The following is a 57,671-nucleotide window of genomic DNA, read 5'->3' as shown; positions in this document are numbered from 1 at the left end:
GAATTTGTTGATAACGATAGGGCAGTTTGATTTGTTGTTTGTCAATAGACCGTCAAATAGATTTTTGCACTTCCCTCGTCATTTTATCAATAGCTTTTCTCTATCCTGCACCTGTTGCGATCAAGTTAACAATTAACATGCAACGGATTACATTTTACCTTACAGACATACATCTTACCGAATTTACATTTTGAAACACTCGTGCTCAAGATAGTGTTTTTATTCTAATCCAAAGGCGTATATTAGCCGACGTAAACGTTTCCCTAATTAAACGAACGACATTTATTACTATGATGAATAAAAGCAAATTGACTGCTGTAACAACTGCTGTTGTTGCTGCTCTAGCTAGCGCCTCTGCTCTAGCATTACCAACATGTGAAACCCTAGCACCGACGCCAGAAGTGATCGTTAAAGGGCAAGATAGCACTTTGACATCTCAGACCATCACTATCGGTGCCACTGGTGATATGCACGGCCGTATTTTTGCTTATGACTATGCGCTTGACGGTGTTGACCGTAACGCAGGTTTTACCAAAATTGCGACATTGTTGAAGCAAGAGCGCGAAAACAATGAAAACATGCTGATGATTGATCTAGGTGATACCGTTCAAGGTAACTCAGCAGAGCTTTTCAACAATGAACCCGTTCACCCTGTTGTTGATACCATGAATGCATTGCAATATGACCTGTGGGTGCCTGGCAACCATGAGTTTGATTTCGAACGTTCGTTTATTGATCGTAATTTACGTGCCTTTGATGGTGCGGTGGTTTCATCAAACATCATATGGGATAAGAACGCGACTGAGTGTGATGCTTCTGGAGAAGAAGTGCCATTCTTGCGCGGTTATCAAGTATTTGACTTTAATGGCGCTAAAGTTGCAGTCGTTGGTCTAACGCCGTCTTGGGTAAAAGTGTGGCAGGCAGCCTCACCAGATAACTTCCGCAATCTAGACTTCAAATACGAACTAGATGCAGTGACAGATGCGGTTAACGAAGTAACAGCCAAGCATCAACCAGATGTGATTATTGGCGCACTGCACTATGGTCGTAAAGAGCATGGTACAGGTGTACATGAAATCGCTTCTAAGCTTGCTGATAAGTTTGACGTTATCTTTATGGGTCACGAGCATGCTCGTTTTATTGAGCAGGTAAATAAGGGTGACGATCCAACCCAAGAGATGAAAGAAATCTCTGTAAATGGTGAGTATCAGCAAGAAGACAAAGCCCTTTCTGGTGTTTACAACCATGAAAATCGCCATGAAAAAGTGAAGATCATTGAACCAGGTAACTGGGGTTGGGCACTGGCTAAGGCTGATATTGAATTGGCAAAAGATGATGCGGGTAAATGGCAGATTGTTGATACAACCCTAGCTAACCGCACAGTGGCAGACATTGAAGAGAGTGCTGAATTGCAAGAGCAGATGCAGCGCATTCACAAAGCGTCTTCTGACGATGCCAACATGAAGATTGGTAACGTTGAAGGCAACTTCACTTATTCAGCTAACGGTGCAGCAGATGAAGCGGTACTAGAAGACCGTGTGTCGAACAGTGAAGGCATGCGTCTGTATACCACCATTCACTCTGCGAAACTGTATGCGATGCCATTGGTTGATGTGATTAACCAAATTCAAATCCGTACTGTTGAAGAGAAGGCTGTTGATGCAAATGGCAATGCAGTGAAAGTCGATGTTTCAGCAGCGGCACTGTTTTCTGATGCCTCTAACTTGTACCACGGCCAAGATTATCATAAGAAAGACAGTGCAAACCTCTACATGTACGACAACGAGCTAGTTGCCGTAACCATTAAAGGTGAGCAACTGAAAGACTACATGGAGTGGTCATACAGCTACTTTAACCAGTATCAAGACGGTGACATTACAGTATCGTTTAACCCAGATGTGCGAGCATATAACTACGACATCTTTGAAGGGGATTTAACGTATACGGTTGATCTTAGCAAACCTGCGTACGCTAACGGTGGCGATGGCGAACGTATCACGATTACCGAAATTGGCGGTGTAGCCTTCGATCCGAATGCTGATTATGTGTTAGCCATTAACGATTACCGCTACGGCTCAACCATGCTTCCAAAAGGCTGGATCTCTGAAGACAATGTAATTTGGGACTCTTCAAACGAAGCGACGTATGCGGTACGTGATATGTTGACCGATTTTGTTGCTGACGTGGGCAAATTAGACGCGAATGCATTTGCAAATGCTAATTGGCACATCAAACAAATGGGTACCATCAACGACAAGGGTGAGCACCTAACCAAAGGTGAGATCACCGCCTTGCGTGACGCTGAAGGTCAAGCTCTTTGGGCGCAACTACAGAACAAAGAAATTTGTGTAATGCGCTCTGGCGCAGGCGACCGTACTGCGATTCATAAGTCAGTCAATATTGCCGATGAGAATAGCTGGTTTGCGAACCCGAACTATTCAGAAACAGCAACAGAAGCTGAGCTATACGAAGGTTGTGCTTACCAGCATCAACCCCAGTAAGCATTAAAACTAGCACAATAGAACTGGCGTCAGGGAGAGGCTCTCTCTGGCGCCTTTATTGGTTCCGAGCGTAAGAAAAATGAAAAGAAGTTGGCTGTTTTCTCTGTTTATTGTCGTGTTATCGACGTTAATTTTATGGGGCTCGCCGAAGGTGAGTGAGGGGTTTCGCCCTGCAGCATACACGCAGCAAACATTTGCCAAAGCCGTGGTTGATGAAGTGCTGGTGGAGCAGATCCAAGCTGATGCGATGGTACCCAGTATTGTTACGGGTAGGCAACGCCTTAAAGTTACCTTAGTGACAGGGGAAGAAGCGGGTAAACAGGTGGAGGTTGAGAACAGCATCAGTCGTCTACACAATGTTTATCTACAACAGGGCGAACAGTTTATCTTGTTAATTCGACCGCAAGGCGAAAGAGTTATCTATTGGCCATTTAACCATGATCGTGCTGATGCCGTGTACTGGATGGTTGGGATCGTGGTGGCACTGATTGTCTTGCTCGCTGGCATGCAAGGGTTGAATTCAGTCATCTCACTCTACTTTACAGGTGCGTTATTGGTTGGCGTGTTGATCCCTGCTATTTTTGCTGGCATTCATCCAATTCCAGTGACGCTGTCACTCATATTTATTAAAATAGTGGTTAACTTTCTGTTGGTCGCAGGTTGGAATAAAAAGTCATTGGTTGCCATGTTGGGGACTCTGGGTGGCGTATTCGTTGCCGGTTTCATGGCACAACTGTTTGGTGAGATGGCACAGTTAAACGGTCTTTATCTAGAAAAAGGCGAAGATCTGCTCTACCTAGGTGGTCGAGGTCAAATTCAAATCCGTTGGTTACTCTTTGTCGCGATTATGATATCCGCATTAGGTGCAGTGATGGACGTTGCGATATCCATGGTTTCGTCTTATCACGAATTGCGAGAAGCAAACCCAGAACAACCTGAACGGCAGCGACTGTTTGCAACGATACGTATTGGGCGCGATATTCTCGGTACGATGACCAATACATTGGTATTGGCGTTTGTTGGAAGTGCACTGACCACCATCATGATGGTATGGGGTTTTCAGATGCCGATGATTCAATTTATGAATATTCCAGCATTGTCACTGGCAATGATTCATGGTTTAGCGGGTAGTATCGGCTTGATTATGACAGTGCCACTGACCGTTGTGATTGCGAGTTTCATTTATCAACGCAAGTCTTAACATCTAAACGCTGACAGTCATTATTGACTGTCAGCGCCGCATGGCATCGAGGTAATGCGGCGATTTACGGTTTAGTGAGTAAAAATAACGTCACTACTATCTACGCGCATCCGCTCACCATAAATTCCTTCCTCTGTACGCTTACCACAGCTGATGACCATGCAGATTTCATCGCCTCTGGTTAGGCCCAACATTTTCTTAATGCGAACAGAGTCAAAGCCTTCCATTGGGCAGGTGTCATAGCCTTGGTCTCGCATTGCGGTCATAAATGTCATCGCTGCTAATGAGGCGCTTTTGTGTAGGCAAACACGAACATCCGACTTTGTTACCTCTCGCATCATAGGGCCGCGTAAGCCTAATGCGGTGGTCAGAACCTTACGAGCAAGACCAAATAAGCCAAAGCGATCATTGTTGTAAATGAACGGCATGAGCTTTTCATAATATTTGTAAGCTTTCTTAGCTGCTGCATCATCACGGCCACCAAAGTTACTTCTTACATATTCAGCATTGAGCGCCGCACGGGTGCGCCATTTACGAGGTGTGACGGTGAACACGACTAACTCATTGGCGCTTTTTGCCGCGTTCTGTCCCATACAGTAGTTAGCAAGCTCAGCGCGTTTATTGCTGTCGATAACACGATGGAACTCCCACAACTGCATATTTGAGCTGTTGGGGGACAAAACGGCTAAATCTAGCGCTTTCGTGACAGCGGTGTGATCGAATGCATGTTGTTGGTCATATTTTCTTACTGAGCGGCGACTATGAATGAGTTCTTCAAAAGGGCTTTGCGGGGTCATTTCTTTTCCTAACGGGCTAAGTATATCGGCTAGGTGTAGTGTACCGATAACCTGTGCATGTTACAAAGCGAGACAAGCGGTGTTTTTTAAGATAGATACGGCAATTGATTACACCTTTTTGGGTAAAAAGTATACACACTGCCGTTAGACGTCATACTTTGATTTATCACCAATATCGAAGTGTCTTGGCATTCTCCATTTGTAGATGCTCGTTACCAAAAAAAGAGACGCTGATATTGCGGCTAGCACTTTTGCCGCGATATCGACATCAAACACCATACAGAACCACAGCGCAGCCAGAATCAGAGGCTGTAGTGGCAATCCCGGAATTTTGAAGCAGAAATATTCTTTAAAGCAGAGCCCACCCAAAGTAATAAAAGCACCGCCCATGCCTATCATAGGAAATCCAAATACAAAGCACAGTAAACCTATCCATGTGGCGAATTGGAGCAATAGCCGAAAGGGCTTCATATAGATATGCAGTGACGACGCACACATCGCAGCACATAAGAAGACAAGGCTCTCAACCGGAAAAGTTAGGTTCCAAGGCAGAAAGGCAATCACTGGGAACGCCAGCGTAAAACCTAAGCGGTATATGATAACCGTAAGGTGATCCAATGGGTCCATTGGCGATTCAATATGTGGATCAGCCATTTTGATTCCTTATCTGTATTTTACGTCGGTCAGCTTGTGTGGCGACTACCTCGTCGCCACATGCAAGTTACTCTCTATGATTCATCATCCTATCAATAACATACTGTTATTGGCGAGATATAAAGTGTATTTGCATAGAATGAGATTTCCCATTAGGCGGTTTTCGCTGCTTCTGGATGATCAAATACATACCCTTGAAAACCGTTAATAAATAGGTCAGACAATTTTTCTAGCTGCCTTTCTGTTTCAACATGGGTGGCGATAGTCGTGATATTGAGCTGCATAGCTGTGCGAGATACCGAGGCTAATACATCACTGCGCTTCTCATTGTCTAGTTCAGAGGTGTATGCAAAGTCGAGTTTAACGTAGCTTGGACGTAATTTATTCAGATAATCGAGCGAACTAAAATGACGACCATAATTATCAATACCAAACTGAAAATGGTTCTGATGAATAATATCGCAAAGCAGGAACGCACTTGGCGCATGTTTCACAAATACCACTTCGGGCAGTTCAAACAGCAATCGTTCCTTTAGCGCATTATGTTCGCGCATTGTCTTCGCAAGCCAATGCATGAAGGCGGTATCACAAATGCTGCTGACAGTGAGATTGATTGCGACAGGACCCAATGTTGGGTCATAGTTTAGCTGCGATATCACTGATTCAATGATATGGGAATCCAATCTTGGCCCAATTTTAAGCTGTTCAACTGACCCGAGAAACTGTTTAGCGGTGTAGGTTTTGTTCCACTTATTAATCGATGTAAAAACCTCAAAGTGCATGGGTTCGCCGAGTCGATTGCAGGCTTTTTGTAGTTTAAACATGAACAGTTGTTGATTAATTGCCTCATCAATCAAATTGTGCCATTCATGTTTGCTTAAGCTATTCATGGCGTCGTGATGGCTTAACAGCGTTATCGGCTCGAGTGGGGTTTGACGAGCGATTGCGAGCGCGTTGTCAGCTTCTGCTAATAAGGTACTGGCCGTTTTTGGCTGAGATTTAAACACTAGACCGACAGCGCCGGGGGGAGGCGTAGCGGAGAGCGGGCTGTCTTGAATGGCGATAATGGCATGCAGCATCGATTTGCCAAGAAAGTTGAGCTCTTCGCTGCTGATATTTGGTGCTACTATAGCAAACTCTTTTTGTGACAAGCGTGCGGTAATGTAGTCTGCACCAGCTAGTTTATGCAGCCGTTCCGCGAGGGCGACGACCAGCTTGTCACCTTCTTCATACCCTTTATCGTGATAAGCTTCTTCGATCAAATCAGCGCAAAGCAGCGCAAAGCCACCGCTTTCATCACTGTTTGACCATGATTCAAGTTGGCTAATGAGAAAGCTTCGGTTTCCTAACCCTGATATCTGATCTTGATAAGCGCGTACCCTTAATTTATCTGCCTCTTTTACCTGAGTCTCGAAGTGCTGTTTTAATTGTTTAACAAGGTGATTTAACGTGTGGCTAATGGTTATTAGCTCTTCTTGTTTAGGCCGTTTAATTTCATTGCTTTGTTTATTATGAAGAAGATTGTTAGCTTGCTCTGCTAAATAGCGCAGAGGTTTGAATTTTTGACGTAACGTTAAGAAGAGAATAATGGCGAAAATAAATAAGAGCGCCAAATGCAGGACGCTAAATTTAATGACCTTTTGCCAAAACAAGTTGTAGTAAGGTTGTGCATCGGCAACGAGGGTAATTTGACCAAGCTGCACCCAGCCACTGGTAATTGTTTCAGTATAAGTAAAGTCGTTAAAGAGAGGTAAGGAGCTTAACCATAACGGTGTCGATATCTCTTGGGCTTGGTAGGTGAGAGTAATTATTTCCCCATTCCAAAGCAGGCGGAGTGCGATTTCATTGTAATAGCCGTTATCAAAAATGGCGTTTAAGGTTGTTTCTGCAGCTGCAATGTCTTTAGCACTGAGTGCTGATTGCAGAGCAAAGCTAACTTGTTTAGCCGTATCTACAGTACGTTCTTGCTGTTGGGTGATAAAGGACAACCTTACTTGATACAAGCTGCTTCCCAGAGCAATCACTGTGAGAAGAAATAATAGCCCAGATGCCCATGTAAAAATCTGCCTGTTTAACGTCATAATCCTTGACTCTTCTTTCTGTTATGTAGAGTAGAAACGTGTTGATTCTCAATATTTATTTGAGCGCTACTTTTAATATTGTGGCGGTTAAGAAATAGATGTCTAGAATGTTATTCAGCAAAATGAATAGTTCGGGTGTGATACCGACAACAGTTGTGTGATCTTGCTTCATTTACACCTGTGATGAGATGTGAGTCACGTTGTGTAATCAAAAGAAATAAATAGAGGGAGATAAATAAGTGTGGGTGTTTGGAGAGATAACAGACAAAAAAAAAGAGCTAATTGGTCGGAGTAGCAGGATTTGAACCTGCGACCACTTCACCCCCAGCGAAGTGCGCTACCAAACTGCGCTATACCCCGCCAATTAGCTCTTATAAAAGACTATATTAAATCAGTAGGTTAGATGTCAATATCTTTTATGGATATTGGAATCGAATGCTCAAACCTCCACCGCTTGCAATGTAAAAGGCAGCATAACCTACCAAAGAGGAAATCGCTGCCATAACCATGCGCGGGTGATAATTAATCGCGAAAGTTCTCGAACTGGAAAGGTTGTTCGAAGTCAGCTTCACGAATTACTGCCATAACCGACTGAAGATCGTCGCGTTTTTTGCCTGTTACGCGTACTTTTTCACCTTGAATCGCAGCTTGGACTTTCAATTTTTTGTCTTTGATCAGTTTAACTACTTTCTTGGCCACGAGGCTTTCAATGCCTTGTTTGAAGACAACATCTTGGTTAAATGTTTTTCCAGAATGGACAATGTCTTTTGTCTCCATCGCACGTGCATCGACGTTACGCTTCGCTAAGTTGCTTCTCAGAATATCGGCGAGTTGACCGACTTGAAAATCAGACTCTGCACGAAGCTTCACCACGTCTTTTTCGAGGGCAATTTCAGCTTCTACATTGCGAAAGTCAAATCGAGTAGTGAGTTCGCGGGCTGCGTTCTGCACTGCGTTACGCAATTCAACGGTATCGACTTCAGATACAATGTCAAACGAAGGCATTGTGTGTTCCTCTTGTTATTTTTGATTTAAAAGGGTGTTCATTCGAGCAGTACTTGCCATTGCAAGGCGCTCTAGCAGCTCAGCGCTATCTTCCCAGCTCAAGCATGCATCGGTAATTGATTGCCCGTAAGTCAGCGTTGGTTTCGGGGCAATAGGTTGATTCCCCTCGACTAGAAAGCTTTCTGCCATAATACCAGCAATGCTTGTTGAACCTTGCGCTAACTGTTCACAAATACTGTCGCAGACGTCGAGTTGACGTTTATGCTCTTTTAGGCAATTGCCGTGGCTGAAATCAACAACAAGTCGCTGTGGCAATGAAAATGAACTTAGGGCATTGCAGCATTGCGCGATAGAGTCGGCATCGAAATTCGGTGTTTTCCCGCCGCGCAAAATAATATGGCCATAAGGGTTACCACTGGTTTGGTAGACCGTCATGTTGCCTTGTTTGTCAGGGGAGCTGAAAATATGTGGTGCACGAGCGGAACGAATGGCGTCGATAGCAATTTGTACGTTGCCGTCGGTGCCGTTTTTAAAGCCAACCGGGCAGGAGAGGGCAGAGGCCATTTCGCGGTGAATTTGACTTTCCGTGGTCCGCGCGCCAATTGCGCCCCAACTGATGAGGTCGGCAATATATTGTCCTGTCACCATGTCGAGGAACTCAGTCGCGGTTGCCAACCCCATTTTATTAACGTTGAGTAACAGCTCGCGTGCTTTGTGTAAGCCGGCTTCAATATCGAAGCTACTATCAAGCAGAGGATCAGAGATCAGGCCTTTCCAGCCTACAACGGTACGTGGTTTTTCGAAGTAGGTACGCATAACAATTAAGAGCGAATCTTCATACTGAGTTTGAAGTGCTGCTAAGCGTGTGGCGTAATCCATCGCAGCGTCTGTATCGTGCACAGAGCAAGGGCCGACAATGACGAGAAGGCGAGAGTCCTCACCAGATATAATTGCTTCGATAGCCTGACGACGTTGCTGGATAAATTGAGCCGTTTCGTCATCAAGCGGCAATTGCTGAATGAGTGTTGCAGGACTAGGTAATTGTTTAATAGCCTGCGTTCTTAGTTCATCGGTTTTAATGGGCATTTCATAACCACGTGTAATTCGGACATGCATAAGATAACGAATAGTTGCCAATGAATAAACGTAAAATGTCGTTTCGGTCGATATTTACTGACTTAAGTGGAGATCATTGCTTCACCTGTTGGGCATTTAATCATTATGTCATGGTTTTTGGGGCCATGCCGAGGGGCAATGGTATTGTGTACTTGGGTCTTAATGTAAAAACACCGGGCATTAAGCCCGGTGTTTACTTATCTAATTTTGCTGTTAGGTGTTTTTAACCAGTTCACCATCCCAAGCTTCACCTTCTAGGTCATTTAGCTCTGGGAATTTACTTGGGTCGAAGCTTGGTACTTTACCCGCCTTTTGCTGCGTCTCATAATCTTTGATAACGCGGATAGCCAGACCAGATAGCATAACCATAGCAACAATATTTACCATTGCCATCATACCCATAGATACATCAGCAAGATCCCAAACTAACGGTAGTGAGGCAACAGAGCCAAACATAACCATGGCGAGTACCGCAAGACGGAAAGCAAATAGGCCGCGGTTATTGTTGCCGTTAAGGAACATGATGTTGGTTTCTGCATAGCTGTAGTTCGCAATGATAGAGCTAAAGCAGAATAGAATAATAGCAAAAGACATGAAATACGCAGTCCATCCACCAAGCTCATTGGTTAATGCTTGTTGAATTAGTGCGATGCCTTGTGCACTGCTTTCTGAGTCAAGTACGCCAGATAGCATCACGATAGCTGCAGATGCCGTACAAATGACGATGGTATCAACAAAAACACCGAGCATTTGCACAAAGCCTTGAGAAGCTGGGTGGTTCGGTGTTGGTGTTGCAGAAGCTGCTATGTTTGCCGCTGAACCCATACCTGCTTCGTTTGAAAATAGACCACGAGCGATACCACTGCGCATTGCTTGCGCGACAGTAAAGCCTACACCACCAGCGGCGGCTTCAGTCCAACCAAATGCACTGTTCACAATCAGTGCTAGTGCTGCTGGAAGGGCACTGATGTTCATCAATACAACAACGAAGGCCATAGCAAGGTAGATCATCGCCATTGTAGGGACAATTTTTGCAGAAGCTTGGGCAATCTTCTTAATGCCACCCATGATAAAGAAGGCAGAAGCCGCAACGAGTACAACACCAAGAACTGCTTTGTTAGCGCCAAATGAGTGGCTTAAGGCATCGGTAATTGTGTTTGCTTGCACAGCGTTGAAAACAAGGCCAAAGGCAACAATGAGGCAGACAGAGAACAATGAACCCATCCAGCGCATACCTAGGCCTTTCTCCATGTAATATGCAGGGCCGCCTCGGTACTGACCTTCGCTGTCTTGTACTTTATAAACTTGCGCAAGTGTTGATTCAACAAATGCTGTTGCCATGCCTAGCATTGCAATGGCCCACATCCAGAAGATAGCACCAGGGCCGCCAGCAGTAATCGCGACTGCTACGCCCGCCATGTTACCGGTGCCAACGCGTGCCGCCATAGAGGTGCAAAAGACTTGCCACGAGCTAATTCCTGTGCCTGCGTCTTTGCCGTTTTTCAATACGTGAACCGCATGGCCAAACTGGCGAACTTGGATAAAACCAAGGCGAGCGGTGAAATAGATCCCAGTCCCAACAAGAAGGTAAACCAGAGCGTGTCCCCAAAGTATCCCGTTCAGCATGTTTACCGCAGAGACAAATGCAGTGCTTAAAGCGTCCATATACTATTCCTGTAGTTAAAGTTCGATATTCGGCAGCTGCAAAAAAGATAAATAATAGTGGTTGGATTAAATTAACTAATCCGTGCAGTGCCTATCGCTAATCGAGCCGATAAGTTAGCAGGAAATATTATAAATACAAGGATCAATCCGCTAACAACTCTGCACATGTTTTGTTCAATGTTATATTAATGTATACAGGCAAGGAATGGCAGAGTTATCTATCGGGTTAGTTTTCAGCAAATTAGGTGGGATCTCAGCGAGAGGGAGAGGTTGACTTTACATTATTCCGACAATTGTGCAGCGATGCTGTAACGGGCAAAAAAATGTGATATAACGCGAATAACTGCTCAAATAACGCCCTGAAATTATAAAATCTAATCCCGGGCATTACTTTTGCTTGTTCGCTCTATTAATGAATGAGCGTTAACCCTGTCGGCAAGCTATCGCCAAACAACCGTTGAGACTCGCTATTTTCAAGATTTTTCACTTGGTTGACGAGGTCCAGCCAGCGTTTCGGGCATTTAGATTGGGCTAATTTATGCTCTATTTTCTTGCGCAAATCTTCATCTATATCAATATTTCTGTCACCGGTTTTCCTGCTCATCATGACTGCAGCAAAAGCGATATAGGGCTCTTTGCGCCAGTCTTCTTCTAGTAACGCTTGCAGAACAAACGAGGTATGCGTTGCTGGCATCAGTTTATCTGCTTCTCCACATAGCGCATACCGAGATGCGATGCGCCCAACTGCCCACCAATGGGCTTGTTGGTATTGTGATTTTTCTAAATGGCTAAACAACCATTCGATCATCGACATCTTTTTATCGAGGTCGATTTTTTCTAAGCATGCCGCTAAACGAACCATCTCTTCGTAGCCCTTTGCCTGTTTCTCTGCGAGCAACTTTTTATTGCGGTTAGCATTTGGCTGTAAGTACTTTTGAATGTCGCTAAAAATGGTGTGTTGTTGTGCACGATTTAAACCCCCACAGATACGCCGCCAAAAGATCCACCAATCTGCCCAGTTTCGAGACGATGTAAAGTGGATACCTTGTTGATATAGTGGCCAAACCTCACTCATACGCCACTCATCGGCAGGGGCTCCAAACCCAGGTCGCAAACAAAGTCCGGTCAGCTTTAACCATTCCCTTTCATGTTGTTCGGAACGCCGACGGCGTTTTTTTCCAGCGAGCAGCGGTGTCGCAAGCTCACGCAGTATCGTCGTGTCCCAGTGCTCTCGCTGGCCGAGTTGTTGCTCCAACTTTGGGCGAAGCGTTTTGGCTATCGTATTATCTTTAGGAGGGGTATTACCAAACGCTTGATTTATCAAATCAACGGCATCATAGACTGGGCTCTGTTCGTCTTCTGTATATTCTTCGATGTTCTGTTGACGAACTTCAAACTCTAGCTGCCAACGCGCTTGTCTTGATGTGCTAACGCATTCAACTTTAACTAAACCTAACTCGTCATAATGGCTGACCAAGGTGACTTTTTCATGGTAGCCCTGTGTCGAGTTTGCTGCTTTTTCATCGTCGAGGGTAACGATTAGCGGAGGTAGATAGTTAAAGCTGTCATCAATGGCCGTTAAACTTCCGGTTGGGTATTGATGATCTTTGTTGCTGGTCATGATTTGAAACTTGATCGGTTGACCAAGTGAAAGCGCAAACTGACGCCCAGTCAGGTGAAACTCTTGACCCTCTTCGCTACCTCTGGCCAGCAAAGCAAGTGCTTGTTTAGCGCCTTGATTGGTTTTTACTTCTAAAAAGTAACTTCTTGCGGCTCCCCCTGCAATTTTCAATAGCTGACCTTGGCGGGCAAAACTGTAGCAGACAGCGCCTCGAGCAACCGCCAGATCCGGGTGAGGGTTGTCGAGTTCGGTCAGAACGGCATCGCTCCACTGTTCAATGCAGTCAATTGTTGCTTGTTTTAGTCGTTCGCTATTAAAGAAGCCACCATTAAATAACACAGCACTTGGGATTTGGGTTGCAGTCGTATCATCCAACCCTAACGCTTGATGGATGGACGGTTGGTGCAGATCGATAAAATGGGCAATATGCTGACTAATGGCGGGGTTGCTGGCATAAGGTAGGCCATAGGTTTGCACTGCAGCGCGTGTTGCTTGTGGCATAGCGCGTAATTCACATTGTGGCATAAAGCCATCAAGAACCAGTGACTGCACCTTGTTACGCTGTAACTCAATGCTGCGACTGTTACCAATGAGTCCAGACCCTCTTCCAAGTAAGGTTATTTTGCTGGTTGCTGGGGCATTAAGGGCGAGTAACTGCTCTTTACTCTTTCTTGTTTGTTGGATCAGCCTTGCTAAGTTGGCTGCGTTAATGTTTTTTGTTGGCGAAATTTGTTGTTCAGCATAATGAGCTAATGTCAAATCGATATTGTCGCCGCCAAGCATAAGGTGTTCGCCAATACCGATACGCGATAAGGTTAATTCATCATTTGTTGTAGAGGCAGCGATCAAACTAAAGTCCGTTGTGCCACCGCCTACATCACAAATCAGTATGAGAGGGGCATGATGTAAGATTGTTTTTGCAGTGGCTTGGTGGCGTTGATACCAGTCGTAACATGCCGCTTGCGGCTCTTCGAGCAAGCGAACATTGGCTAGTCCAGCCAGTTTGGCGGCATCGAGTGTTAGCTGGCGTGCTGATTCATCAAAAGAGGCGGGGACAGTGAGTACAACGTGTTGTTGTGCCAGTGGTGTTTCACCATGATGGTAGTTCCAGCATTGGTGAATATGGTTGAGGTAACTGGCTGTTGCTACAACAGGAGAGATTTTGTTTACATCACTCGCTCCGGCCCAAGGCAATATTGGACCATTGCGATCGACGCCTTGATGAGAAAGCCAGCTTTTGGCACTGGTCACTTGGCGTCCACTCACTTTGCTGCCGAGTTCGCGGGCCCACTCCCCAACAATTTGATGGGAAAAGTCACCGTCGACAGGCTTAAGTTGCCAAGGCAAGGTGAGATCGCTTTCAGCGATTTCGCCAGCGGCAGGGTGATAACGGAAAGAGGGGAGAATATTGCGTCGTGCTACCGTTCCGGGGCCAATCAATTGATCGATAGGAAAGATGTTAATTTGCTTATTTGTATCATTGATGTGGCTATACGCGACCACGGTGTTTGTGGTACCTAGGTCGATGCCTACGTAATATTGAGTCGTTGATGACATAGTGGCTCCATCACGTTAAAAATCGCTGGGCAAGTATAGTAATTAATGTTGTTAATGTTGTGCTTGATGGATTTGGATATTGTGGTGTTAATAAGGGCCGTACGACACATGCGTGACGTACGGCCTCATCTTTTAGGCCTCGCGGACGTCGAACTCCACTTGCCATTTTTGACCATTATCTGCAGCTATGGCTTCTAGGCGTAGTGTGCCGATTTCGCTAACATAAGAAGCTAACGTAACAGGCACCACCTCACCTTCAGTGCGACCATCGGAAACTGGCAGTGTGACTTGGATTTCTGGCAGCTCTTCTAACTCTTCTGGCTGCCAATAGTCAAGGTGAGTTCCCGCTGGGTCTTCACGTCGCACTGTCGAACCGTAGAACTGGAAGTGAACGGGCTGGCCAATCACCAAACCAAACTCTTGACTAGGTACTGCGGTATAAGCACCTTCTTCCATGCCAAACGGGGCGACACACAGTGCTTCCATCGGTGGTGCCATGCCAGGTATCGCAGGCATCGCGCTTTCAATGCCAACATAGTAGCTGCTAGCAATGCCACCGCGAATTCGTACGCCCTTGCCTTGTCGTACGTTACCAAAATAGGCTGCACCAGCTGATACTGCGAGATCTAGATCGATCCCACTCAGGTTTTTCACTTCGTTAGCACCGCTGTTAGTCAACCAGCCATTTATCGTGCTCAATAGGCGTTGAGAAATAACGCCTGATTTTAATACGCCACCGTTAAACAATACTGCTGTTGGTTTAATAAAACCCGCGCTATGTTCGATAGATTGCGCCTGACGAGATAAGAAGGCTGCAATGTGGCGGGTTACTGCCGCGTCTTGTGCATAAGGAAGGCCCATTTGTGTTAAGGCGCCACGGCGTGCTTCTTGTGGATGTTCACTCACAGCGGTTTGAGGGAAGAAACCTTCAACGAGTGACGCTGTCACTTCCTCGCGAGTTAGCTCTGTTTGCAGTGTTCCACCGATTAATTTTGAACCTCGGCTTGGTACCACAATGGGTACTGACGACACATCGTTGTCATCAAGTAGGGTCTCTTTGGCATCACGGCAAGCTTGCGTCATCGCCAATACTTGCCATGGCTGCAGTTGTTTACCTTCTTGCGCTAGCTTCATCTTCAGACGATAGGCTAATGCCAAGTCCATATTGTCACCGCCAAGTAGGATGTGATCGCCAACGGCAATTCGGTTCAGGCTGAGATTGCCATCATCTTCGGTCACTTCTACTAGCGATAGGTCTGTCGTACCACCACCGATATCAACCACTAAGATGATATCGCCGACATTGACTTGATCACGCCAACTGTCGTTGTGGTTTTTGATCCAGCTATAAACGGCTGCTTGAGGCTCTTCGAGCAATGTTAGATGGCGCAATCCGAGTTGGCGTGCCGCTTCAGCGGTGAGATCTCTCGCTGCTGGGTCAAAAGAGGCTGGTACCGTTAATGTAACGTCTTGCTCGGCGAGCGGTGCATCGGGAAACTCGTGCTCCCATGCTGATTTTAAATGCTCTAGAAAAGCGAGGCTGGCATTGAAGGGGGAGACTTTCGCTACCTCTTCAGGGCTACCTTGAGGCAAAAAGGCGTCGCGTCGATTCACGCCGCCATGGCATAACCAGCTTTTTGCACTGGCTACCAAGCGGATGGGAGTCTTACTACCGAGCTGTCGAGCAATTTCACCAGTAAGGTAGGTGGGTTGGGTTGCCCAAGGCAAGTTGAGATCGCCTTGCTGAACCTCTGCATCGTGGTACTGGTAGATAAAAGATGGTAGTTGCGCTTTACTTTCAACTTGTCCAAGCCCAGTTAACTGTGGGATCTCGAGGGTTTCCACCCCATGATCTTCGTCATCTAGTAGGGTGTAGGAGAGAACACTGTGTGTTGTACCTAAATCAATACCAATACTGAATTGGGCTGAACTCATAATTCCACCTCGGCTGGAGCTACGATAGCGGTATTATGGTTATCTGCAATCTTAGGAAGATTAACGTTGTCTGCTTTCCAGCCGCGGTGCAATAGTGTGCCAGTAAATGGGGCTTGCCCAACAACATTGCCGCTTAAGCGCACACTTTGGCTATCAAACCCTTCCGGTAAAGTAACGCGACTCTCTTCTTCTTCACTACGTACAGGAGAAAGGGAAAAGTACTCTTTCATCACTTTTTGGCTGCCCTCGTGGACGACACGTGCAGCAGCACCGATTTCAGCATCTTGAAACCCGCTTAAATCTTCTTGGGTAAAGTCGATGAATCGCGCCTCTTTTTGAAGCAGTGACAACAGTTGTAGCGCTGAATCTGGCGAGGTAGCTTTTACTTGTGGCTCGATCTCAACGATTTTCTCGATGATTTTTTCCACCTCAACGACTTTTTCGACTTCAACGATTTTTTCTACCGGTTTTTCGATGATTTTCTCAACTTCAACGGTTTTTTCAATTTCGACCGCCTTTCCTTTTTTTGTGATGTAAAGGGCCAATAGCGCCACACTCAATCCAGCTAGGCCGACGTGACCAGCATCAAATACATTTGGGATTAGGGATAAGTCTACAGTCATAGCTCTTCTTCTCTGAACGGTGTTTTTTGAGTTTAAGTCAGTAAGTTGACATTACAATTGACACGATGTTAACACAGCTTATCGATCTGCATATTGTTTTGGCGGTAAATTACTATGTCATTGTTATGAATCAGTGCTCGTTTGTCGGAATGTTGAACAATATTTTAGCCCATTGAGTAAAAATACTTGCCTGTATTTGTTTGCATAGGTAATGTCAATTGGATTAATTGAGGCAGATTTATAGAGGCATAGTTTGAGTAAACAGGGTTATGAACTGACTCTCGCGTGCCGAACGTCAACGCCTTACTATGCAAAAGGATGTGAGTAGTATGATTAAACTTTCTGAAACCGATATCGATTTTCTTTCATTGTACCCTCGAGAGCAGGCACCTGAAGATGCTGGCTTGGCGTTGGTGTCGCTCGAACGCTTAGCAATGAAAATCATTGGTGTTCACCCCTATGCGATAGCCAATTTTTCTGCGTTAGATGTGGATCAACAACAGGCAATCATTGCTCATTGTCAAGGGGATGAGGGGGTGGCGGAATATTATGTCGCAACACTCGCAGCCCACATCAAGGCGCTATACGATGCTAACCCGAATATGGCTTGCCGTATTGAATTGTCGTCAGAGCCTCAAGATACGTTGTCACATTTATTAGGGGCACCAACGCAGACTGAACCAAACTCGTTGCTGGGTATTCGTGGAGTGGTGCGTTTTCGCCATGAAAGCTATCGCACAGGGTTTAACCTTGATTGTGAAGTGGTAAAACGTTGCCAACAATTGCTTGGTGCTGACAAGGTTCAGGTTGTTGTGCCATTTGTTCGTACCCTGAGTGAGGCGGCGAGCATGATTGATATTTTGGCGGAACAGGGGCTGTGTCGTGGCGCGAATCAGCTTAAGGTGTGGTTGAAGGCAGACTTGCCAGCAAACTTAATCTTGGCGAGCAAGTTTCTTCAATATGTCGATGGCTTGATTATCGACACCGATAACATTGCTCAGTATGCGCAGGGTTTGGACTTATCAAATTCGGCATTAACCTATCTTTATGATGAGCAGAATGAAGCAGTGTTGGAATTGTTATTAATGGGGATGAAAGCAACGAAACACGTCAGTAAACCGTGTTTAATTGTTAACCGCCATCTGCCTAAGTCACCACGTATGCAGGCTTGGCTACTAGAACAAGGTGTGAATAGCGCTATTTGTTGATAGTGGTAGTGATCAGTTTTAAGTGATACATAACTAAATAAAAGCCCTGTCACTCAGGGCTTTTTCTATTTGTATCGTTAGATATAAACTCTATTTCATTGCTCACAAAAGCACGAACTACATTCGTGTTATAAGCTCTAGTTAGCATTTAACTACTTGAAGTGTAATGATGGTAATAACTAACGCCTACCAGCAATTGGACGATTTTCTTTGTCAGCGCATTGATCCCGAGCCCGTTTATGATCCACAGCGTCTTTTGTGGAACGCCCCGTTAGCGGCAGCGTTAAATGTTGCACCACAGGTTGTCCAGCAAGCAGAGCACTATTTTTCAGGGAATCGACTATTACCAGGTTCAGAGCCGAGAGCATTAGCCTATGCAGGGCATCAATTCGGGCACTACACCCCTAGGTTAGGTGATGGTCGTGCTCACTTATTAGGTGAGGCGATAACCACGGCGGGTAAACATGTTGAATTACAGCTTAAAGGTTCTGGGCGCACGGCATTCTCTCGACAAGGGGATGGGCGCTGTGCATTAAAGCCAGCAGTACGTGAGTACATAATGAGTGAAGCGATGCATGCCTTGGGTGTGCCAACCAGTAGAACATTGGCAGTGGTTAGCAGTGGTGAGTCTATTTGGCGAGATAGGGAAGTGCCCGGTGCGATTGTCACCCGCGTTGCGTCGAGTCATCTTCGCATTGGTACCTTTCAATATGTCGCTTCTTTGGGTGATAAACAGGCGTTAGAGCGGTTACAAAAGTTTGCGATACAGCGCCATTTTCCTCATATCGACCCTTTGGCATCGGACAGTGCTGTGTTGTTTTTAGAAGCCGTGATCGATAAACAAATTGAGACAATCATTGCATGGATGCGCGTTGGGTTTATTCATGGCGTGATGAATACAGACAATATGACGATATCGGGAGAGACAATAGATTACGGCCCTTGCGCCATGCTGGGGCGTTATGATCCTCGCACTGTTTATAGCGCGATTGATACAGAAGGGCGCTACTGTTTTGGTAATCAACCGTATATCGCGCAATGGAACTTGGCCCGCTTAGCGGAGAGCTTGCTAAGTCTTGTGTCTGAAAATACACATGCAGCTATTGAGAAAATGGGGCCGGTGATTGAAGGCTTTACTTCAAAATACCACGCTGCCTACTATCAAATGATGAAAACAAAGTTGGGTTTAAGCGACGATAAGCCAACTTTGTTTGATCAAAACTCACTGGTTGATGAGATAGTGCAATCAATGACAGCAAATAAATGCGATTACACCCAATTCTTTACAGCCCTAACAGACAATTTGTCGACAAGGGTCGCAGGACAAGCAACGGTCGATACTGACTTGCTGTGGTTGGGAAAGAGTCTACTTAGCAAATGGCAAGGGGTAACGCAGAGCTCTGGGTCTAAAGTCGTTGAGAACATGCAAGCCGCTAATCCGCGCGTCATTCCAAGAAACCACCATATAGAAGCGACCCTTTCAGGATGCGACAAACAAAGGAATACGAAAGCAGTAGATAATTTCCTCTCTGTGCTTTTAACGCCCTACAAACAAACAAGCAACACACATCGTTATCAAGATGCCCCTGGTGATGATGATCATGGCTATAAAACATTTTGTGGTACTTAAGAATTGGGAAGTAAGTAACACATTGTTTTTGCAAGTTATCACAAAGGAGAAGATACCGATATGCCGTAGTTGCGTTGCCTCGAAGACTGGGTAATTTAGATTCTAATCTTGATATCATAATGCTAATGTTGATATTAAGTTGATTGTTTTACCTTTTCGTTAAAGTACTCATGATTTACTCAAGGAGAGAGTATGAGGGTTTTGATTTGTGATGATTCACCGGTTGTTCGTAAACGGTTGGTCTCTTATCTTCCCGATACATGGACATTAGTACAGGCACAACACGGGGTTGAGGCGCTGAGTCACCTGTGCGAGCCGTCTACTCAATTTGATCTCTTGCTACTCGATCTCACCATGCCATTAATGGATGGTTTTACTCTTTTGTCGATTCTTCGTGATAAGTCAATATCAATTAAAACCATTGTGATTTCGGCAGACGTACAAGAACAAGCGAGACAGCGCTGTTTTGAGTTAGGTGTAATTGATTTTTTGGCAAAACCTTTTAGTGCAGAAGATATCTCTCGTGTCTTAGCGAAATACATCCAGTTAGATCGATATAGGCTGAGCAGTGATAGAAGCTGGGTTGATTACCGCCTTCAGCTGCAAGAGATTTGTAACATTGCGCTGGGACAAAGTGCAGCATTAATCGCCAAGCAACTGGATGAATTTATTTATATGCCGGTGCCAGTGGTTGATCATATCACGAGCGGCGCTGTGATGATGTTAAAGGAAGATATTCGTTATAATGCGGATGTATTGGCCGTTTCTCAGCGTTTTGTTGGGGGAGGATTGCAAGGTGAAGCCTTGGTTACTATGCATGGCATCGATAGCCAAACATTAACCGCTAAACTTTGCCATAAAGATTATTCTGCATCTGATGAAGAAAATCTAGTCGATTTGGCAAGTGTCTTGATCTCCACGTTATTGTTTTCATTATCGCAGCAGATTGGGATAGAGTTTTCGGCGCGCCCACCCATGATGCTTAAGAAGACCCGCTTAACTTATTCTGACGGTTGTGAGATAAGCGACAAGCAGCATGATCAATACTTGAGTATAGAGTTTACCTATACGTCAGAAAATAGTGACTTTAAGTGTGATGTATTGTTATTAATGAGTCCGGAATCGTCAATGAAGTGGAAAACGCTATTGGAGTATAGCCAGTGAGTCGTACGGAATTCGCCCAGCTTCATAATCTAATGCAAGTAATCGACAATGTTGATGCTGGTATCATCGTCGTAAATAGCGAGTTGCAAGTGTCGGTCTGGAATAGGTTTGTGCAGGCTTATAGCGGAATTAGTGCAGATAAAGCATTAGGTAAGGATATTTTTACGTTGTTCCCATCGTTGCCAAAGCCATGGTTGAACGCACACATACAGCGTGTTTTAAATAGTGGTATAAGAACGTTTAGTAGTTGGGAAAATCGCCCGCATATTTTCCCATTTGATAACTTCTCCCCGTTGAGTAATGGGGATGAAATGATGTATCAGGATATCGCTTTCTTACCGTTATATGACTTATCAGGTCAAGTCACAACAGTATGTATAAAAATAGTGGATGTTTCTGATGTTGCCAAGAGCCGTTTAAGCTTGGATCGCAACAACGCAGAGCTCAAGCGATTGAGCCAAACAGATGGCCTGACACAGTTGTTAAACCGAACCACATGGGAGGAACGTTTTAACCTGTTTTACCAGCGATATCGATATCAAGGTAAGAGACAGGCAGCACTGCTGATGTTGGATATCGATCACTTCAAACGTATTAATGATAGCTATGGCCATCAGGTTGGAGATCATGTGATTAAGCATGTCGCGGCGACGTTAAAGAGTGTTTCAGGTAGGTCGATATTGTTGGGGCGCTATGGAGGCGAAGAGTTTGTCATGCTGGTGGATGGGGCCAACACTGAATACGTACAAGCACTGGCTAAGAGGTTGCGAATTAAAGTTTCTTCTACCACGGTCGTTTGTGGTTCAGAGCAGATACGTGTGTCGATAAGCATAGGAATCGCTTTTTTCAATTCTGATGTGCACACAGCAGACGAGTGGCTACGTTATGCAGATGATGCTCTATATATTGCAAAAGAGAAAGGCAGAAACTGTATCGAAGTTCATGGTGCTGGCGACGCAGTGGTCTAAACGAGACTTTGATAAAATTTAGTACCACATGGATGAGAGGTAGCTTACATAAACGCAATACGATGATTGTATAGTGTCATACTAATAGTTACCCTAACCTGTTGAATATTTGACTTTTATTCTGTCAACTTTGGAGTGATGTTCGTTATGGTTGTGGAGTCGGAAGGCTACAATGCACTGATTGAGTACTTTACATTGCATTTGTATTTGTTTGAATCGAATATTGGTGAAGTGGGCCAAGAGACCATTGAGGATGTTGTCATGGATATGATAGCGTCTAACTTAATGGCGGTATTCGGTCAAAATCCGGATCTAGAGAGTAACTTTCGCTTTAAGTTGATGCAGGAAGCAGACAAAGTGATGGAAGATTTGAATGAGGTTTTATCATCAGTTTGGCAATCATGTCCAACCAATGAGCAAATTGCGTTTTTAGAAGACTATATCAGCTTAGTGAAAAACCTCTTTGATTCAGCCATTGCTGAAAATATCGCCTGATAGTGTTGCGTAATTTCGACGCTGGTTGGGCGATAAATGAATAAATGCGATTTGATCTACAGATGAAATAAAACTGTCATGGAATAACTTTACTTTATGGGTTGGAATCAAGTTCACGGTTCTGACTTTATAGGGTAAAAGGATGTTAATAAAGAAAAAAATAAAAGCTATACCAAACGAGAAAGAGCGATTTTCTTTAACCGCGAGTATTAAAGCGGTATTGTGTTTATTTGTTGTCATTTCTGCATTGCTCTCTTTGTCTGGAGCACATGGCCTCAATAATATATCTGCGGAATTTGAACTGTTATCCCACCAAGCCCTACCAGTATCTAACCACAGTACCCACATTGTGAAAAATGCGCTGCTTATTCAACACAGCTTATTAGAAGCAGTAAATAGTCTAGACCAAGATGAATTAGATGCAGCTAATGCGTTATTTACACAGAATGTGCAAGCGGTTCTTAACGCCATTGCAACGTTAGAAACGTTATCACTGCAACAGAATATCCCTTGGCTACAAAGGGAAACAGATCAACTGAGAAGTGAGCTGGGTCATCTTGTTGAGATAGCTGGTGATGTTATGCATTATCAAAGTGAGCTCCTTTCTCATGAAATAGAGGTTAGCAAGGCCAAGCCAACGATGGATTATGCGATCTCTTCTATTCGCTCTGAAATGGTACGTATTGGAACAGAGCTGTATGCTGGACAGCCTGATGCGATCAACCATCTTAATAATTTTATTAACCATTCTTTAGAAATGGCTAGTCTGCTAACTAGTTTGTTATCAGAAACAGGACTGAACCAAGCAATTGAGTACAAAAGAAACTTGAGAGCGACAAACTTGGCAGGCATGAACTATGCGTGGCAAGAGTTACTGCGCATCGACGATTCATTAGCACAGTATCCTAGCTTATCGATGCCCATGGAGATGGTTCATGCACTATTTGAGAAACAGGCTATTGTCGATACCAAGTTAACCATGCTGAAATTACGACAGGATCAATCAGTGCGTAGTGAAGAAATGGAGACAGTACTTGATCGGCTCATGATGAATATTGACTCTATAGCTGGCGAATCACAGCTTCTAATCTTGGACGCACAACAAGGTGTGCTAACCGTCAATCATCAAGCGTTACGTTTATTAATTGGGTTGTCTGGGATTGGGTTGTTGGTGGCATTTGTCAGTGGGGCGTGGCTTAAACGGTTAGTCTCGAATGCGTTAAGAGATATTGATGCCACGATTACTGCTTTAAGCCAAGGTGATCTCTGTGTTAAAGCGAATGAAAATGCACCAAGAGAGTTTTCACAATTAGCTAGGCACTTAAACCGGTCTATTTCTAACGATAATCGTTCAGTAAAAGCGCTGCTAGCGAATAGTAAAGAATTGCTTTCGGCCTCTTCCAAGAGTTTATCAGCCGCGAACACTTCACAGCGTGTCATTAACGAACAAGCGGTTGACTTAACATCAGTATCGTCTGCTATTTCTCAGTTAGAAGCCTCTGTTAGTGACATTGTCACTAGTACTATAACGTCTGAACATGAAGCTGAGCAGGCAAGTACGTTAGTCTGCGAGGGTGTGGCGGTAATTGGCGAGAGTATGAAAAAGCTGAAGGAACTGGATGAGCAGTTTGCGATAAACGAGCAACGTATGCTTGCACTCGACCAGCATGTTCAACAGATAACTGATGTTGTTGAATTGATTAGTAACATTGCGGGAAACACAAACCTATTAGCCTTGAATGCAGCCATTGAAGCTGCACGGGCTGGCGAGCAAGGGAGGGGGTTTGCCGTGGTCGCTGATGAGGTGAGAAAGCTCGCGTTGCAAACGAATGATCAAACAAACACAATTCGCGCCACGATCGATAAATTACATCAAGCAGCTTCTGACGCCAATGATGCGATGAAAGCCAGCCGAGAGGAAATGATCGAAACTGTTCACTTATCTGAAAATGTCGACCAGGCAATGAATCAGATTAATACGATCATTGCGACGATGAATACAACCATTGTTACAATTGCGACAGCGACTCACCAACAGCAACAAGCGTCAGCGGAAGTGGGCCGTTCCGTTAAGCAAATAACGCATCAAGCGAATGTAAATAGTGAACAGTTAGTGCAGTTATTATCTGGGGCACAGCAAGTAGCGAAGGTAGCAAAAGCACAAAACTTACTGCTCCAACAATATCAGATTTAACGCTTAGGCTTCCTTATCCTACTAAACGCCAGTATTATGCTGGCGTTTTTAGTTTTGGAACCCGAGATATGAAAGTTCATGCTGTCCATCGGCTTTATGAAGAGCGTTTAGCACGTGCAACAAAACCATTTAATGCCCGAGGGGCAAATGTACCTCGTTGCCGTTCTTGTATGGTTCATTCGCGGCTTTGCATTTGTTCACATAAACCGAATGTACAATCACAGGCAGCATTTTTGCTTATTATGTTCGATGATGAGGTTCTAAAACCGAGCAATACCGGACGATTGATAGCAGACCTGTTTGATGACTGCTTTGCGTATATTTGGTCTAGAACCAATCCAGAGTCGGCATTGCTGAACTTGCTAGCCGATCCTCAGTGGCAGCCTTATGTTATTTTTCCAGCGGAGTATGCACCAGATAGAGAAAGTAAAGCCATTGCATTAGAAGAGGGCAAGCGACCCTTGTTTATTTTGCTTGATGGCAGTTGGCAGGAGGCAAAAAAAATGTTCAGGAAAAGCCCATACTTGGATCAGTTTCCATTGCTTTCGGTATCTCCCAACGAGCTATCTCGCTTTAAGCTAAGAGAAGCATCTAAGGACAATCAATTGGCAACCGCTGAAGTGGCGGCGAGAATCGTTGATCGCTTGGGAGAGCCCGATAATGCAGCAACGTTAGATCTGTGGTTCGATGTATTTCGAGAGCATTACCAAACAGGGAAACGCCAGCGGCAACTTCCACCAAATGGTGCGCTTTCACGTTTGGCTGAGCACATTGCCAGTTTGGCCTAAGTGTTGTGGGAGTCTGTATTCAGTTTATTTTCATTCGATAGATAGGGTTGCTTCAACTATGCTTCACTCGAAACGACGAAGAGAGGAGAGGCATTGTGGGTATTATTTCTTGGATCATATTAGGCTTGATCGCTGGTGCGTTGGCAAAATGGTTAATGCCGGGTAACGATGGTGGTGGTTGGGTTATGACCATGCTGCTTGGTATTGGTGGCTCATTTGTTGGTGGCTTTCTCGGTTCATTGGTTGGTCTAGGTACGGCTGGTGGGCTGAGTTTTGGTAGCATTATTAGTGCGACGATTGGCGCATTCATTTTGCTGTTTGTCTATAATCGCTTTGTGCGTTGAACTGAGTTTGCCATTGTATGTAAATAACTGCACGGCATATTGTCGTGCTTTCTTTTATTACTTGCCCGGTATTGTTTATTGTTATTTCGGTAAACGAAGCGTTTACAATCGAAATCTTGTTGCGTGTTAATGCGAAGTGTCTTCCAAACTGTTGAATAAAGCAGCGGTCTCAGCCATATTGCGAAAAAGAGAAGGTATCTTTGCCCTAAATCACAGTTTGCGTAAAGTCGTTTAGGGATAATCGCGCTAATTTTGTGATTTATTTTATGTATTTCAGGGAGAACAAAATGTATTACGGCTTTGATGTAGGTGGAACAAAAATTGAATTTGGTGCGTTTGACCAAGAATTGAACCGCGTAGCAACAAAACGCGTACCGACACCTACAACTGATTATCGTGAACTGATTGTGACGATCGCGACCATTGTTCGCGAAGCCGATGCAGAGTTTGGTTGTGAAGGAAAAGTAGGACTAGGCCTTCCGGGAATGGAAGACGCAGAAACAGGTGATGTTTTAACGGTGAACATTGCTGCTGCAAAAGGAAAGCCATTACGCAAAGATCTCGAAGCCGAACTAGGCCGTGAGGTTAAAGTCGAGAATGATGCAAACTGTTTCGCATTATCAGAAGCATGGGATGAAGAGCTGCAAGGTGCGAATGCGGTTGCTGGGCTTATCATGGGAACTGGCTTTGGTGGTGGTTTAATTTATAGCGGAAAAGTTTTTTCTGGAAGAAACCATGTTGCAGGTGAAGTTGGTCACATGCGTTTGCCGATTGATGCGTGGTTTCACTTAGGTGAGAACGCTCCGCTGTTTGATTGTGGTTGTGACAATAAAGGTTGTTTAGATAACTATCTGTCTGGTCGCGGCTTTGAAATGCTGTATGCTCACTACTATAAAGAATCACTTAAAGCGATCGACATCATTAAGAACTTCCAAGCAGAAGAAGAGAAAGCGGTCGAGTTCGTTGATATGTACCTTGAGCTTGTTGCTATCTGCTTTGCCAATTTGGCCACAGCGCTAGACCCAGATGTTATTGTGTTAGGTGGCGGTTTATCTAATTTTGATGAATTGTATCGCCAGGTTCCTGCGCGTATGCAAAAGCATTTATTGTCTGTTGCTAAGCCTCCTAGACTATTAAAAGCAAAGCATGGTGATTCAGGTGGTGTACGTGGTGCAGCCTTTTTGAATATCGCCTAAGCCGATATATTATACCTAAGAGTGTTATTTTTGGGTAATTCAACATAAAAGCTGACTAAGTCAGCTTTTTTAATATCTTTTGTTTGCGAAGAATGCCGCCTTTTGCCATTATCTCCCTGTTTTTAGCTGTGTGAGTGTTTACATGGAAATTCGAATTCCTACTACATCAGACGCAATTTTTAAAAAGTTGCTGATGACGTTGCTACTGTTCACTGTCACGATTATTGTTTGGCATAGGTCGGGAGGTGCACAACGAGATCTTGTCATTAAACCGCCAGAATGGCGATTCACTAAAATAGACGATAGCTTGCAAGGTGGTAATTCAGAGGTAAGTATTGTTCAAAAAGAGGAGGGGGCTAGTATATCTTGTACATTAAGGGTTGGCGCGACCTATCCGTTTTGTGAAATTGCTATTGTTCCAGAAAAAGAGGGAAAAGGAATCGACTTAAGTAACTACTATTCAATGAGTTTGGATGTAGATTACTATTCGGTTGAGCCAAACGAACGCATTCGTGTTTATTTAAGAAACTCTCACCCGGCTTATACCAAAGAAGATGATCCAGTTTCACAGAAATTTAATGCTATTGAATACGCACCTGGTATTAATCAAGGCATTAACGTTATTCCTCTTAATGCTTTTCATGTTTTATCGTGGTGGATTGCAGACTATAACATCGATTTGGAACATGCTGGACCAGACTTAAGCAATATTACGCATATTGAAATAGCCACAGGCAGTTATGTCAATTTGGGAGAATACACACTGTCGCTAAATGGAATTACGTTTCATGGTTATTGGATAACTGAAACTGAATTATTTAAGGTTTTGGTCATTTTATGGATCAGCTGTGCAGTGGTTTTTTTGTGTTATGAGTACTTGCATATTCGTTCTAATTTCACATTAACCGCACAGCGTGAAGCAAGGCTAAGAATGACGAACCTGAATCTTAGCATGCAAGCCAAAAAGTATGCCGCGTTGGCCGAACGGGATACATTGACAGGCATTAAAAATCGAGCAGCAGTCCAAGAGTGGTTAGATCAAGTGGTGGAACAAAGTAATAGCCACCACCGCCCATTTTCTGTCATTTTTATTGATTTAGACCATTTTAAGGCAATTAATAGTCGTTATGGGCATTTTTGTGGTGATGACGTTTTACGTCAGTTTTGTCGTTTAACACTTGGTTTACTTGATATACACGATGTTTTTGTCCGCTGGGGAGGCGAAGAGTTTATTATCTTTTGCCCCAACAGAGATATTGAATCAGCAACCGAGTTGGCAGAGAACATCCGTTATCAAGTTCTACACCATGAGTGGCCAGAGAACATTTCAATGACATTGAGTGCAGGGGTTGCACAGTTAGAAGGCGAAACAGCCAAAGAGCTGATTCAGCGAGCCGATGATGCGCTATACAAAGCTAAAGAGGCTGGAAGAAACCGAGTTGCAATAATGTCACCTTATCAACGTGTTTCTTCGTAGATTATTGAGTAGTGTGAAATAAAAAAGGCTACCCTGTTTAGGGTAGCCTTTATTTTAAGCAAGACTTAGCGAGTGTGACTTAGGCACTTTTCAATGGCTTCAGCCATTAGTTCTGTTGCTGTTTCAGTACATGGTGGCAGCGAATGTTTGGTGGCATCGATAGGTGTTACTCGATCGCCCCACTGGATAATACCGGCTCCCCACGTTAAACCTGCTCCGAAAGCGGCTGTAAGAATGGTATGTCCCGGTTGAATTTTCCCTTGTTCTACCGCTTCGCACAGCGCGATAGGGACGGTGGCAGCGGAGGTATTGCCATACTTTTCTATATTAACAAAGGCTTTATCTAGGGGAATCTTGGCGTAATCACACAGTGCTTCAATGATACGCAGGTTGGCTTGGTGTGGGATCACAACATCAATCTGGCTACTCTCAAGTTTTGCTTCCGTTAATACATGGTGCGCTGCTGCTGTCATTCCTTTTACAGCACGGCGAAAGATTTCGCGACCAATAAAATTAAACTCGAAGTAACCAGCCATGGGATCAAAGCGTTGCATGGTAGTACCAAACTTAGGCACGCCAAGAATATCTCGACCTTGTGGGTCACAGCCTAATTTCGCTTGCTGTAAACCACTCACTTCTTCACTTTGACTTAGAACGACAGCACCAGCACCGTCTCCAAATAGGACAGCGGTATCACGTTTACTCCAATCGAGGAACCAGCTGAGCCTTTCAGCGCCAATAACCAGCGCATGACGATATTGTCCTGCTTGTAGCATGCGGGTAGCGGTTTCTAAACCGTAGAGAAAGCCTGTGCAAGCGGCGTTTTGATCAAAGGCGGCAGCGTTGTGCGCCCCAAGTGCCAGTTGTACCTTGGAGGCAATGTTTGGGATTAGCGTGTCAGGTGAACAGGTCGCAACAATAATCAGATCAATTTCTTCTGCATTAACACCAGCACAGGATAGGGCATCTTTAGCAGCGTGCTCGGCAAGAACAGAGGTGTCGACGTGGCTGATTCGACGTTCGGTGATTCCGGTACGGCTACGAATCCATTCATCACTGGTATCTACAAACTGACTCAGTTCTTGGTTACTTAAAATAGTTGGTGGAACGCATTTACCCCAACCAGTGATCTTCGCATACTTCATAACAATCCTTAATTGTGCCTTTTATGAAATGATCAACTGCTTTGGTTATAAACTCAAGGTTTGAACCGACATATCTGGCAAAATACTGTTGCTATTTTAGCCCTTCGGAATTGTTCAATATGAAGTAGTGTTGATAGCGAAAAATTGTAATCCCTTCCTGTCTCTAACTAAAGCAGCGTCGGAAAAGTTTAAGTCGGAGGTAAGCAAATTTGTCACACAGATCCAATATTGGTGCAATTTGCACCAATATTGCGCTATCAGTAGCAGTGTATACGTTCTAAATACGTATTGTCTTTCACTCTATTTTGATACTCCAAAGGGGTGACGTTCACTAACTTTTTAAACTCTCTGAGAAAATGGGATTGATCACTGAATCCGAGGTCGACGGCAAGCTCAGAAAAGGTCAGGTCGTGACAATGGTTAATATCATAAACTGCTGATTGGCAACGAATTGCACGACTGAACCCTTTCGGAGTTAGACCAATATCATTCTTAAACATACGTTGTAGCGTGCGCGAGGTATAACCAGAAAAGCGTTCTAAATCCTGAATTTGAATATTTCCTTTGTGCTGACGAATCTTTGTAATGATCTGATTGGTTAACTCAGAGGTTTTTCGTCGCTGTTTTTTCTTTAAAAACTGCTTTGCTGCACTGATTTGTGTTGAAAAGTTATCGCTGTTTATCACTTGTTCGAGTAGGAACTCTGAGTCTTTCGTAACATCATGTAGATCAAATTCATGCCCAATAAGATCTTGAGCAGAAATGGCTAAAAAGTCTGGGAATATACCTGGCGCAAAACGGAAGCCGAAGTATCGGTGTCCGGGTTCGAACGCGACGGCCCCAGCTTCTAACCTTGTTCCACAAACCTGTCCAGTAGGTGAATTTGCATCACAGTCAAACACAATATCTATACAGCCATCTGGTATTGCTATCGTCGTTTCTTGAGAGAAGCCAGCTTTAAAACTGTAGAAGTGGGAGATCTCTGGGTTGTCGGGCGATAAATGCGTAAGAAACTGCTCTGAACTTAGGACAAAAAAAGGTTGTTTTGAGTGAATACCTGAAATACTTGATAGCAATGATGAAGCAGACATATCTAGCCCTCTAATCCTTGAGTGATAAATACTTAAAGCAAAGTAGATGCCAACTTGTTCACCGATGATGCATAGGCCAATGTCGCAAAAATACAATACACATTTAGTGTCGAACAATAGTATCGAAAGCAGCTGCTCTACGAATACCCCAGCAATCGGCACGATAACGGTCAGGCGAATATGGGTATATGAGCGAGGCAAGAAGCCAAAATTAACTATATGGATATGGTGAGAATATGTCAGATAACACAAAGATAGATTTTATATACCTTTCTGAACAAGACATGATTAAAGCGGGCGTAACTGATATGTCTGGCTGTGTCGATACCATGGAAGAGATGTTCGTCCTTCTTCAAAAAGGGGACTATCGTATGGCGGGCCCAAATAGTGATTCACACGGTGCGATGGTGACTTTCCCGGAAGAGTCTCCTTTCCCGAATATGCCAAAGCCAACCGCGGATCGACGTTTAATGGCTATGCCAGCCTACCTAGGTGGTGACTTTCAAACATGTGGTGTTAAATGGTACGGCTCCAATATTGCCAATCGTGAGAAAGGCTTACCGCGTTCCATTCTCATGTTCATTCTCAATGATATCGAAACTAGTGCGCCACTCGCCTATATGTCGGCAAACTTACTTTCCGCCTACCGTACCGGAGCCATCCCAGGTGTCGGGGCTCGCTATCTTGCGCGTAAAGACGCGAAAGTGATTGGTCTTCTAGGGCCTGGCGTCATGGGAAAAACGACGGTAGCTGCTTTTATGGCTGCATGCCCAGATGTTGATACGATCAAAATCAAAGGTCGAGGTAAAGCAAGCCTAGATAGCTTTATTACTTGGCTTGCCGTTGAATACCCGCAGATCATAAACGTTCAGATCGTCGATACCATCGAAGATGTTGTGCGCGACTCAGACTTAGTGACCTACTGCAATTCCGGAGAAACCGGAGACCCAATGACTTATCCGGAAGTGAAACGCGAGTGGGTGAAACCCGGCGCATTTCTAGCAATGCCGGCGAGTTGTCGACTTGATGAGGGTATGGAAGGTGCAGGCATACGTAAGGTTCTAGATAACACCGGATTGTATGAGGCGTGGTTCGAAGAAGTACCGAAGCCTGCTCATAATCATATTCCACTTGTGGGCATGCGCTTCATGGACGCCATTGAAGAGGGCAAATTAACGAGCGATGAGCTTGAAGATCTCGGCGATATTGTCGCGGGTGTTACCCCTGGTCGTGAAAGTGAAGATGAAATTGTCGTGTTATCTGTTGGCGGTATGCCCGTGGAAGATGTTGCGTGGGCAACCAAGATTTATCGCAATGCGGTTGAAAAAGGTATTGGGGTTTCTCTAAACCTCTGGGATGAGCCGGTACTTAAATAAGGAGGTGCAGGATGAAACGCATCAATTATTCATCAGGGTCTCCACTCGAAGAGTTTGCTGGTTATTCCCGAATGGTCAAGATAGGCAATAAAATCCATATTGGCGGTACTACTGCTGTCCAGCCGGACGGCTCTGTTTTCGGCACAACCGCTTATGAGCAGGCGCAATACATTTTCGTCAAATTTATTGCTCTGCTTGAGAGAGCAGGGGCGGAAGCAAAGGATGTATACAAAGTTAAGGCTTACGTCACCGACATGGCGCAGGCGAAGGATGTCGGTGCGGCATATAGCGAATTTTTTAAGGAGGTTCGTCCGCTGTTCACCATGGTTGAAACCCCGAAACTCAATCGCCCTTGCCAGTTAGTTGAAGTTGAACTCGAAGCGATGCTTGGCTGCGAAGTTTGCGCCGAATAAGTGACAACAACTACGGAGAGCCCTCTGTAGCTGTAAGGAGTAAAGTATGTTGAAAAGGTTACATGAAAATAGCCCTACGGCAGATCTCGTGACCATCACCTTTGAAGGTGAGAAGCTGCAGGTTCCGCCGGGTGAGATGGTTTTAGCCTCGATAATGGCAGCGGGAGCGGGCCACAACCGAACCTCGCCGATCAGCGGAGACCAACGCGCGGGATACTGCCAGATGGGAGTCTGTTTCGAGTGTCTTATGGAGATCGATGGTATTCCAAATCAGCAGGCCTGCTCCATTCAGGTGCACGACGGTATGGTCGTTAATCGTCAAGATGGCAAGAAGGTGTCGGTCAATGGTTAACGTTTACGACCTTATTATTATTGGTGCTGGCCCCGGTGGAATAGCAGCGGCGGTCACTGCCGAAAGCCAAGGGCTAAAGACGCTCGTGGTGGATGAACAGCCCGAGCCCGGTGGGCAGATATATCGTTCGATGGAGCGTAGCCACCCTGACAATGCCCAAGTGCTCGGTAAGGACTACTTTGCAGGAAAGCCACTTATTGAGTCGTTTCGCGCATCAAATGTTACCTACATGCCGAACACTACGATTCTGAATATCGCTAAGAACTTCGATGTTGATCTAATGTCTGCCGGGGTCACACAGCGTGTTCGTGGACGAAGGATGTTATTGAGTATCGGTGCGGTTGAACGCCCTGTGCCCATGAAGAACTGGACGCTACCCGGTGTGATGGGCGCAGCCGCCGCGGATATTCTGTTTAAGTCCGCCGATATGGTTCCGGATGGCCCGGTGGTCTTAGCGGGTAGCGGACCGTTATTGTTGTTAGCCGCTTGTCACTTAGTTGACAACGGCGTCGAAATCGCAGCGATGGTCGAAACGGCCAGCTTCATGGATTACGTCAAGGCATCTCCCTTCTTACCTAAAGCTCTATTGCGTATTAGCTATCTTATCAAAGGGTTGCAGATGCGATTGAAGTTGAGACGTGCTGGTGTGCCGCTCTACATCGGCAGCCATGATCTCGAGGTCATTGGTCAGGAGCGAGCCGAAGGGTTGCGTTTTACTTGTCGGGGCAAGCAGGTGGACATCGTTGCAAAAACCATTTTGCTACATGAAGGGGTTGTCCCCAACTTACGCCTTAGTCAATCGCTTAATTGCGCGCATGAATGGTACGAGCCACAGCGTTACTGGCGACCAACACTTAACCTTTGGGGACAGAGCAGTGTGGAAGGCGTTTCGATCGCAGGCGATGCCTCCGGCATTGGTGGCGGGCCGATGGCGGCGGCCAAGGGTCATCTAGCGGCTATCGACAGTGCTTTCAAATTGAACAAGATCAATGAGGCTGAGCGTGACCATTTGGCGCTAGAGCATAAGAAAATATTGAATAAGGAAACCTTGATCCGTCCTTTCCTTGACCATGTCTTTCCACCAAATCATCAAACCCTAAGCCCGATGGATGACGATGTTCTTATCTGCCGCTGTGAAGAGATCACGGCGGGTCAAATTCGTGAAGCGATTGCTCAGGGTGCACGTCACCCAGCTCAAATCAAAGGCAAAACGCGTGCTGGGATGGGGCCCTGCCAGGGGCGCATGTGTGCGGCAACGATGTCGGAAATGATCGCAGAGCGTTGTTCGCTAGATATGTCAGACGTTGGGTCGCTTCGCGTTCGCACACCACTTAAACCTTTAAGTATCCAGCAGTACGCCAATATGGCGTTTAAAGAAAAAAGAGAGACACAATGAAGACAAATGCTGATGTCATCATCATTGGGGGCGGAATCATCGGTTGTGCAACCGCCTACTATTTAGCAAAGAAGGGAAGGTCGGTCATCGTTCTTGAAAAGAGCAAGGTGTTCGGTTACGGCGGCTCTGGTCGAAACGGAGGTGGTGTGCGCCAGTCTGGACGGGACAAACGTGAACTTCCAATGGCGATGTTTGGGGTACAAAACCTCTGGCCGCACCTTTCCGAGGAGTTGGCGACGGACGTGGAATACTATCAGCATGGAAACCTACGTCTGGGCAAAACAGATGAACATATCGACATCCTCAAGGGGTTGACGGCAACGGCGGTCAACCAAGGACTCGATGTGAAGATGATCAGTGGTGAAGAGGTGAGAGAGATCTGCCCACACCTGTCTGATGAGGTGATCGGGGCGAGTTGGTGTCCCACCGACGGGCATGCTAATCCATTGCAAACAACGCTGGCCTTCCACAACAGGGCGTCTCAGCTTGGGGTTCAATTTTTTACCGAGCAGCATGTGCTGTCGCTAGATATGGTGGCAGGTAAAGTGCAAAAGGTCGTGACCACAGCGGGAGAGTTCGCCGCGGACAGAATCGTTCTGGCAGCAGGCCTTGAAAGTAGACGGATCTCTCAAAGTGTTGGCGTTGATGTACCGATGAAGCCGATTGCTCTGGATACGCTTATCACTGATGCGCAGCCGCCGATGTTTTATCAGATGCTGGGTACCGCTATGGCGGACTTTTATGGTCATCAGACGACTCACGGTTCCTTTGTTTTCGGTGGTGGCTCTCCTTTAGATCCAGACCTTATCAATTCCAATACTGACCAAACGCCAATAGAAGCCACCGCAGCAACATGCGAAGGAATTCTTAGTTACCTACCTGCGTTGAAACACGTGAAAGTGGTGCGTAGCTGGGTCGGCATCATTGATTGGTGTGAGGATAAAGTACCGGTTCTCAGTAAGGTAAACGATGTTCCAGGGTTAATTTTGGGGTGTGGACTTTCCGGTCATGGCTTCGGGATTGCACCTTCCGTGGGCACCGTGCTAGCTGAGTTGGCTTGTGATGAGACCCCATCGATCGATATCAGCGGACTCGGCTATGAACGTTTTACTGCTCAAGCTTGATATAGCAACTATTCAGAAGGTATGTCGCAAAAATTCAATACAAGAACGATGGCAGTCAATAGTATCAACACTGAGCTGCCAGTCAGTCTTCTCGATGCTTGGAAAGAATCCAAGCTCGGTGACGCCCAAGGAAGTAGGGCGCAAGCTAACTTAAACCAGTCCGGTTTAGCTGCTTGTAACGTGAGTGCTTAAGTTAAGCACTCAAAATATGTAAAGGAGATACATAATGGGTACTAACCTCAAAAAGGTCCTTGGATTTTGGTCGTGCTTCGCGGTTGCTGTTGGTTGCGTCGTAGCGTCGAGTACACTGGTTTCACTTGGCCAAGGGATGGGCATTGCGGGCGGTGGCTTTGTTATCGCAATGGTTGCGGCTTGGTTGCTGCAACATTTTTCCGCGCAAAGCTATGCTGAGCTAGCATGTATGATGCCTGCATCTGGCGGCATTCGCACATACACGCGTGTTGCAATGGGGGCTCTACCCGCTGTTGTCGCCACGTTACTTGGCTATCTCGTGCCAAACTTGTTGGCTGCGCCTGCTGAACTAACGGTTGCAGGGTCAGTGCTGACCGAAACCTTCTTCCCAAGTCTGTCACCTGTTTTACTCGGCGGGCTAATATTGGGCTTTCTAATGGTGATGAACATTGTTGGGGTCGATATTTTTGCGCGGCTGCAAATAGTATTCACGCTTACAATGATCATTTCGATCGCGCTGTTAGGTCTGATTGGGCTAACTGGAATAGGTGCGTTGCCCGCACCAGAAATAGAAAAGATTCCTTTTAATGCGATGGGCACCGGTGTGTTTAGCTTAACGGCCTTGGCCATTTGGTTATATATCGGTATTGAGTTTGTAACCCCGTTAGCTCAAGAAACCAAAAAGGCAGAAAAAAACATCCCACGCGCAATGATAGCTGGCCTTGTGGTTATTTTTGCGGTGAACCTGGTGTACGGCTTTGCTTCATTGAAGTACGTACCTGCAGAGCAACTTGCTTCTTCGAATCACCCGCACATTGATATGGCCTTCGCGATACTCGGTAAACCTGGCATGATCTGGATTTCCATCGTTTCTATTTTTGCTAGTGCCAGCACCATTAATACCGTGATTGGTGTTGTGCCACGCATGCTGTATGGAATGGCTTTAAGCCATGAGTTACCTAAGGCATTTCGTAAGATTCACCCTAGATTCCGAACACCTTGGATTGGCATTCTGTTTATGTCCGGAGGCATTGCTGCATTTTTCTTTGGTGGCATCGTTAATTCGCCGAATCTGATTGTGTATATTTTGTCGGCATGTTGTGCGTGGTTATTCTGTTACATTATTGCTCACCTTAATGTCATCATTTTAAGGTTCCGCTACCCGAAGGCTCGTCGTCCATACAAGACTCGCTTTTACCCCATTCCACAGATCCTTGGTTCGTTGGGAATTGGCTATAGCATATTGAATATCGCTCCCGTTCCTGAGATGGCAGAGGCAATTTACAATCTGGTTGGAATAATGGTTGTGTTGACTCTGGTATATGCCGTTCTTTGGCTGAAGTTCGTCGTTAAGCAGCCCTTGTTTCAACCAATGGGCATGAAAGAAGCTCAGGTTGAGTGGAAAAAAGTTAACGATGATCTGGTGCCAACAGGCATTCAGGCCACATTTGGTATTGAACCGGAACCGCGCACGAAAGTAGCGCATTCACAGGCTTAAATTTGTTAGAGAGGACGACATTATGTTTTTAGTTAAAGCAATTATCCGCCCAGAAAAAATGACCGACGTTACTAACGCACTTGCCGATATGGATATTCAAGCCATGACTAAGGTGCCAGTTATTGGTCGGGGTAGACAAAACGGACTTAAGGTTGGCGACATTTGTTACAAAGATTTGCCGAAAGAGATGATCTTAACCGTGGTCGACGATTACATGAAAGATGATGCGGTTCAGACAATTATAAGGGCGGCTCGTACAGGCGAGGGAAATCGAGGCGATGGTCGTGTATTTGTCATTCCAGTGGCGGAGTCTTATAACATCCGTACTGGAGATCAGGACGACGAGTAGTCAATAAGGAAAAGAGGTAGAGTCTTATGAGTGCAAAACCCAATGCCTTTAAAATGGCCCAGTCTGCTGTTTACAATAACGCCTTAGCATTCTCCCCATACTGGGGAGAGGCTAAGCAGTCAGATGAAGGTACTATTATTTTTAATCGCTTGCCTGATGGGCTAGAAACCCTGCAGATTAAACCGGAATTCAGAAAGCGGTGGATGGGCGGTACGTGTGCATTGAACATTCTTTTCTCCCGTCCAACAGCAGATGCATGCCAAGGCAAGATAGTGTTCAAAGGTGCACGAGGGGGCGTTTTTACTGGCAATGTTAATGAAGGCTTTTGTACTCGGCTATTATCGGCATTAGATGCCGATGATGAGCTAAAAAAGACGCTACTTACCGTTGATCTTGATAGCTTATATATTGATATAAAAGATGGTGTGGCTGAATGTACCTTAACCCCCTATGGGGGCGGTATCGCCTATATGGTAATACCTCCGGTCCGAACCGCTATCCCTCTTCCTTCAGATCAAACGTTGCCAATGACTCAGGCGCTTAAGAAAATTAGCGAGCACATTTGTCTCATGGTATAGCTTTGTCGTTACATTGGAGTACAAACGACAAAACTTACCTGAGAGACTACAGTCTCATCGAGCATTGCTAGCCCCCTTTGTCTGACGTATCGACGTATTATTGAATTGGTAGATATACTTCGGTCAAGAGATCACACTCATCCACTTCATGTACAAAGTTTTGGTAGCGGAAGAATACAGGGAACTCTCTAAGTTCTTCCCCACTTGCTGGCAGCCATTGTTGATATAGCTGGTAGATAGTCTCTCCAATCGTATCTTGGCTTCCTTTATGTAATACCATGGCGCAACGTCCAGCTGGAATAGTTCCAGCTTTTACGCCGAACTGGTTTTCAGGCACTTCTCCACTATGGCTGCCACAGATATCAAATCGAAATTCTTCTTCAGGCATCTGGCTTGGGTCACCATAAGGAATACCGAACGTTTTGCTGGTTTTAATTGGTGAAAGTCCTGTCGATTTTCGCCATTGAATAAACTTAGCTGCTGTTTCAAAAACTCGTTGTGGGTTTCCTTGGTGAATAACAAAAGCAATAGGTTGCTCAGCAAAATCTACAATATTTACATCCACGATTATCTCTCCTGTGTTAGGTGGACTAAATTCATACTTTGAGTGCCACTGCGGCCACTCTGGCTGGGTTCTGAATTGCGACGGCGTTTGCCCAAAAGTTCTTAAAAACGCCCGACTAAACGCTTCAGAGCTATCAAATTGCGCTTCAAATGCGATGTCCGTAATCGTTATGTTGTTTTCAAATGTTAAACGAAATGACGCTCGTTTAAGCCTTGCTAACAGAACATATTGAGCTGCGCTAATCCCCATAAATGCAGAGAACACTCGCTGAAAGTGATACTTAGAGCAAATTGCAATCTGGCTCAGTAGCTCCAAACTCAACTCATGGTCAAGATGAGTATCGATATACTGACAGACTGTTTGAATTTGTTTTTCTCGACGCTTGGCAGCTCTTGTCATGGGTTAAACTGTCTCAAATCAGAAGGTGTGAACATAGTATGGTTATCCTGCTAGGGTTACATGACCGAAGTTGCGCTTTTCTATGATATCGATACTTGCTTGAAAGGGGTGAGTGAATTAGGCCGCCAGATTAGAGATTTGCGATATCTCTAATAATTCATGAGTTGCTAATTTAGTGAGGCTACTGACTCAGAATTGTCGTTCTTTGGAGTTAGCTCGAACGTAACTTACATTTGCCCCAAAACAAGTTTGGACTCATGATCATCAGATTAACTTAAGTGAGACTTTGCTCAATTTATGTCTCGCAGTATAATCTCATGATTGCATATTGATGATTGTGTTTGAGGCTACCAAGTGATATCAAAGATTGTGTATGTACTAATAGTTGTTGTTTGCATATCGTTAGTGTCTCTCGCTATTCTCAAGTACCGTGATAGCGCTGAACTTGTAAAGGAGTGGAACTCTTTAAAGAGTAAGCCAATGAGTCAAGCTATTTTTAGTAAAGAGTTGATTAAAGACTTGCCAGATGCGGCTAAGCGATATTTTAAATTTGCAATTAGTGAAGGAACACCTCTTTTTCCTCATGCTGAAATTGATATGAAAGGTGAGTTCAGCTTAGGTTCTAAAGAATCTCCAGAATATATGACTATGTCAGCTAGCCAGATTCTTGCCGCTCCAGAAGGCTTCATTTGGCAGTCACGATTTGATAGTAAGCTGCCTATTTCTGGATCAGATTCTAGTAAGTGGACCCGTTTTAATCTGCTTGGTTTATTTCCAGTAGCACGTGCTGGCTATAGCTTAGACCATAGAAGATCTGCTTTTGATAGGTATATGGCTGAGTCTGCATTTTGGACTCCCGGATTTTTGTTACTTCACCCGGATACAGTGTGGCATGATGTGGGCTCTGAACATATGAAAGTAACTCTTAATCATGAAAACATGTCTATAACGCTTAACTTGCTGATATCTGAAACCGGAATGCCTGTTGAAATACACTTTAATCGGTGGACGAATGCGAACCCCGAAGGGAAGTATCGAAGTCAGCCATTTGGTGGGAAGTTATCTGATTTTCGTGATATTGGAGGTTATAAAATCCCGTTTTATGTTGAAGCTGGGAATATGTATGGAGAATCAGAGTACTTCCCATTTTTCAAAGCGCAAGTCACCGATTTTCGCTTTATAACCGCGACGAATTAGAAAGCTAAGTTGAATTAGAGCACTCAACGAACTCCTCTGTGGTGGATGAGTTGCTTTAGCCGATCTAAAAGAGGTTCTGCAATACCTGAGATTATTCGTCAAATGCTAATTTAGCAAAACCACTGACACACTTTTGTCCAAAAGTTTGTTGCGCGGGGTTATGGTGACAACTTGAACAGTGGCGGTGTGATTGTATGATGCTAAGGAGTCACTATAAGGAGGAGTATATTCATAGCATAGCGCTGGCTAGCAACAAAATGTCGAGAATTGCTTTGATCGACTTGGTGAGATAGTTGAGACTTTCGGGGTGATTTTCTCAGGTTTTGGTTAGAGAAAGGGCTTTTTGTTGATCTCATGATTCATAAAATAAAATTAAGTCTTGAATGTTAAAGTGCAAAGTAAGCCCATTGTTCTTTAATAAGCCTTCGGAGATGGAAGCGCTAGGGTAGCGGTTGTTCAGGGGGAAGAGCAGGTTTCTCAGTTGTCTCGATAATTTCTTGCGTGTCGATAGTTTCTGGCGTGTCGGTATCATCACTGGCTTCGATGAGTTCATCGCTATCAATTGGAATGGGGTCGCCAAGAAATTTAGGTTGCTTATCGAGGACGTAGACATCAAGCAGGGCATTCGCCCTTGCAAGTACTTCCCTTAGTCGAATTTTAAACCCTGCGTAGCCTCCCGGCATCGGAGCAACAAAACAGATAGCATCAATATCATAATGCTCAGCAATAAATAGGGCACGTTCACAGTGAAAGCGCTGTGTAATGATAACTAATTCATTGGCTTCGAAGATCTTGTTTGCTCTAACAACAGAATCTAGCGTTCGAAAACCCGCATAATCAAGAACGATATCTTTTTCAGGGATGTCTGCCTTGAGGAAATCTCGTTTCATGGTCCATGGTTCGTTGTATGAACGATGGGCATTGTCACCACTTAACAATAATGTGTGCACTTTGCCTGCTTTGTATAACGCAAGCGCACTGTCTATTCGATGCTGATAAAACCAATTTAGTGTCCGGCCTATGTATTTACTGGTTCCAAGCACCATGCCTATGCGGCGTTCTGGAATGTCGTTGATGTTGTCATAGACATCATGTCGGTATCGAAAGCTGATCCACTGATCAAGAGAGATTAACGCTGCACCGCCGGATAGAATCATCACGAGAAAAACAAGTAAAGTATGACGCAAATGAGTAAGAGTTAGGTACTTCATTGAGTTAATGTGCCTTGTGAATCAGCATGCGATTTAGTGAAAACTCATTGCAGTATAATCTTATTTCGTGTTTGAGCGAAGTAACATTTTGAATTATAACAAAATGAAAAAGCCACCTTGCGGTGGCTTCAATTCGTATGCGCTTAAGCGGAATTAGAAAGATGTACGCTTATAACGGCGGTACAGTGGCTTCCAGAAGTTTTGTTCAATTTTCTCTTTTAAGCGTTCATCGGTGTTCTTGGATGCTTTGCCCTGTAACATCGCTTGTTTTGCGACTGCAAAAGCAATGTGCTTCGAAACATGATGAATGTCTTCTAGTGGCGGTAGTAGGGCACCTTCACCAGATAATGCCATCGGAGAGCATTCCGCAAGTGCTCGGCTTGCTTCCATCAACATTTCGTCGGTAACACGGGTTGCATTAACAGCCAATACGCCTAGACCGATGCCTGGGAAGATGTAGCTGTTGTTACACTGTGCGATAGGGAAACGCTTACCGTTGTAGCTCACTGGTTCAAATGGGCTACCCGTTGCAACTAAAGCGTTACCGTCTGTCCAGCGGATAATGTCTTCTGGCGTTGCCTCTACGCGACTTGTCGGGTTAGATAGAGGGAAAACAATCGGCTTTTCACAATGCGCGTACATCTCTTTGATGACATCTTCACTAAATAGCCCTGGTACGCCAGAAACACCAATCAGAACGGTTGGTTTTGCATTTCGCATGACATCGATCAGTGAAATACCGCTATCATCAGATGCCCACCCATCAACAATATTTTGTTTTTGAACGAGTTTCTTTTGAAAATCTAGAAGGTTTGGCATCTTATCTGTCAGAAGACCCCAACGGTCAACCATGAAGATACGCTCACGCGCTTGGGCTTCCGTTAAACCTTCAGCAACCATTTGCGCGATAATAGCTTCGGCAATACCACAGCCAGCAGAACCTGCACCAACAAATGTAACGGTTTGATCAGATAGTTTTTTGCCTGCAGCACGGCTTGCTGCTAGTAGAGAGCCGACTGAGACTGAAGCGGTACCTTGAATATCATCATTAAAGCAGCAGAAACGATCTTTGTATTCTTCAAGAAGAGGCATTGCATTCTTTTGAGCAAAGTCTTCAAACTGAATCAACGCTTCTGGCCAACGGCGTTTAACCGCTAGCATGAACTCTTCTACAAATTCGTTGTATTCGTCACCGCTGATTCGAGGATGGCGCCAACCCATGTACATTGGGTCTGATAGGCGTTGCGGGTTATTGGTACCTACATCAAGCACAATTGGTAGCGTATAAGCTGGGCTGATACCACCACATGCGGTATAAAGTGCCAGTTTACCAATTGGGATGCCCATGCCGCCGATACCTTGGTCACCAAGACCTAAAATACGCTCACCATCAGTAACAACAATCACTTTTACGTTTTGACGAGAAGCATTGTTAAGCATGTCGTCGATACGGTCACGGTTCGGGTATGAGATGAACAACCCGCGAGCACGACGATAGATATTAGAGAAATTCTCACAGGCGGCACCAACTGTTGGTGTATAGATGATAGGCATCATCTCTGTGATGTGGTTTTGAATAAGACGGAAATAGAGTGTCTCATTGGTATCTTGAATATTGCGTAGATAGATGTGCTTATCTATATCATTTTCAAATTCGCAATACTGCTTGTAAGCACGCTCGGCTTGCTCTTCAATCGACTCGATAGCCTCAGGCAGTAAGCCTTCAAGGTTGAAGAACATACGCTCTTCTGTAGAGAAAGCGCTTCCTTTGTTTAGCAGTGGTGTTTCAAGCAGAGCTGGGCCTGCATATGGGATATATAATGGACGTTTTGAGTTATTCATGAAGGCACGGTTATTGTGTAGAACAGGAGCAAGGATAGTAACGCTAAATGAATATATTGCAAAGCATCAATAAGCTCATTTTATGCAATTTTAATTGTTGTTTTCGTAAATGTGCGATCTAATCCAATAAATTGGCGTAAATGCTGACCAGAAGGGCCAAGATCCCTTCTGAAATGGTTATTAGTGCTTCTGTTTTGTTAACGAATGTCGATAATGCGGCTGGCTTTTCGGTATTGAATTTTCCATCCTTTCCAGTTGGGTAGTTCCCATCGCTTTGGACCAGTCTTACGTTTGCCACTATGGTAAACCACAGTCACACGTTTACCTTTGCCTGCGTACTCTACGTCGAGATTTAGATCGGCTAACTGCAAATAACGAGGATAAAGCGCATCAAAATCTGCACGTTCCCAATCGGGTATCCCTTCAAAAATAAAGTCATCTGCACTGAACATGGCTAAGTCTTCAATATCGTCAAGCTCTAAGGCGATAAGCTGTGTTAATAACCATTGTTCTGGGTCGGTATAGCTCACAGCGTGATGAGGTGAACAGTCTGCCAGTTCCTGATAGAGGTTCCATTGCAGAATGTCGTACTTAATTTTATTGAAAAGCTCCGGAAGCAATTGATTCTTTTTGATCAGTATTAACGCTGCTTCGGCAACATTATTACTATCTGGCGCGGAAGAAATGGTTTCGATAACGCGACCAGCATAGAGACGTTGCTGCTCGACAACCACCTCTCCCTCTCCCTCTTTTACTTGGCTCTTGGTTAATGTTAGTTCGCCCAAGTCATTGTCAATTAATAGGCGCAGTGGGATAGGGGCGCAACAGGTGGCCAAATTCAGTGTCTGCTTTTTACCTTTGCCAGGCAGGTGAAACTGATCAAATACGATGAAGGCGATATCTTGGTCGCGAACGCGGCTTTCTCGTGCTGCGGTCACTTCGCTGTCGCCATTACCCATGGCGTCATGTCGTCGTTGACGGCGGACAAACACCAATTCTGGTGCTGCAGCAATGATGGCATTGAGCCACTTTTCTCGAGGAAGGCGACTGGCAGCATCAAGGTGTGGGAGTGATAATGCCTCACGAATTTGATGAGTATTTTGGCGCGCTTCTCTAATGCTATCTGGGCTTAGCGTTAACTGATCACTGACGTTTCCTCTGACAGCTTGAATCAGACAGTTTGCATCACAGTGTAACGGGTCCCATAGATCTAATACTTCTCTATTTTCTTCATCGGTCGGCAGCGTGTATAAGCGTTGCGGTACACTCAGTGCGCTGGCGAGATCAACCATCGCTTCTTGGGTTGCTTTGTCTGGCATTGCTGTAATTAAGTGAGCAAACAGCGGGTCGATTGGTAAAGGGTAAAGTTTTTCACCGTGTGGGGTGATCGTGCCACTTTCATCAATGGCTGCCATTGCTTGCAGCCGTTCAGTCGCTTGCTCACTGGTTTTAGCGGGTAAAGGTTCCAATAACGGTAAGTCTGCTAATCGGTATCCACAGGCCGCCGCTGCTAACATAGGTTCGATAAGCTCTTCTCGTTGCATATCTGGCGGTGTGACCGCTTCTAATGGAGCGGACGCGCCGTAGAGTCGTACACAAAGCCCATGACTGACTCGTCCAGCTCGCCCTTTTCTCTGCTCTGCGCTGGCTTGAGAGATGCGATGCAAACTCAGCACGGTTCGACCATTGCGCTGATGAGTACGGCGTTCTAAGCCTGAGTCAATGATGAGCGTAACACCAGGGATGGTAAGTGATGTTTCTGCCACGTTGGTTGCTAATATAATGCGCCGATAATCGGTTGGCGGAGCGAGTGCTTTCTGGCGCTCATCGTCACTGACACTGGCGTGTAATGGAATGACATCTGCATTGATGGAAGACAGTATGCTTTGGCATTGTTGGATCTCTTTTCTGCCCGGAAGAAAAACCAGAACATCGCCTTTAGTTTGCGGCATATAGCTGGCTATCGCCTCTTTTACTTTCGCGTCTAGTTGACGGCTATCAGGATCGGTACGAATGTCATGAGCAAAATGAGTAACATCGACATCGTAGCAGCGCCCATGGGCTTTTAAGACTTGGCCGTTAATATAGTCACCGAATTTTTGACTATTGAGCGTGGCAGAGGTGACAACTAAACGGTGTTGGTTGTGTTGTTTTAACAACGAAAGCAGTAAATCTGTATCCCAACGACGTAGGTGCATTTCATCAATAATGACGACATCATAATCTTGAAGTTGATTTTCACTGTACCAACGTAGTGCAACACCGGGTGTAACAAAAACACTTCGAGAGTGAGCCGAGAAATGAGCTTCGAACTTGACGGCATAACCAATACTTTCGCCAACTGACTCTGATTGCTGTTTCGCTAAGTACTGTGCTAATGATGTACACGCAATCCGTCTCGGTTGAACAACTAAGACGCGGCCAGCTTGTTGCGCCCAAATAGGTAGGCGTGTTGACTTTCCAGATCCGGTTTCTGCTTCAACCACGACGTGGTGTTGAGAGAGGGTTGTGATGAATTCATCTTTAAGAATATCAATGGGTAATTGCATGGTAAGCCGTTCATATGTCACGAATGGCTAAAGTGTACATTAGCTGTATCACAGAATGAAATGGAAACGGCGATTGTGCAGTTAATGCAGTAGCTCTTGTATACCGCTGGCAAAATGGCGGATAGTATCAAGATGCTCTTGGCGTAGCTCTTTTGCAATTTCAAAATCGGAGGTAGTGATAAAATAGAAATAGCAAATCAAGCCTATTACTGCCCAAAATAGTACTCTTGTCATGCTAACCTCCTTACTTATTCATTAGCATCTTAGCATGCAGCGTGTAAGGAAAAGTACTGAAAAAGTTGATGGTGCAGCGATGTTGCATGATTCTAATTTTTAATAAAAATTGCTCGGTTTATAATGACGTATTGAGATTAATACACTCTTCATATCATCGAGACAATTAAGGCTTTAATCGACTAAGCAGACTGAACAGACAGCTTAGCGCGGATGTACTCACTGTGGTCGAGGTAGATTAAGTCGGCTACTTGGCGAATAACGGCTTCTTCTAATGGGTCTAATACACCATCAGCATAGGCAACTTGCCACATGGCTTCGATAAGGAGGTAACGTTCGTCCTGCCCAAGTTCGCGTAACTTCGACGTGAAATCGTATAAAGAGATGGCTTTCTCGCTATGACTTTTTGCTTGTTGTAATAACATTGACGCTTCTTGCTCTGTTATGTCTAGCAGCAGTTGTAGCTGGTGGATTTTAGCAAGATGCTCTTTTTCATCAATGGTGTTGTCGGCACGCGACACTTCGCAAAGGAGACTCGCCATCGCTAAATTCATTGTTGGCGTATCAATCGCACCACTACTTGCACTCTCGTTAGCGAGCTGACGAAAAAGAATTTTAAGTTGTTTAAACATTACATTCTATCCACTGATGACTATGGGTTTCTTTATATACCGGATCGTATATATGATGCAAATGGTGGCGGCATCTTGCTTTCCCTTTATAGGCAGTTTTGTTGTTGACTAAATACGCGCTATTGCCCAAAACGTTGCCGATACTGTCTTGGTGTTAAGGTACTCCATTTTTTGAACCTTGTGCTGAAGTTTGCAGGATTAGGGTAGCCTATTGACTCACAAATATGCTGGATAGGGTAGTCAGAGCTGATCAACATTCTGCTGGCATGCTCCATGCGAAGGTGAGTCAGTTGTGCCATAGGTGTACGCCCTAAATGCTGTTGACAGAGCCGATGAAAGTGAGGCTCTGAACATGGATGAATGGCGGCGAGATCAGCGATTGACCAATTACGATGAAGCTGTTGCTGTACACGTTGGAACACTTTTTGTAGCCGAATTTGTCCATTTGTCATTGCGCTGGGTAGGCGATGCGTTACCAAGAGCCGCAGTTGTTCAACCTGCAGAGCTGTCATCTGTTGCTCAAGCGGATAACCACTATGCATACTGTGGTGAATACAGTCGATGATCTTTTTGACTAACCCTGCATTGGCACTGTCTTGAAACTGCACACCATTCGGTAACTGCTCAGCTAAGTGTCCTTGTGGTTCAATGATCATCCAGCAACTGTCCCAGCGTTCACTGTTTAACGTAATGCGGTGCGGAATATGTGCGGGCAGATAGATAACTGTATTGGCGGTAAGATGATGCTCACTATTAGGCGTTGTGACGATACCACTACCATGAATACTAAACAGTACAATCTGTTTTTCAGGATTGGAACGTGAGATATCAAATGTCTCGCATGCATCGGTATAACCGCACTGAGTGATTTGATTAAGTTCTAGCGCATAAAGCTGACTATGGTCAATAATCAGCTGTTTGGATTTTTCTGATATGTATAGATGTTCCGGCCAAACCATTTGATAGTCTCGCAAAAGTTTTTGTTGCCTTAGAATAAGAGATTATTATCACGAACGCGTATGATCACTGTCACAAAGCCGCGATAAAGAGGAGGGCAAAAAATGCATACGTGGAAATCTTCAGCCGATAAGCAGTTCTGGCATAAAACAATGCGGTTAGCACTGCCAGTGTCGGTGCAATGCATGTTATTTGCCGTCCTTGGGTTGGTCGATATTTTAATGGTATCGCAACTTGGAGAGTCGCATGTAGCGGCAGTGGGCGTCGGGAACCGAATTTTCTTCTTCAACCTGCTTCTTATTGTTGGTGCGAGTGGTGCGGTTAGCGTATTGGCGTCTCAGTTTTTTGGGGCTGGAAACATGCAAGGCGTAAGAAGAACACTCTTGCAAACGTGGGTAATATCAGTTGTTTTTAGCATTCCGTTTGCGTTGCTTTATACTTTTATTCCACGTGAAATTGTTCAAGTGGTTGCTGATGATAGTGCTTTTGTCGATTCTGCCACCCAGTACTTGATGATCACTGGGTGTAGCATCATGGCGACAGCCGTTGTGGTGCCATTAGAAGCGGCACTGCGCTCGGTTGGAGAAGCGCGTTTGCCTACTGTTATTGGCTTTATTGCTGTCGGCATTAATGCAAGCTTGAATGCGTTACTAATTTTTGGTCTGTTTGGTTTTCCTGAATTGGGTGTCGCAGGGGCAGCTATTGGTACGACGATCTCTCGATTGATCCAAACAGTTATCCTTGTTTGGGTGGCGAAACGCCATTATGAAGATATTTTTCCAAAAGTTTCAGAGTTCAAGTTGGCGTGGGAGTTAAAGGCACGTAGAAAGTACTTAAAGGTCGCACTACCGATGATTATTCATGATGCGGGTTGGGCCGTGGGTATATTGGTATATAACCTTATTGTTGGTCAGCTAGGTGTGACTGAACTGGCGATCATCAGTTTGTTATCACCGATAGAAGGGGTGCTTATTTCTGCCTTTATTGGTTTTGCAGTAGCGGCAGCGACGTTGCTAGGGCATGAACTTGGCGCAGAAAACTATGAGCGTGCTTTCCATCAATCATGGTGTTTAATTGCATGCAGTGTTTTGCTCGCTCTGATTGTTGCGTTGAGTATTTTAACGTTAAACCAGCAGGTGCGGTTTTTACTGGCGGCGGCCAATATGCCAAATGTCGATTTAGCTCTAAATGTCACCCTGATCATGTCGATTGGGCTGAGTTTAAAAGTGTTCAATATGGTCGGTATTGGTGGGGTGCTTAAGAGTGGTGGCGACATAAAATACACTATTTTTATTGATCTGTTTGCACAATGGGGTGTGGGGATCCCACTCGCGTTTTATACCGGCTTGGTGTTGGGCTGGCCACTCCATTGGGTGATGGGCATTATCTTAACCGAAGAAGTGGTAAAAATAGGGCTTACTTCGCATCGGATTATTGGTCGTCGTTGGTTGAATAATTTGGTTAAAGATGAAACTGTCGTATCGGTTGCTGCTTAACGTCCGGCTTAATGGATAATTGGTCTGATATACGAAAGCTTTAAGGTCTGCGCCTTAAGGCTTTTTTAGTCTTTGCCGCCAGTTTCGCTTAATAACCATTTGCCAAATAAGGCATAGGATACGACGCCGTTTATCATACCTTCTCTGCCTATTTGTGCTAAAATCCGCTCAATTTTCTCCAGTAAAACAGATAACCAGGGATCATTTTGAGTCATACGCCTTCCGATTCTGTTCAGAATAATGAAAAAACGCTTCGCGCAGCCCTAAAAGACTGCATGATCCGTGATCGCTTTCGTCTTCTAAAACGCATTCAAGGTGCATCACGCATTAAGAAACAAGAAGCGAAGCTCGCTGTCTTTGATGAGATAGCACTAGATATTGCCAAGTCGATGCAAGTCGCGCAGTTGCGTGAGGCAAATCGTCCAAGCATCACTTATCCAGAGCTCTTGCCTGTTAGTCAGAAAAAAGACGATATCGCTGAAGCGATCGCCAATCATCAAGTGGTGATTGTGGCGGGTGAAACTGGCTCGGGAAAAACGACCCAGTTACCTAAAATTTGCTTAGAGCTAGGTCTAGGTAAGTTTGGAACCATTGGTCATACCCAGCCACGTCGACTCGCTGCCAGATCGGTCGCTAACCGAATTGCCGAAGAGCTGCATACCGAGATGGGTGATGCTGTCGGGTATAAAGTACGATTTAATGATCAGGTATCGGAGAATACTCAAGTCAAATTGATGACGGATGGTATTCTTCTCGCCGAGATCCAAAATGACCGCTTCTTGAATCAATATGACACCATCATTATCGATGAAGCGCACGAGCGAAGCCTAAATATCGACTTCATCATGGGCTATTTACGTGAACTACTACCAAAGCGTCCAGATTTAAAGATAATTATTACCTCGGCAACCATTGATCCGGAACGTTTCTCTAAACATTTTAATAATGCGCCAATTATTGAAGTGTCAGGGCGCACATACCCAGTAGAAGTACGCTATAACCCGGTTAACGACGACGGTGAAGAGACAGAGCGAGATCAGCTGCAAGCAATCTTTGATGCAGTCGATGAGCTGTGTGATGAAGGCTTGGGTGATATTCTTATCTTCATGAACGGTGAGCGAGAAATCCGTGATACCGCCGATGCCTTGAATAAACGTAATCTGCGAGATACGGAAATACTGCCGTTGTATGCGCGTTTGTCGGCTAATGAGCAGAACCGCGTCTTCCAATCACACCGTGGACGGCGGATTGTTCTGGCAACGAACGTGGCGGAAACGTCTCTGACCGTGCCAGGTATCAAGTACGTTATTGACCCGGGTACAGCAAGAATTAGCCGATACAGCTATCGAACTAAAGTTCAGCGCTTACCAATCGAACCGATCTCTCAAGCCAGCGCAAACCAGCGTAAAGGCCGTTGTGGGCGTGTGCAAGAGGGTATCTGTATTCGGCTCTATTCGGAAGATGACTTTTTGTCTCGTCCGGAATTTACCGATCCTGAGATTTTACGCACCAACCTCGCATCCGTTATCTTACAGATGACCGCGATTGGCTTGGGAGATATTGAAGCTTTCCCGTTTGTTGAAGCGCCAGATCGTCGTCACATTCAAGATGGTGTGCGTCTCCTGCAAGAGTTAGGGGCGATTAACGACAATGCCAAAGATCCGCGTAAGCGTCTAACCAAATTAGGGCAGCAATTATCGCGTTTGCCTATCGACCCACGTTTAGCGCGTATGGTTATTGAAGCGGACAAGTATGGTGCGCTTAATGAAGTGATGATCATTGCTGCGGCGCTCTCGATTCAAGACCCGCGTGAACGTCCGATGGAGAAACAACAAGCATCGGACGAAAAACATCGCCGTTTCTTTGATAAAGAGTCTGACTTCTTAAGTTTCGTTAACTTATGGGGTTACATTCAAGAGCAACAGAAAGCCCTGAGTTCGAGTCAATTCCGTAAACAGTGTAAGAAAGATTACCTCAATTACCTGCGTGTACGCGAATGGCAAGATGTTCATTATCAGATTCGTCAAGTGGCTCGTGAGCTAGATTTGCGTAAGAATGATGAGGCTGCCAGTTATCAAAGTGTTCATACTGCGCTGTTGGCGGGTATGTTGTCGCATATCGGTGTGAAAGATCAGGAAAAGAACGAGTATCAAGGCGCCCGCAATGCGCGATTCAATATTTTTCCGGGTTCAGCCATTTTTAAAAAGCAGCCTAAATGGGTGATGGTCGCAGAGCTGGTTGAAACATCGAAGCTATGGGGAAGGGTGGGTGCAAAGATCCAGCCAGAGTGGGTAGAGCCACTGGCCCAGCATTTAATCAAACGTAGCTATAGTGAGCCACATTGGGAGAAGAAGTCGGCCGCTGTTCATGCCTTTGAAAAAGTGACACTGTACGGTATTCCGATTATTCCTAAGCGTAAGGTTAATTATGGTTCGATTGATTCAGTTCTGTCGCGTGAACTGTTTATTCGTTCTGCATTGGTTGAAGGTGATTGGGAAACCAAACATGGTTTCTTTAAGCAGAATCAGAAGTTAATTCGTGAAGTTGAAGAGTTAGAGCATAAATCACGTCGCCGAGATATTTTGGTAGATGATGAGGCTCTCTTTGCCTTCTACGATCAACGTATCGATTTGAACGTTGTGTCGGGTCGCCATTTCGACTCGTGGTGGAAGAAAGCGCGACAAAAAGACGCAGACTTACTGAACTTTGAAAAAGAGATGTTATTCCGTGGTGATGCGAGCCATATTACCGATCTTGATTATCCGAACTTTTGGCATCAGGCCGGCTTAAAATTAAAGCTAAGCTATCAGTTTGAACCAGGAGAGGATAGTGATGGTGTCACTGTTCATGTGCCACTGCCTGTACTTAATCAGGTCGAGATGGACGGCTTCGACTGGCAGATCCCAGGATTGCGCCATGAATTGGTTGTCGCGTTGATCAAATCACTCCCGAAACCAGTGCGTCGTAATTTTGTGCCTGCGCCAAATTATGCTGATGCAGCTCTAACACGCTTAGAACCTTTGGCGATGCCGTTATTAGACGGGTTAGAGAAGGCGCTAAAGCAGATCACGGGTTATACCATTCTGCGTGACGACTGGAAACTCGACGCCGTTCCTGACCATCTAAAGGTAACGTTTAGGGTAGTTGATCACCGTAATCGTAAACTGAAAGAGAGCAAAGACCTTTATAGCCTAAAAGAAGGGCTAAAAGAGAAGGTGCAGGAGACGTTGTCGAAGGTGGCTGACGATGACATCGAACAGCAAGGTTTACGCCATTGGACTTTTGGTGCCTTGCCTGAACGATACCAACAAAAACGGGGGGGCTTTGAAGTTAAAGCCTACCCAGCGCTGGTGGATGATAAAGATTCAGTTAGCATCAAGCTTTTTGAAACACCAGAAGAGCAGATGAACGCGATGCGACAAGGGCAACGCCGTTTAATTTTACTGAATGTGCCTTCGCCGATTAAGTACCTTCATGCGAACTTGCCGAACAAGTCCAAACTGGGTCTATATTTCAACCCGTATGGAAAAGTACTGGATTTGATCGACGACTGTATTGCGTGTGGTATTGATAAACTGCTTGAGTCGCAAGGCGGCGTCGCATGGAATGGCGATGACTTCGAAGCGCGTAAAGAGTATGTGAGAGCTGAGCTTGGCGATACGGTGGTTGACGTAGCCCAACAAGTCGAAGCCATTCTTACCACCGCTTTTCAGATCAATAAGAAGCTGAAAGGGAAGGTGGATCTTTCAATGGCATTTGCGTTGTCAGACATAAAAGCACAGGTTCAGAGCCTAATTTTTAAAGGATTTGCGACTGAGTGTGGTTGGAGACGATTGCCAGACATTCTTCGTTATATGAAAGCCATAGAGAGAAGAATGGAAAAGCTGCCGATTGACCCGAACCGCGATCGCGTGCATATGTTGAAGGTCGAATCGATCACTTCGGCTTATAAAGAGTTGTTGAACAAGATACCGAAAGGTCAGCCAACGCCAGAGCCCGTGCAAGAGATCCGTTGGATGCTTGAAGAGTTACGGGTGAGCTATTTTGCCCAACAACTGGGCACACCGTACCCAATATCTGATAAGCGAATTAAGAATGCTATCGATGCCTGTTAATTAATTGGCCGTAGGTGTTAACAACGAAAAGCCAGCCCTTTGGGGCTGGCTTTGTTGTATTAGTCAGCAAAGGTTAATAGCAGCTGGCTGGCAATGAAATACATTAGTAGACCAACGAAGAGATCGATCATCACTTTGATTTTTGCTTTGCTAAGAATGTGCGCCATTTTGGCCGCACTAAGGGAAAGTGCGTAGAACCAAACAAAAGAGGCAAGCATCGCACCAGACGCAAATACGCTGCGCTCGTCTGATGCGTTTGTCACCATCGCCAAGCTGGGACTGGCCTACAGTATTATGCCTGCAATTCAAGTCGAGAATGAGCTAGCCAGTGGTGACTTGGTCAATGTTTTACCAAGTTATTCGTATCACCTAAACTTGTATTGGCACCACTGGGCTTTAGAGAGCGGTGTGATTGCAGAGGTGTCGCGCAACCTCATTGACGATGCAAGGCAGATCCTGCCTCAAACGCTGAGCTAAGTTCTCTATATTTGACGCTATTTTTAAGAAGATTGAATTTTAGATGACTATCATCTTATGAACACAAGCCCTAACGCACTATAACTTGTGCCGTTGTGACCAATATTAAAAGCAACTGAATATAAATAAACCTTATCAACTAACAACATAACACAGCTTAATAGTAATAAAATAGGAGTACATCGCGCCATTTTACTCATTAACCTAGTCGTTACGAGGTCACTTTATCTGTCTTGAGGAAGGGCTTTATACTAAAAAAGCTGACTTACTTGGCCAGCTTTTTTGTGTTCAATGCGAGAGCTTATTAGGCAATTACATTCTTAAAGTTCTTTTTTTTCTTTTTCAAATAATCCACATCAGGTGGGAAATCTTTGTTGGATTTAGCATGCTTCATCATGTCAAAGACTTGGAACTCAGCTAAAATCGCATACTGATAGCCAGCGAAATTAGGATCATTTTCCTGCAGGGTAGGGTCAAAATATTGCTCTCCCTTGCGAATAATCGCGTGGTCTACTGGGGGGGTTTCACCACGATATCCCAATACATAGCGCTCTCCTTTGCCATAAATGACATTCATATAGCTATTGAAGAAGCATTCATCTTCTTTCGCGGTGCAAGTCGCTAGATCATCTTCGCTCATTGGCTCTACATTCACGATGCGCACTTTGTCACCATGGTAGCCGAGTTGGGTAAGGTGTTGTCTGAATTCTTGTTCTGTCACAGTAGCACTACTTTTACGTAAAATAACAAGCAAAGTATACAAAGTCTTATGCTTATTGTCAGTGTCAATATGAACACGGCACAGTCAATAGAGCAAAATAGATGTTCCTACTCTTATCGCAGTTTTAATCTTAACAAACTTGTTTAAAAATCTTGAACGTGTTGGTACAAAGTTCCCTCTTTAATGTTAATGTTGGTTTAGTAAAATAGGGAATACATTATTTAAATGCAATAGGGGATTTTTTATGAACGTTCTAGGTTTTGCCGCATCGAATAGTAAACAATCAATTAATAAGCAGCTGGTTGGCTACGCAACATCGCTCTTTCAAAGTGCGAATATTGAATTAATTGATATCAATGATTTTGAAATGCCCCTATACAGCGTTGATAGGGAGCAAGAATCTGGAACGCCACAACGGGCTAAGGATTTTATTCAAAAAATTGATCAGGCCGATATCATCGTTGTATCGTTAGCAGAGTATAATGGTTCTTATACCGCTGCATTTAAAAACTTATTCGATTGGGCATCTCGAGTACGTGCGAAGGTCTATGAAAACAAACAAGTGGTATTTTTATCAACATCACCTGGGCCTAATGGGGCTCAAAGTGTTCTTGCTTCAGCAGTGACCTCTGCTCCGTATTTTGGCGCAACAGTCGTGGGATCGCTTTCTGTACCTTCGTTTTACGATACGTTTGATGTCGATAATCAAGCGTTACGAGATCCAGTTTTAGTGAAGCAATTAGAAGGGATAATCGACTCCCTTTAAGATGACAAGAGGTCGTGACAATGTCACGACCTCTACCCGTATGTATGCTACATTAGAGTTTTATATTCTATATGATGTCTATCTAATGCAACCGCAATCAAATAAGCCTTCCTTGTTGACTCGTGAGCTTTTTAAAATGACATGGCCAATGCTATTCGGCATTTTGTCATTAATGAGCTTTCAGCTTATAGACAGTGCCTTTATCGGCCAATTGGGGGTATTGCCACTCGCTGCACAAGGTTTTACGCTGCCAGTTCAAATGATCATTATTGGCATTCAGGTTGGCTTAGGCATCGCGACGACTGCCGTTATATCACGAGCAATTGGCGCGAATAAGCAACACTATGCGAAGCAGTTAGGTGGTTTAATTATCACGCTAGGTAGTGTGGGAATGGCCGTGGTTTGCTCTGTTCTTTGGTTGACTAAGCATCCTCTACTACAACTAATGAATGCACCAGATAGCGTATTTCCAATCATCAATACGTATTGGATTTATTGGTTGGTTAGTGCATGGCTTGGTGCAGTATTGTATTTCGGTTATAGCCTTTGCCGTGCGAATGGCAATACCATGCTGCCAGGTGCAGTGATGGTAGCAACAAGCCTAATCAACCTCGTTCTTGACCCTATATTTATTTTTACTCTGGATTTAGGGATTAATGGTGCTGCCATCGCAACCATTGTTTCATTTGCTCTTGGCTCATTTATCGTCTTCCCCCGAGTTACTTCAAAGAACTGGATGGTTTTTAACTGGCATGATTTATCGATACGGAAAAGTTTAGCTGATATCGCTAAAATTATGGCTCCCGCGATGATGAGTCAGCTTTTACCGCCGGTTTCATCTATGTTGGCAACAAAGTTAATTGCTGGGTTTGGTGCTTCTGCGGTTGCCGCATGGGCGTTAGGATCGCGTTTTGAGTTCTTCTCTATTGTCGTTGTGCTTGCTTTAACGATGTCTTTACCGCCAATGGTGGGTCGTTTGTTGGGGGCAGGGAAGTGCGATGAGATCGAACGCCTCGTTATGGTGGCTATACGCTTTATCTTGGTGTTCCAAATGGCAGTTGCTGTTGTGTTATTTGCTATATCTCCGTGGCTATCCGATCTAGCAACCAGCGAGACATCCGTTCAGTCGATTTTGAATATGCATTTAGCCTTGATTCCTTTTAGCTTAGGGCCTTTGGGCGTATGCATGTTATTGGTATCGGTGACAAATGCTTTGGCTTTATCACTAAACGCGTTAATTATATCTGCATTGCGCCTGTTTGCTTTCTATTTACCCTGTTTGTGGATTGGTGCAAGGGTAGGAGAGTTACAAGGCCTGTTTTGGGGGGCGGCAGTCGGCAATATCCTTGCTGGTTTATGCGCTTGGTTTGTCTATAAGCAGGCGATATCAAACCGAAAAAAGAAAGTATAGTTCACTGAAAAATGACAGAGTGATGATAAAACATGCCGGTATTTCGCCGGCATGCTTTTAATTAAGAGATAAAGAGTTGCGAGAAAAACACCGAAATAACGCCAATACATCCACCAAATACGGCGCCCCAAACGACTAACCAGCCAAGATGCTCTTTAATGATGGTTTGTACCATCTCTTTAACGAGCTGCGGCGTTAACTCATTTAGACGCTGATCGATGATAGTTTGAATTTTGATTTGAATATCATGCATCATTTCAGGTCTTTCTAGTTGAGCTACTAGCGCCTGTTTGACATTTTCTTGATATGCTAACGTTGACAATTCTTGCTTCATTTTGCTGATAAATGGCGCTTTTAAAGGGGCTAGGGCATCAGCACCACCAACCATCGCTAGCATACCACCAAAAGGTGATTGGTTTATAACATCAACCAATCCGTCAAATGTTGAATCAAAATTAACGCTTTCTAATACTGGCTCGAGATCAAGTGAGATGTCACTGTGCATTTCATCTTGTAAAAAACGATCAATGTTGGTTTGCGTGAAGAACTCATTCATCATCAACTGTTTGATAGCAAGCTTGAATTCCTCAAAGCGCGCAGGAATCACGCCGGATCCATATAGCCCAGGCACTTTTTCAAACAACATATGCACTGCGAGTAAATTGGTAATTGCGCCTGATAAAGCAAATAGTCCCGCATAAAGCAGGAGACTGTTATTGAAGCTCACACCCAAAGTGAAAATCAAGAATGAAATGATGTTGGCCATCCAACTCTTGTTGTTCATTGCTCTTTAATACCTCTAAAGATTGATATATTGCTATTTAAGTTTCTTTGGTTGAACGAGCTTTAAGCCCGCAGCTTCATAGGTTTCTTTATCCTTGATTTCAAACTGAGAGTAGAAAAACCAAGCAATGAATGCGATCATCTCGTCGCCATCATTCATAACCCATTCAGCAAATTCTTCTTCTTCACCTTGTTCATTAGGCTGCGAGAACACATGATAGATGCGTTTTTGTCCCTCGAGTTCAGCCAGTTGAAACTGTCCACGAAGTGACTTAGCAGCGGCAGAAACTTCTTCTTCCTTTGATTGGCAAAGTTGTTCTAGAATTTCAGGAACGCTAGCTAGGGTGTTTAGCTCGCGAACAAGTAGTTCAAAGTCGGATTGATCCATAGGTACCTCCAAGAAAAAAACGCATTCTACCAGCATTGCTCAGAATGTATTACTTAATTTAGCGTCGTTTCCTTTGTCATCCGCTTTGTGCAATACAACAGGCAACTGAAATATTAATGAATTTATTTCTTTCAGCTAAGGCATCGGTATTGTAAGCAAGAAAGCCTTGCTTTCGCAGTCTACAATACCGATGG

49 protein-coding genes and 1 tRNA gene are annotated in these 57,671 nt (G+C 44.8%); 26 read left to right on the top strand and 24 right to left on the bottom strand.

From position 1 onward, the window contains the following. Window positions 1-290: 290 nt before the first annotated feature. Together ACKLNH_RS00250 and ACKLNH_RS00245 are read left to right on the top strand one after the other, a co-directional pair. Window positions 291-2,501, top strand: coding sequence for a bifunctional metallophosphatase/5'-nucleotidase (locus ACKLNH_RS00250; RefSeq protein WP_413110239.1), 2,211 nt, complete (start codon window positions 291-293; stop codon window positions 2,499-2,501). 79 nt (window positions 2,502-2,580) lie between these two features. Beyond that, window positions 2,581-3,702: a YibE/F family protein gene (locus ACKLNH_RS00245; protein WP_413110238.1), complete on the top strand. Its 1,122-nt coding sequence runs from the start codon at window positions 2,581-2,583 to the stop codon at window positions 3,700-3,702. Between the two features lie 71 nt (window positions 3,703-3,773). Here ACKLNH_RS00245 and ACKLNH_RS00240 read toward each other — a convergent pair whose 3' ends face one another. The 10 genes from ACKLNH_RS00240 to ACKLNH_RS00195 all read right to left on the bottom strand — a co-directional run bounded on the left by ACKLNH_RS00240 (window position 3,774) and on the right by ACKLNH_RS00195 (window position 16,756). Next, window positions 3,774-4,499 carry a nitroreductase family protein gene (locus ACKLNH_RS00240; RefSeq protein WP_413110237.1) on the bottom strand — a complete coding sequence of 242 codons (726 nt, stop codon included), beginning with the start codon at window positions 4,497-4,499 and terminating at the stop codon, window positions 3,774-3,776. 144 nt (window positions 4,500-4,643) lie between these two features. Further along, window positions 4,644-5,153, bottom strand: coding sequence for a DUF2301 domain-containing membrane protein (locus ACKLNH_RS00235; RefSeq protein ID WP_413110236.1), 510 nt, complete (start codon window positions 5,151-5,153; stop codon window positions 4,644-4,646). Window positions 5,154-5,305: 152 nt separating this feature from the next. Continuing rightward, on the bottom strand, window positions 5,306-7,234 hold the full coding sequence (locus ACKLNH_RS00230; RefSeq protein WP_413110235.1) for an EAL domain-containing protein: 1,929 nt from the start codon (window positions 7,232-7,234) through the stop codon (window positions 5,306-5,308). A gap of 283 nt (window positions 7,235-7,517) precedes the next feature. Then, window positions 7,518-7,594: transfer RNA gene (locus tag ACKLNH_RS00225), tRNA-Pro, on the bottom strand. 162 nt (window positions 7,595-7,756) lie between these two features. Next, entirely contained in the window at window positions 7,757-8,239 is a 483-nt protein-coding gene (locus ACKLNH_RS00220; RefSeq protein WP_413110234.1) for a YajQ family cyclic di-GMP-binding protein, read from the bottom strand. Window positions 8,240-8,254: 15 nt separating this feature from the next. Next, a complete protein-coding gene (locus tag ACKLNH_RS00215; RefSeq protein WP_413110233.1) occupies window positions 8,255-9,325 on the bottom strand; it encodes a 3-deoxy-7-phosphoheptulonate synthase in 1,071 nt (356 codons plus the stop codon). Window positions 9,326-9,568: 243 nt separating this feature from the next. Next, a complete protein-coding gene (locus ACKLNH_RS00210; protein ID WP_413110232.1) occupies window positions 9,569-11,020 on the bottom strand; it encodes an alanine/glycine:cation symporter family protein in 1,452 nt (483 codons plus the stop codon). A gap of 409 nt (window positions 11,021-11,429) precedes the next feature. Continuing rightward, window positions 11,430-14,198 carry an Hsp70 family protein gene (locus tag ACKLNH_RS00205; protein ID WP_413110231.1) on the bottom strand — a complete coding sequence of 923 codons (2,769 nt, stop codon included), beginning with the start codon at window positions 14,196-14,198 and terminating at the stop codon, window positions 11,430-11,432. Between the two features lie 132 nt (window positions 14,199-14,330). Continuing rightward, complete coding sequence (locus tag ACKLNH_RS00200) at window positions 14,331-16,133, bottom strand: Hsp70 family protein (protein WP_413110230.1); 1,803 nt, start codon at window positions 16,131-16,133, stop codon at window positions 14,331-14,333. Then, window positions 16,130-16,756, bottom strand: a complete 627-nt coding sequence (locus ACKLNH_RS00195; RefSeq protein ID WP_413110229.1) for a DUF2760 domain-containing protein — start codon at window positions 16,754-16,756, stop codon at window positions 16,130-16,132. The genes ACKLNH_RS00200 and ACKLNH_RS00195 overlap by 4 nt, the downstream gene beginning before the upstream one ends. Window positions 16,757-17,085: 329 nt before the next feature. Between ACKLNH_RS00195 and ACKLNH_RS00190 the strand changes: the two genes are divergently transcribed. The 10 genes from ACKLNH_RS00190 to ACKLNH_RS00145 all read left to right on the top strand — a co-directional run bounded on the left by ACKLNH_RS00190 (window position 17,086) and on the right by ACKLNH_RS00145 (window position 28,220). Next, complete coding sequence (locus tag ACKLNH_RS00190) at window positions 17,086-17,964, top strand: putative PEP-binding protein (protein ID WP_413110228.1); 879 nt, start codon at window positions 17,086-17,088, stop codon at window positions 17,962-17,964. A 166-nt stretch (window positions 17,965-18,130) separates the two neighbouring features. Then, window positions 18,131-19,594, top strand: coding sequence for a protein adenylyltransferase SelO (locus ACKLNH_RS00185; protein ID WP_413110227.1), 1,464 nt, complete (start codon window positions 18,131-18,133; stop codon window positions 19,592-19,594). Window positions 19,595-19,786: 192 nt separating this feature from the next. Further along, window positions 19,787-20,758 (top strand): response regulator, encoded by a 972-nt coding sequence (locus tag ACKLNH_RS00180; RefSeq protein ID WP_413110226.1) that lies wholly within the window; start codon window positions 19,787-19,789, stop codon window positions 20,756-20,758. Then, entirely contained in the window at window positions 20,755-21,726 is a 972-nt protein-coding gene (locus ACKLNH_RS00175) for a sensor domain-containing diguanylate cyclase (RefSeq protein ID WP_413110225.1), read from the top strand. Before ACKLNH_RS00180 ends, ACKLNH_RS00175 begins: the two co-directional genes overlap by 4 nt. Window positions 21,727-21,873: 147 nt before the next feature. Next, window positions 21,874-22,221, top strand: coding sequence for a DUF3802 family protein (locus ACKLNH_RS00170; RefSeq protein WP_413110743.1), 348 nt, complete (start codon window positions 21,874-21,876; stop codon window positions 22,219-22,221). A gap of 142 nt (window positions 22,222-22,363) precedes the next feature. Further along, the gene (locus ACKLNH_RS00165; RefSeq protein WP_413110224.1) at window positions 22,364-24,415 is read left to right on the top strand and encodes a methyl-accepting chemotaxis protein; all 2,052 of its coding nucleotides are present in this window, start codon (window positions 22,364-22,366) and stop codon (window positions 24,413-24,415) included. 68 nt (window positions 24,416-24,483) lie between these two features. Beyond that, entirely contained in the window at window positions 24,484-25,203 is a 720-nt protein-coding gene (locus ACKLNH_RS00160; protein WP_413110223.1) for a tRNA-uridine aminocarboxypropyltransferase, read from the top strand. A gap of 95 nt (window positions 25,204-25,298) precedes the next feature. Further along, entirely contained in the window at window positions 25,299-25,547 is a 249-nt protein-coding gene (locus tag ACKLNH_RS00155) for a GlsB/YeaQ/YmgE family stress response membrane protein (protein ID WP_413110222.1), read from the top strand. Window positions 25,548-25,834: 287 nt separating this feature from the next. After that, window positions 25,835-26,743, top strand: coding sequence for an N-acetylglucosamine kinase (gene nagK, locus ACKLNH_RS00150; protein ID WP_413110221.1), 909 nt, complete (start codon window positions 25,835-25,837; stop codon window positions 26,741-26,743). Window positions 26,744-26,885: 142 nt separating this feature from the next. Further along, window positions 26,886-28,220 carry a GGDEF domain-containing protein gene (locus ACKLNH_RS00145; RefSeq protein WP_413110220.1) on the top strand — a complete coding sequence of 445 codons (1,335 nt, stop codon included), beginning with the start codon at window positions 26,886-26,888 and terminating at the stop codon, window positions 28,218-28,220. Between the two features lie 65 nt (window positions 28,221-28,285). Here the strand turns inward: ACKLNH_RS00145 and ACKLNH_RS00140 are convergent, their stop codons facing one another. Together ACKLNH_RS00140 and ACKLNH_RS00135 are read right to left on the bottom strand one after the other, a co-directional pair. Beyond that, the gene (locus ACKLNH_RS00140) at window positions 28,286-29,365 is read right to left on the bottom strand and encodes a ketoacyl-ACP synthase III (protein WP_413110219.1); all 1,080 of its coding nucleotides are present in this window, start codon (window positions 29,363-29,365) and stop codon (window positions 28,286-28,288) included. A 257-nt stretch (window positions 29,366-29,622) separates the two neighbouring features. Continuing rightward, window positions 29,623-30,456: a helix-turn-helix domain-containing protein gene (locus ACKLNH_RS00135; protein WP_413110218.1), complete on the bottom strand. Its 834-nt coding sequence runs from the start codon at window positions 30,454-30,456 to the stop codon at window positions 29,623-29,625. Window positions 30,457-30,692: 236 nt separating this feature from the next. Between ACKLNH_RS00135 and ACKLNH_RS00130 the strand changes: the two genes are divergently transcribed. The 8 genes from ACKLNH_RS00130 (at window position 30,693) to ACKLNH_RS00095 (ending at window position 37,734) form a co-directional block, all read left to right on the top strand. Beyond that, window positions 30,693-31,832 (top strand): ornithine cyclodeaminase family protein, encoded by a 1,140-nt coding sequence (locus ACKLNH_RS00130; RefSeq protein ID WP_413110217.1) that lies wholly within the window; start codon window positions 30,693-30,695, stop codon window positions 31,830-31,832. An 11-nt stretch (window positions 31,833-31,843) separates the two neighbouring features. Continuing rightward, window positions 31,844-32,245 (top strand): Rid family hydrolase, encoded by a 402-nt coding sequence (locus tag ACKLNH_RS00125; RefSeq protein WP_413110216.1) that lies wholly within the window; start codon window positions 31,844-31,846, stop codon window positions 32,243-32,245. A 49-nt stretch (window positions 32,246-32,294) separates the two neighbouring features. Next, window positions 32,295-32,597 carry a (2Fe-2S)-binding protein gene (locus ACKLNH_RS00120; protein WP_413110215.1) on the top strand — a complete coding sequence of 101 codons (303 nt, stop codon included), beginning with the start codon at window positions 32,295-32,297 and terminating at the stop codon, window positions 32,595-32,597. Then, entirely contained in the window at window positions 32,590-33,993 is a 1,404-nt protein-coding gene (locus tag ACKLNH_RS00115; protein WP_413110214.1) for an FAD-dependent oxidoreductase, read from the top strand. The genes ACKLNH_RS00120 and ACKLNH_RS00115 overlap by 8 nt, the downstream gene beginning before the upstream one ends. Then, on the top strand, window positions 33,990-35,117 hold the full coding sequence (locus ACKLNH_RS00110; protein ID WP_413110213.1) for an NAD(P)/FAD-dependent oxidoreductase: 1,128 nt from the start codon (window positions 33,990-33,992) through the stop codon (window positions 35,115-35,117). The genes ACKLNH_RS00115 and ACKLNH_RS00110 overlap by 4 nt, the downstream gene beginning before the upstream one ends. Window positions 35,118-35,343: 226 nt before the next feature. Continuing rightward, window positions 35,344-36,807, top strand: coding sequence for an APC family permease (locus ACKLNH_RS00105; RefSeq protein WP_413110212.1), 1,464 nt, complete (start codon window positions 35,344-35,346; stop codon window positions 36,805-36,807). A gap of 22 nt (window positions 36,808-36,829) precedes the next feature. Continuing rightward, window positions 36,830-37,156, top strand: coding sequence for a P-II family nitrogen regulator (locus ACKLNH_RS00100; protein WP_413110211.1), 327 nt, complete (start codon window positions 36,830-36,832; stop codon window positions 37,154-37,156). Between the two features lie 26 nt (window positions 37,157-37,182). After that, complete coding sequence (locus ACKLNH_RS00095; RefSeq protein WP_413110210.1) at window positions 37,183-37,734, top strand: DUF3156 family protein; 552 nt, start codon at window positions 37,183-37,185, stop codon at window positions 37,732-37,734. A gap of 97 nt (window positions 37,735-37,831) precedes the next feature. Here the strand turns inward: ACKLNH_RS00095 and ACKLNH_RS00090 are convergent, their stop codons facing one another. Beyond that, window positions 37,832-38,698 carry an AraC family transcriptional regulator gene (locus tag ACKLNH_RS00090; protein ID WP_413110209.1) on the bottom strand — a complete coding sequence of 289 codons (867 nt, stop codon included), beginning with the start codon at window positions 38,696-38,698 and terminating at the stop codon, window positions 37,832-37,834. A gap of 480 nt (window positions 38,699-39,178) precedes the next feature. Here ACKLNH_RS00090 and ACKLNH_RS00085 point away from each other — a divergent pair, with 480 nt between their 5' ends. Further along, complete coding sequence (locus tag ACKLNH_RS00085) at window positions 39,179-39,895, top strand: DUF6544 family protein (RefSeq protein WP_413110208.1); 717 nt, start codon at window positions 39,179-39,181, stop codon at window positions 39,893-39,895. 440 nt (window positions 39,896-40,335) lie between these two features. On the opposite strand, the gene ACKLNH_RS00080 is transcribed toward ACKLNH_RS00085, so the two are convergent. The 6 genes from ACKLNH_RS00080 to ACKLNH_RS00055 all read right to left on the bottom strand — a co-directional run bounded on the left by ACKLNH_RS00080 (window position 40,336) and on the right by ACKLNH_RS00055 (window position 47,337). Continuing rightward, window positions 40,336-41,106 (bottom strand): SanA/YdcF family protein, encoded by a 771-nt coding sequence (locus ACKLNH_RS00080; protein ID WP_413110207.1) that lies wholly within the window; start codon window positions 41,104-41,106, stop codon window positions 40,336-40,338. Between the two features lie 153 nt (window positions 41,107-41,259). Beyond that, window positions 41,260-42,948, bottom strand: coding sequence for an NAD-dependent malic enzyme (locus ACKLNH_RS00075; protein WP_413110206.1), 1,689 nt, complete (start codon window positions 42,946-42,948; stop codon window positions 41,260-41,262). Window positions 42,949-43,145: 197 nt separating this feature from the next. Further along, a complete protein-coding gene (locus ACKLNH_RS00070) occupies window positions 43,146-45,497 on the bottom strand; it encodes a helicase-related protein (protein WP_413110205.1) in 2,352 nt (783 codons plus the stop codon). An 81-nt stretch (window positions 45,498-45,578) separates the two neighbouring features. Next, on the bottom strand, window positions 45,579-45,731 hold the full coding sequence (locus tag ACKLNH_RS00065; RefSeq protein ID WP_413110204.1) for a hypothetical protein: 153 nt from the start codon (window positions 45,729-45,731) through the stop codon (window positions 45,579-45,581). 182 nt (window positions 45,732-45,913) lie between these two features. Continuing rightward, window positions 45,914-46,363: a tellurite resistance TerB family protein gene (locus tag ACKLNH_RS00060; protein WP_413110203.1), complete on the bottom strand. Its 450-nt coding sequence runs from the start codon at window positions 46,361-46,363 to the stop codon at window positions 45,914-45,916. A 119-nt stretch (window positions 46,364-46,482) separates the two neighbouring features. After that, window positions 46,483-47,337 (bottom strand): AraC family transcriptional regulator, encoded by an 855-nt coding sequence (locus ACKLNH_RS00055; RefSeq protein WP_413110202.1) that lies wholly within the window; start codon window positions 47,335-47,337, stop codon window positions 46,483-46,485. A gap of 87 nt (window positions 47,338-47,424) precedes the next feature. Here ACKLNH_RS00055 and ACKLNH_RS00050 point away from each other — a divergent pair, with 87 nt between their 5' ends. After that, entirely contained in the window at window positions 47,425-48,816 is a 1,392-nt protein-coding gene (locus ACKLNH_RS00050; RefSeq protein WP_413110201.1) for an MATE family efflux transporter, read from the top strand. Between the two features lie 65 nt (window positions 48,817-48,881). Here ACKLNH_RS00050 and ACKLNH_RS00045 read toward each other — a convergent pair whose 3' ends face one another. Then, on the bottom strand, window positions 48,882-49,031 hold the full coding sequence (locus ACKLNH_RS00045; RefSeq protein WP_413110200.1) for a hypothetical protein: 150 nt from the start codon (window positions 49,029-49,031) through the stop codon (window positions 48,882-48,884). Here ACKLNH_RS00045 and hrpA point away from each other — a divergent pair. Continuing rightward, window positions 49,017-52,931 (top strand): ATP-dependent RNA helicase HrpA, encoded by a 3,915-nt coding sequence (gene hrpA, locus ACKLNH_RS00040; protein ID WP_413110742.1) that lies wholly within the window; start codon window positions 49,017-49,019, stop codon window positions 52,929-52,931. The two genes, ACKLNH_RS00045 and hrpA, sit on opposite strands and share 15 nt — an antisense overlap. A 59-nt stretch (window positions 52,932-52,990) precedes the next feature. Here the strand turns inward: hrpA and ACKLNH_RS00035 are convergent, their stop codons facing one another. Further along, entirely contained in the window at window positions 52,991-53,197 is a 207-nt protein-coding gene (locus tag ACKLNH_RS00035) for a LysE family transporter (protein ID WP_413110199.1), read from the bottom strand. 28 nt (window positions 53,198-53,225) lie between these two features. On the opposite strand from ACKLNH_RS00035, the gene ACKLNH_RS00030 reads away from it, so the two are divergent. Next, the gene (locus ACKLNH_RS00030) at window positions 53,226-53,408 is read left to right on the top strand and encodes a hypothetical protein (RefSeq protein ID WP_413110198.1); all 183 of its coding nucleotides are present in this window, start codon (window positions 53,226-53,228) and stop codon (window positions 53,406-53,408) included. Window positions 53,409-53,712: 304 nt separating this feature from the next. On the opposite strand, the gene ACKLNH_RS00025 is transcribed toward ACKLNH_RS00030, so the two are convergent. Continuing rightward, window positions 53,713-54,129, bottom strand: a complete 417-nt coding sequence (locus ACKLNH_RS00025) for a hypothetical protein (protein WP_413110197.1) — start codon at window positions 54,127-54,129, stop codon at window positions 53,713-53,715. A 244-nt stretch (window positions 54,130-54,373) separates the two neighbouring features. Here ACKLNH_RS00025 and ACKLNH_RS00020 point away from each other — a divergent pair, with 244 nt between their 5' ends. Both ACKLNH_RS00020 and ACKLNH_RS00015 read left to right on the top strand, forming a co-directional pair. After that, window positions 54,374-54,895 (top strand): NADPH-dependent FMN reductase, encoded by a 522-nt coding sequence (locus tag ACKLNH_RS00020; RefSeq protein ID WP_413110196.1) that lies wholly within the window; start codon window positions 54,374-54,376, stop codon window positions 54,893-54,895. Between the two features lie 85 nt (window positions 54,896-54,980). After that, window positions 54,981-56,306, top strand: coding sequence for an MATE family efflux transporter (locus ACKLNH_RS00015; RefSeq protein WP_413110741.1), 1,326 nt, complete (start codon window positions 54,981-54,983; stop codon window positions 56,304-56,306). Between the two features lie 61 nt (window positions 56,307-56,367). Here the strand turns inward: ACKLNH_RS00015 and ACKLNH_RS00010 are convergent, their stop codons facing one another. Together ACKLNH_RS00010 and ACKLNH_RS00005 are read right to left on the bottom strand one after the other, a co-directional pair. Next, window positions 56,368-57,090, bottom strand: coding sequence for a DUF445 domain-containing protein (locus tag ACKLNH_RS00010; RefSeq protein WP_413110195.1), 723 nt, complete (start codon window positions 57,088-57,090; stop codon window positions 56,368-56,370). Between the two features lie 33 nt (window positions 57,091-57,123). Further along, complete coding sequence (locus tag ACKLNH_RS00005) at window positions 57,124-57,477, bottom strand: hypothetical protein (protein ID WP_413110194.1); 354 nt, start codon at window positions 57,475-57,477, stop codon at window positions 57,124-57,126. Window positions 57,478-57,671 lie beyond the last annotated feature (194 nt).

The sequence above is a fragment of the Thaumasiovibrio clandestinus genome, assembly GCF_047250365.1.
Lineage (GTDB): Bacteria > Pseudomonadota > Gammaproteobacteria > Enterobacterales > Vibrionaceae > Thaumasiovibrio.
Note: the sequence above shows the minus strand (reverse complement) of the source record. Positions and strands in the feature narration are given on the sequence as shown.

What these genes read in the sequence shown, in the direction of transcription:
- ACKLNH_RS00125 (WP_413110216.1), top strand. Translation starts at nt 31,844, where the DNA reads ATGAAACGCATCAATTATTCATCAGGGTCTCCACTCGAAGAGTTTGCT.
- ACKLNH_RS00170 (WP_413110743.1), top strand. Translation starts at nt 21,874, where the DNA reads ATGGTTGTGGAGTCGGAAGGCTACAATGCACTGATTGAGTACTTTACA.
- ACKLNH_RS00140 (WP_413110219.1), bottom strand. Translation starts at nt 29,365, where the DNA reads ATGAAGTATGCGAAGATCACTGGTTGGGGTAAATGCGTTCCACCAACT.
- ACKLNH_RS00215 (WP_413110233.1), bottom strand. Translation starts at nt 9,325, where the DNA reads ATGCCCATTAAAACCGATGAACTAAGAACGCAGGCTATTAAACAATTA.
- ACKLNH_RS00250 (WP_413110239.1), top strand. Translation starts at nt 291, where the DNA reads ATGATGAATAAAAGCAAATTGACTGCTGTAACAACTGCTGTTGTTGCT.
- ACKLNH_RS00235 (WP_413110236.1), bottom strand. Translation starts at nt 5,153, where the DNA reads ATGGCTGATCCACATATTGAATCGCCAATGGACCCATTGGATCACCTT.
- ACKLNH_RS00195 (WP_413110229.1), bottom strand. Translation starts at nt 16,756, where the DNA reads ATGACTGTAGACTTATCCCTAATCCCAAATGTATTTGATGCTGGTCAC.
- ACKLNH_RS00005 (WP_413110194.1), bottom strand. Translation starts at nt 57,477, where the DNA reads ATGGATCAATCCGACTTTGAACTACTTGTTCGCGAGCTAAACACCCTA.
- ACKLNH_RS00090 (WP_413110209.1), bottom strand. Translation starts at nt 38,698, where the DNA reads ATGACAAGAGCTGCCAAGCGTCGAGAAAAACAAATTCAAACAGTCTGT.
- ACKLNH_RS00230 (WP_413110235.1), bottom strand. Translation starts at nt 7,234, where the DNA reads ATGACGTTAAACAGGCAGATTTTTACATGGGCATCTGGGCTATTATTT.
- ACKLNH_RS00110 (WP_413110213.1), top strand. Translation starts at nt 33,990, where the DNA reads ATGAAGACAAATGCTGATGTCATCATCATTGGGGGCGGAATCATCGGT.
- ACKLNH_RS00130 (WP_413110217.1), top strand. Translation starts at nt 30,693, where the DNA reads ATGTCAGATAACACAAAGATAGATTTTATATACCTTTCTGAACAAGAC.
- ACKLNH_RS00105 (WP_413110212.1), top strand. Translation starts at nt 35,344, where the DNA reads ATGGGTACTAACCTCAAAAAGGTCCTTGGATTTTGGTCGTGCTTCGCG.
- ACKLNH_RS00020 (WP_413110196.1), top strand. Translation starts at nt 54,374, where the DNA reads ATGAACGTTCTAGGTTTTGCCGCATCGAATAGTAAACAATCAATTAAT.
- ACKLNH_RS00145 (WP_413110220.1), top strand. Translation starts at nt 26,886, where the DNA reads ATGGAAATTCGAATTCCTACTACATCAGACGCAATTTTTAAAAAGTTG.
- ACKLNH_RS00210 (WP_413110232.1), bottom strand. Translation starts at nt 11,020, where the DNA reads ATGGACGCTTTAAGCACTGCATTTGTCTCTGCGGTAAACATGCTGAAC.
- ACKLNH_RS00200 (WP_413110230.1), bottom strand. Translation starts at nt 16,133, where the DNA reads ATGAGTTCAGCCCAATTCAGTATTGGTATTGATTTAGGTACAACACAC.
- ACKLNH_RS00220 (WP_413110234.1), bottom strand. Translation starts at nt 8,239, where the DNA reads ATGCCTTCGTTTGACATTGTATCTGAAGTCGATACCGTTGAATTGCGT.
- ACKLNH_RS00135 (WP_413110218.1), bottom strand. Translation starts at nt 30,456, where the DNA reads ATGTCTGCTTCATCATTGCTATCAAGTATTTCAGGTATTCACTCAAAA.
- ACKLNH_RS00050 (WP_413110201.1), top strand. Translation starts at nt 47,425, where the DNA reads ATGCATACGTGGAAATCTTCAGCCGATAAGCAGTTCTGGCATAAAACA.
- ACKLNH_RS00100 (WP_413110211.1), top strand. Translation starts at nt 36,830, where the DNA reads ATGTTTTTAGTTAAAGCAATTATCCGCCCAGAAAAAATGACCGACGTT.
- ACKLNH_RS00085 (WP_413110208.1), top strand. Translation starts at nt 39,179, where the DNA reads ATGAGTCAAGCTATTTTTAGTAAAGAGTTGATTAAAGACTTGCCAGAT.
- ACKLNH_RS00045 (WP_413110200.1), bottom strand. Translation starts at nt 49,031, where the DNA reads ATGACTCAAAATGATCCCTGGTTATCTGTTTTACTGGAGAAAATTGAG.
- ACKLNH_RS00060 (WP_413110203.1), bottom strand. Translation starts at nt 46,363, where the DNA reads ATGTTTAAACAACTTAAAATTCTTTTTCGTCAGCTCGCTAACGAGAGT.
- ACKLNH_RS00245 (WP_413110238.1), top strand. Translation starts at nt 2,581, where the DNA reads ATGAAAAGAAGTTGGCTGTTTTCTCTGTTTATTGTCGTGTTATCGACG.
- ACKLNH_RS00160 (WP_413110223.1), top strand. Translation starts at nt 24,484, where the DNA reads ATGAAAGTTCATGCTGTCCATCGGCTTTATGAAGAGCGTTTAGCACGT.
- ACKLNH_RS00240 (WP_413110237.1), bottom strand. Translation starts at nt 4,499, where the DNA reads ATGACCCCGCAAAGCCCTTTTGAAGAACTCATTCATAGTCGCCGCTCA.
- ACKLNH_RS00185 (WP_413110227.1), top strand. Translation starts at nt 18,131, where the DNA reads ATGATGGTAATAACTAACGCCTACCAGCAATTGGACGATTTTCTTTGT.
- ACKLNH_RS00190 (WP_413110228.1), top strand. Translation starts at nt 17,086, where the DNA reads ATGATTAAACTTTCTGAAACCGATATCGATTTTCTTTCATTGTACCCT.
- ACKLNH_RS00080 (WP_413110207.1), bottom strand. Translation starts at nt 41,106, where the DNA reads ATGAAGTACCTAACTCTTACTCATTTGCGTCATACTTTACTTGTTTTT.
- ACKLNH_RS00035 (WP_413110199.1), bottom strand. Translation starts at nt 53,197, where the DNA reads ATGGTGACAAACGCATCAGACGAGCGCAGCGTATTTGCGTCTGGTGCG.
- ACKLNH_RS00165 (WP_413110224.1), top strand. Translation starts at nt 22,364, where the DNA reads ATGTTAATAAAGAAAAAAATAAAAGCTATACCAAACGAGAAAGAGCGA.
- ACKLNH_RS00065 (WP_413110204.1), bottom strand. Translation starts at nt 45,731, where the DNA reads ATGACAAGAGTACTATTTTGGGCAGTAATAGGCTTGATTTGCTATTTC.
- ACKLNH_RS00010 (WP_413110195.1), bottom strand. Translation starts at nt 57,090, where the DNA reads ATGAACAACAAGAGTTGGATGGCCAACATCATTTCATTCTTGATTTTC.
- ACKLNH_RS00075 (WP_413110206.1), bottom strand. Translation starts at nt 42,948, where the DNA reads ATGAATAACTCAAAACGTCCATTATATATCCCATATGCAGGCCCAGCT.
- nagK (WP_413110221.1), top strand. Translation starts at nt 25,835, where the DNA reads ATGTATTACGGCTTTGATGTAGGTGGAACAAAAATTGAATTTGGTGCG.
- ACKLNH_RS00180 (WP_413110226.1), top strand. Translation starts at nt 19,787, where the DNA reads ATGAGGGTTTTGATTTGTGATGATTCACCGGTTGTTCGTAAACGGTTG.
- ACKLNH_RS00030 (WP_413110198.1), top strand. Translation starts at nt 53,226, where the DNA reads ATGCCTGCAATTCAAGTCGAGAATGAGCTAGCCAGTGGTGACTTGGTC.
- ACKLNH_RS00095 (WP_413110210.1), top strand. Translation starts at nt 37,183, where the DNA reads ATGAGTGCAAAACCCAATGCCTTTAAAATGGCCCAGTCTGCTGTTTAC.
- ACKLNH_RS00205 (WP_413110231.1), bottom strand. Translation starts at nt 14,198, where the DNA reads ATGTCATCAACGACTCAATATTACGTAGGCATCGACCTAGGTACCACA.
- ACKLNH_RS00115 (WP_413110214.1), top strand. Translation starts at nt 32,590, where the DNA reads ATGGTTAACGTTTACGACCTTATTATTATTGGTGCTGGCCCCGGTGGA.
- ACKLNH_RS00015 (WP_413110741.1), top strand. Translation starts at nt 54,981, where the DNA reads ATGCAACCGCAATCAAATAAGCCTTCCTTGTTGACTCGTGAGCTTTTT.
- ACKLNH_RS00070 (WP_413110205.1), bottom strand. Translation starts at nt 45,497, where the DNA reads ATGCAATTACCCATTGATATTCTTAAAGATGAATTCATCACAACCCTC.